Source organism: Brasilonema sp. UFV-L1, from assembly GCF_012912105.1.
GTDB lineage: Bacteria > Cyanobacteriota > Cyanobacteriia > Cyanobacteriales > Nostocaceae > Brasilonema.
The window spans coordinates 1-40,446 of record NZ_QMEA01000052.1 but is presented as its reverse complement, the minus strand read 5'-3'; the positions used below and the strand labels follow the sequence as shown (position 1 = coordinate 40,446).

Annotated in this window: 32 protein-coding genes and 1 pseudogene; 15 read left to right on the top strand and 18 right to left on the bottom strand. The window is 41.7% G+C overall.

Features of this window, described 5'->3' with window-relative positions; all coding sequences use genetic code 11:
* Positions 1 to 129: 129 nt before the first annotated feature.
* Together DP117_RS16465 and DP117_RS16460 are read right to left on the bottom strand one after the other, a co-directional pair.
* Entirely contained in the window at positions 130 to 2,511 is a 2,382-nt protein-coding gene (locus DP117_RS16465; RefSeq protein WP_169219368.1) for an EF-hand domain-containing protein, read from the bottom strand.
* Between the two features lie 227 nt (positions 2,512 to 2,738).
* Complete coding sequence (locus DP117_RS16460; protein WP_169219367.1) at positions 2,739 to 3,404, bottom strand: class I SAM-dependent methyltransferase; 666 nt, start codon at positions 3,402 to 3,404, stop codon at positions 2,739 to 2,741.
* A gap of 163 nt (positions 3,405 to 3,567) precedes the next feature.
* On the opposite strand from DP117_RS16460, the pseudogene DP117_RS16455 reads away from it, so the two are divergent.
* The 4 genes and pseudogenes from DP117_RS16455 (at position 3,568) to DP117_RS16440 (ending at position 9,260) form a co-directional block, all read left to right on the top strand.
* Positions 3,568 to 8,063, top strand: a pseudogene (locus DP117_RS16455) (NACHT domain-containing protein).
* Positions 8,064 to 8,109: 46 nt separating this feature from the next.
* Positions 8,110 to 8,307 (top strand): hypothetical protein, encoded by a 198-nt coding sequence (locus tag DP117_RS16450; protein WP_169219366.1) that lies wholly within the window; start codon positions 8,110 to 8,112, stop codon positions 8,305 to 8,307.
* Positions 8,308 to 8,537: 230 nt separating this feature from the next.
* On the top strand, positions 8,538 to 8,843 hold the full coding sequence (locus tag DP117_RS16445; protein ID WP_169219365.1) for a type II toxin-antitoxin system HicB family antitoxin: 306 nt from the start codon (positions 8,538 to 8,540) through the stop codon (positions 8,841 to 8,843).
* A complete protein-coding gene (locus DP117_RS16440; RefSeq protein WP_169219364.1) occupies positions 8,844 to 9,260 on the top strand; it encodes a PIN domain-containing protein in 417 nt (138 codons plus the stop codon).
* A 50-nt stretch (positions 9,261 to 9,310) separates the two neighbouring features.
* Here the strand turns inward: DP117_RS16440 and DP117_RS37245 are convergent, their stop codons facing one another.
* The gene (locus DP117_RS37245; RefSeq protein WP_339381275.1) at positions 9,311 to 9,745 is read right to left on the bottom strand and encodes a hypothetical protein; all 435 of its coding nucleotides are present in this window, start codon (positions 9,743 to 9,745) and stop codon (positions 9,311 to 9,313) included.
* Positions 9,746 to 9,767: 22 nt separating this feature from the next.
* A complete protein-coding gene (locus DP117_RS37240) occupies positions 9,768 to 10,019 on the bottom strand; it encodes a hypothetical protein (protein WP_339381274.1) in 252 nt (83 codons plus the stop codon).
* Between the two features lie 163 nt (positions 10,020 to 10,182).
* Here DP117_RS37240 and ptsP point away from each other — a divergent pair, with 163 nt between their 5' ends.
* Complete coding sequence (ptsP, locus tag DP117_RS16430) at positions 10,183 to 12,729, top strand: phosphoenolpyruvate--protein phosphotransferase (protein ID WP_169219363.1); 2,547 nt, start codon at positions 10,183 to 10,185, stop codon at positions 12,727 to 12,729.
* 71 nt (positions 12,730 to 12,800) lie between these two features.
* Here ptsP and DP117_RS16425 read toward each other — a convergent pair whose 3' ends face one another.
* Both DP117_RS16425 and DP117_RS16420 read right to left on the bottom strand, forming a co-directional pair.
* Positions 12,801 to 14,153, bottom strand: coding sequence for a glutamine synthetase family protein (locus DP117_RS16425; protein WP_169219362.1), 1,353 nt, complete (start codon positions 14,151 to 14,153; stop codon positions 12,801 to 12,803).
* 139 nt (positions 14,154 to 14,292) lie between these two features.
* Positions 14,293 to 15,495: an RNA-guided endonuclease TnpB family protein gene (locus DP117_RS16420; RefSeq protein WP_169219361.1), complete on the bottom strand. Its 1,203-nt coding sequence runs from the start codon at positions 15,493 to 15,495 to the stop codon at positions 14,293 to 14,295.
* A 59-nt stretch (positions 15,496 to 15,554) separates the two neighbouring features.
* Between DP117_RS16420 and DP117_RS16415 the strand changes: the two genes are divergently transcribed.
* Complete coding sequence (locus DP117_RS16415) at positions 15,555 to 15,746, top strand: hypothetical protein (protein WP_169219360.1); 192 nt, start codon at positions 15,555 to 15,557, stop codon at positions 15,744 to 15,746.
* Positions 15,747 to 16,019: 273 nt separating this feature from the next.
* The gene (gene glnT, locus DP117_RS16410) at positions 16,020 to 17,348 is read left to right on the top strand and encodes a type III glutamate--ammonia ligase (protein WP_169219359.1); all 1,329 of its coding nucleotides are present in this window, start codon (positions 16,020 to 16,022) and stop codon (positions 17,346 to 17,348) included.
* Between the two features lie 92 nt (positions 17,349 to 17,440).
* Here the strand turns inward: glnT and DP117_RS16405 are convergent, their stop codons facing one another.
* Positions 17,441 to 19,801, bottom strand: coding sequence for a WD40 repeat domain-containing protein (locus DP117_RS16405; protein WP_169219358.1), 2,361 nt, complete (start codon positions 19,799 to 19,801; stop codon positions 17,441 to 17,443).
* A gap of 542 nt (positions 19,802 to 20,343) precedes the next feature.
* Entirely contained in the window at positions 20,344 to 20,733 is a 390-nt protein-coding gene (locus tag DP117_RS16400; RefSeq protein ID WP_169219357.1) for a hypothetical protein, read from the bottom strand.
* A 411-nt stretch (positions 20,734 to 21,144) separates the two neighbouring features.
* On the opposite strand from DP117_RS16400, the gene DP117_RS16395 reads away from it, so the two are divergent.
* Positions 21,145 to 21,426: a DUF2087 domain-containing protein gene (locus tag DP117_RS16395; RefSeq protein WP_169219356.1), complete on the top strand. Its 282-nt coding sequence runs from the start codon at positions 21,145 to 21,147 to the stop codon at positions 21,424 to 21,426.
* Here the strand turns inward: DP117_RS16395 and DP117_RS16390 are convergent.
* Positions 21,417 to 22,895: a CoA-acylating methylmalonate-semialdehyde dehydrogenase gene (locus DP117_RS16390; RefSeq protein WP_169219355.1), complete on the bottom strand. Its 1,479-nt coding sequence runs from the start codon at positions 22,893 to 22,895 to the stop codon at positions 21,417 to 21,419. The two genes, DP117_RS16395 and DP117_RS16390, sit on opposite strands and share 10 nt — an antisense overlap.
* A 119-nt stretch (positions 22,896 to 23,014) precedes the next feature.
* On the opposite strand from DP117_RS16390, the gene DP117_RS16385 reads away from it, so the two are divergent.
* Positions 23,015 to 23,623 carry a hypothetical protein gene (locus DP117_RS16385; RefSeq protein ID WP_169219354.1) on the top strand — a complete coding sequence of 203 codons (609 nt, stop codon included), beginning with the start codon at positions 23,015 to 23,017 and terminating at the stop codon, positions 23,621 to 23,623.
* Between the two features lie 65 nt (positions 23,624 to 23,688).
* On the opposite strand, the gene DP117_RS16380 is transcribed toward DP117_RS16385, so the two are convergent.
* The 3 genes from DP117_RS16380 to DP117_RS16370 all read right to left on the bottom strand — a co-directional run bounded on the left by DP117_RS16380 (position 23,689) and on the right by DP117_RS16370 (position 28,240).
* Entirely contained in the window at positions 23,689 to 24,450 is a 762-nt protein-coding gene (locus tag DP117_RS16380; RefSeq protein WP_169219353.1) for a Uma2 family endonuclease, read from the bottom strand.
* A 218-nt stretch (positions 24,451 to 24,668) separates the two neighbouring features.
* On the bottom strand, positions 24,669 to 26,429 hold the full coding sequence (gene argS, locus DP117_RS16375; protein WP_169219352.1) for an arginine--tRNA ligase: 1,761 nt from the start codon (positions 26,427 to 26,429) through the stop codon (positions 24,669 to 24,671).
* A gap of 668 nt (positions 26,430 to 27,097) precedes the next feature.
* Positions 27,098 to 28,240, bottom strand: a complete 1,143-nt coding sequence (locus DP117_RS16370) for an AAA family ATPase (protein WP_169219351.1) — start codon at positions 28,238 to 28,240, stop codon at positions 27,098 to 27,100.
* 197 nt (positions 28,241 to 28,437) lie between these two features.
* Between DP117_RS16370 and DP117_RS16365 the strand changes: the two genes are divergently transcribed.
* Complete coding sequence (locus DP117_RS16365) at positions 28,438 to 29,265, top strand: metallophosphoesterase (protein WP_169219350.1); 828 nt, start codon at positions 28,438 to 28,440, stop codon at positions 29,263 to 29,265.
* On the opposite strand, the gene DP117_RS36980 is transcribed toward DP117_RS16365, so the two are convergent.
* Together DP117_RS36980 and DP117_RS36975 are read right to left on the bottom strand one after the other, a co-directional pair.
* A complete protein-coding gene (locus tag DP117_RS36980) occupies positions 29,257 to 30,060 on the bottom strand; it encodes a pyridoxal-dependent decarboxylase (protein WP_339381273.1) in 804 nt (267 codons plus the stop codon). The two genes, DP117_RS16365 and DP117_RS36980, sit on opposite strands and share 9 nt — an antisense overlap.
* Positions 29,988 to 30,677, bottom strand: coding sequence for a pyridoxal-dependent decarboxylase (locus tag DP117_RS36975; RefSeq protein ID WP_282440290.1), 690 nt, complete (start codon positions 30,675 to 30,677; stop codon positions 29,988 to 29,990). The genes DP117_RS36980 and DP117_RS36975 overlap by 73 nt, the downstream gene beginning before the upstream one ends.
* A gap of 166 nt (positions 30,678 to 30,843) precedes the next feature.
* Here DP117_RS36975 and DP117_RS16355 point away from each other — a divergent pair, with 166 nt between their 5' ends.
* Both DP117_RS16355 and DP117_RS16350 read left to right on the top strand, forming a co-directional pair.
* Positions 30,844 to 31,155 carry a hypothetical protein gene (locus DP117_RS16355; protein ID WP_169219349.1) on the top strand — a complete coding sequence of 104 codons (312 nt, stop codon included), beginning with the start codon at positions 30,844 to 30,846 and terminating at the stop codon, positions 31,153 to 31,155.
* Between the two features lie 39 nt (positions 31,156 to 31,194).
* Complete coding sequence (locus tag DP117_RS16350) at positions 31,195 to 31,494, top strand: GNAT family N-acetyltransferase (protein ID WP_169219348.1); 300 nt, start codon at positions 31,195 to 31,197, stop codon at positions 31,492 to 31,494.
* A gap of 622 nt (positions 31,495 to 32,116) precedes the next feature.
* Here DP117_RS16350 and DP117_RS16345 read toward each other — a convergent pair.
* Both DP117_RS16345 and DP117_RS16340 read right to left on the bottom strand, forming a co-directional pair.
* Positions 32,117 to 34,315: a WD40 repeat domain-containing protein gene (locus DP117_RS16345; protein WP_248277686.1), complete on the bottom strand. Its 2,199-nt coding sequence runs from the start codon at positions 34,313 to 34,315 to the stop codon at positions 32,117 to 32,119.
* A 53-nt stretch (positions 34,316 to 34,368) separates the two neighbouring features.
* The gene (locus tag DP117_RS16340; RefSeq protein ID WP_339381271.1) at positions 34,369 to 35,007 is read right to left on the bottom strand and encodes a DnaJ domain-containing protein; all 639 of its coding nucleotides are present in this window, start codon (positions 35,005 to 35,007) and stop codon (positions 34,369 to 34,371) included.
* Between DP117_RS16340 and DP117_RS16335 the strand changes: the two genes are divergently transcribed.
* Both DP117_RS16335 and DP117_RS16330 read left to right on the top strand, forming a co-directional pair.
* Positions 34,991 to 36,091 carry a tocopherol cyclase family protein gene (locus tag DP117_RS16335; protein WP_169219346.1) on the top strand — a complete coding sequence of 367 codons (1,101 nt, stop codon included), beginning with the start codon at positions 34,991 to 34,993 and terminating at the stop codon, positions 36,089 to 36,091. The genes DP117_RS16340 and DP117_RS16335 overlap by 17 nt on opposite strands.
* A gap of 1,142 nt (positions 36,092 to 37,233) precedes the next feature.
* Positions 37,234 to 37,764, top strand: a complete 531-nt coding sequence (locus DP117_RS16330) for a YdcF family protein (protein ID WP_169219370.1) — start codon at positions 37,234 to 37,236, stop codon at positions 37,762 to 37,764.
* Between the two features lie 296 nt (positions 37,765 to 38,060).
* Here DP117_RS16330 and DP117_RS16325 read toward each other — a convergent pair whose 3' ends face one another.
* Positions 38,061 to 38,363 carry a DUF2288 domain-containing protein gene (locus DP117_RS16325; RefSeq protein WP_169219345.1) on the bottom strand — a complete coding sequence of 101 codons (303 nt, stop codon included), beginning with the start codon at positions 38,361 to 38,363 and terminating at the stop codon, positions 38,061 to 38,063.
* 411 nt (positions 38,364 to 38,774) lie between these two features.
* On the opposite strand from DP117_RS16325, the gene DP117_RS16320 reads away from it, so the two are divergent.
* Entirely contained in the window at positions 38,775 to 39,656 is an 882-nt protein-coding gene (locus tag DP117_RS16320; RefSeq protein ID WP_169219344.1) for a hypothetical protein, read from the top strand.
* Positions 39,657 to 39,748: 92 nt separating this feature from the next.
* Here DP117_RS16320 and DP117_RS16315 read toward each other — a convergent pair whose 3' ends face one another.
* Complete coding sequence (locus DP117_RS16315) at positions 39,749 to 40,387, bottom strand: sigma-70 family RNA polymerase sigma factor (RefSeq protein ID WP_169219369.1); 639 nt, start codon at positions 40,385 to 40,387, stop codon at positions 39,749 to 39,751.
* Positions 40,388 to 40,446: the final 59 nt, after the last annotated feature.

Here is a 40,446-nt window from a genome sequence, read left to right as displayed (position 1 = left end):
GCCCCTTATCCCCAGAGGGGACCCCACCTTCCCCTTTAACCTTTTCCCGGACAGCTGCCACGAAGTCTCTTGATATCACACGAGAAACTTAGTGACACTCTTCACGTGTAAACCACTGTCTACTAATATTTAGACGAGCTCAACAAACACACCACTGCGTGCAAATTCCTCCTCCTCGGGGGTGAAATGTGGAGCTTTATCGATAAGGTCAGGATTGAAGTAGTATGTCTCTTGCAAGAAGTTTCCGCTAATGGCAGCTTCCTCTAATTCCTTTATGTAATCCTGTGCAACTATACACGCTTCCTTAATGCCTTCCTCATCACCCTTATCCAACAGCTTTTGCAATGTTGTTCTCACCCCTGCTAGCCGTGATGCTGGTCTGAGTATGCCATAGAGGCGGTAGATGCGGTCAGTTGCAATGCTAATGTGTTGAAGTGCTTTAGCTCGTGCCAGTTCAGAGTCAATGCTAGGCCAATAGCGAGTCGTATAAAATGCTTTCTCGTCCTTATGGTACCACTCTTCCGAGCGAGCAATAGAAGAGGAAACTGTGTTATGCAGCTTCCAAAGGAAGAGGCGAAGAGAAGAACCATCCACAACAGTGGACAGCTTTGCATCCAGCGACACTTCAAAGTTAGTTAGGTGTATGTCACGTCCAAGAACAAGGTACTCCACGGGGTACATTTCCACCTCCTTATTCTGCACCACATACATGTTGAGATGATGACGACAGTAAGGACAGGGGTACATGGTAGCAAACAGCCCGAAGAATTCCTTGAAGGTTCGCACTAGGGCTTTTTGTTGCTCAGGTGTCTTGGTACAGACAATTTCAGCAGTCGTGTGGAAGAAGCGCCACACCGCAGGACCAATATAGTATGGAAAGCTGACACGCATTTGTGCATCCTTTACATCGCTCCGCCCTAGATACACATCAATGAATGACACATACTGTGAGAGCGCACCTGATTCACGTCCAAACTCCAAGCGTTCGCGCCGTTTTTGCACACCATTGAGGTAATGGTGTGTCAGTCGCCATGCTTGCTTGAGTCTCAACAGAAGTTGAGCGGTGCAGTTTGCAAAGCTTTCTGCAACATCCGCCCCATAGCGGTTAAACTCCCCTGCTGTCTTGGTGGAGTCGTACCACTTCTGCAAAGCCACCTCGTCAGGTACTGTGTTGCTCTGGATGTCCGCTTTTGTACTCACGTTGAACGCAGCTAAAAGCTTTGGCATGAAATCCTCATACCAATATGATACCGGCATCATTGCACCATCCACTTCTTCTGATGCACTTGTCAGGATAACACGGTTCCACTTCTTCAGGTACTCTTGTGGATGTTCCTCAGATTTAGCTGGTGGTGGAGCCAACTCCGCATTCAGCTCTATGTTCCTCAGTCGGTTGAGTTCGTTGATGGCAAGTACACCTTCAGCGATATCACGTAAGCTAAAACTTTTCTTCTTCAGTGTAATCGCAAACTCAACCCCCGCAGCAAATTTCTGTTTGACAGTGGCAGACTTACCACGCGCCTCCAACATCGCTTTCTCTTCTGCCAACATCTCTGGTGTCTTTTGGATTGTCTTCCAGTTCTGAATGCGTTCCTCTAGTCGCACATACTCAGCCGAAATTGATTCAACTACGGCATCTAGTACAGGATGGCAAGCCGCTTCCACTATACCCAATCCTTTGTACAGTTCAATTGCCGTCTTTACAAACTGCACAAAGTCAGTGATTCTATATGGCAAGTTTCTTACGCGCAGATGGGTTTCGTGGTTGGCGGAGAAACTCTCGCGGAAACAGCGGTAAGCTGCTCCTTGAAGTAGACGAAACAAAGCAATTTGCATCTGCAAACAGGAGGTACCACGCTGCTGCTCATTTTGTGGATGTTGGGAGAGTACTTGTTGCAGCCGCCCCACCTCTGAATCTATCTTAGTAGATGTTTCTTGTGAAGTGTCAGTAGTCGCCGAGACTGCATTGATGGTAGCTGTGTCAATTGAATCTGTAGTTGTTTTCAGCGAACTGGTGCTTACAATTGGTGAGTCTTGATACCCCGTTGTGATCTCTGATTCATCGGGCATCAGTTGACAAAACTCCTTAAAGTCAATCGAAGCATCGCCATCATGGTCCACTTCTTTGACCATCTCATCGAGTTCTTCATCGGTCAACCCAAACTGGCTCATCACGGATCGCATCTCGTCTGCGGTGATTTCACCACTACCGTTTTCATCAAACACACTAAATGCCAGCTTGAGGCGACTGTTGCGATCGCCTTGCCTAGACACCATCAGTGCTTTGAACTCCTCAAAATCAATACTACCCGACAAGTCAACATCAACTTCCTTAATCATGTCGCGCACTTCCGTGTCGCTGGGAGTCTGTCCCAAGGAACGCATGACTTGCCCTAGTTCCTCGGTTGAGATCGCTCCACTACCGTCCTCATCAAACACTGTGAACGCTTCCCATAGCTTCTCTACCTGCTGTTCACTGAGCACAGTTTTTTCAAACTCTACACTTGTCATAACTCGCTCTCTTTTGAAATTTATTTTTCAGGAATATTCTTGGATTAGTATAAAACTTGTGAGCCCTTGAAAAAAAAGCTCTCTTGCTATTGACGAACAAGAGAGCATTGTGTGGTGTGAGGAGCAAACTGAATGTTTGCTAATATAAGTGTAGCAAACCAGATTTGAAGTTTTGTTAAAATTACGGCAATTTGCTGCAACAGCTGTCCAGACTTCTAGTCTAGAAACTAACGAAGTTTCAGCGCTAATGTTAAGCCATCTGCGATTGGTAGCATGCTGATCGTAATTCGTGGATCATGATGCAGTTTCTGATTTAAGGCGCGGATGTTGTTAGTTCTGTTGTCTTGCTGTTGAGGGTCTGCAACTCGTCCTGACTGAAAGACATTATCAATTGCAATCAACCCACCAGGACGTACAAGTTGTAGAGCTCGCTCATAGTAGTTATCGTAGTTGTTTTTATCTGCATCAATGAAGGCAAAATCAAAAGTTCCTGCTTCTCCACCAGCAATCAAACGATCCAGAGTCTCCTGTGCTGGGGCTATATGTAGTTCAATTTTATCTGCGACTCCTGCTTTTAGCCAATAACGCCGGGCGATCGCCGTATCTTTCTCACTGACATCACAAGCTACAACCTTACCCTCTGGTGGCAATGTCAATGCCACTACTAAAGAACTGTATCCTGTAAAAACACCTATATCTAAAGTTTTTTTTGCTTCTATTAACTGCACCAGCAGTGCCATAAATTGCCCTTGCTCTGGAGCAATCTGCATAATGCTCATTGGATGCTGCGCGGTTTCCTCTCTCAATTGTGCTAACACTTCTGGCTCTCGCAATGAGACTGAGTGCAAGTAGTCATAAAGATTTTTTTCGAGTCCTAGGGTTTTATTTGCCATGTTCTGCTGTTAGTAGCTAATGATATTGTTATCACTGTTCACTGGTAAGCATAACGCTCTGGGCTGATGTGTGGAAGCAGAGAATCCTTACAGTCAAAAGTTGCCAGACGTTAACATAAAAGAAAGCAAGATATAAATTTCCCTTTTATACAAAAAAGCTCCTGTGATACCGATTAATCTTGACTCGCTCATCAGCGCAATTACTGGTATTGCCAATCCAATAATCAAAGAAAAGATTCAGCGTAACGAGACTGTCATCAAATTATTAAAGAAATTTAACCTTGATCCAGAGCATCCTCCATCTGATTTCAGCGGAGTTTACGCCTACGCTCTGGTAGAATATGGAATAGGCAAACCCAAGCCATTTCTCGAACTTTTTCGGCAAGAAGAAATAAAACAGGCTTTCCGCAAAGCATTAAGTCATAACAATCCCTCAATTCTTCTCTCAGAAATTGATGCTTTTCTCGATGCCTACGCCTTGGGTGATGAAATCAAAACCTCGGGAATTGACATGAGGCGAGAAATTGCTGCTTTTGCCACGGTTTTTATCGAAGTTGCTAAGCGCAGCCGAACACCTGCTGATGTTTTGATGAATCAGCAGATAGGTTCTCTACATAAAAGAATCGCAAGTATCCAAGAACAGTTGGAAAGACTGCCGACACAGGAAGGAATGAGAACAGAGATGGCACGGTTAGCAGCACAGAGTGTAGAGACGTTGCATGCAACGTCTCTACAAGAAAAGAAATGTCGGGCGATCGCTTTAGCCCAGCAGATGCAAGGCTGGTTTGAAACCTTGGGCTACCGCTTTGAAAAGTATGAAGTTTGGGAAGACAATTATTTTGAGTGGATTATTGATATTCCCGCACGACGTAATCGATATGACCGCATTCTTATACGTGGAATTGAGGGTGAGGCGGGACTAGGTGATGTGATGGCTTTGCGTCAGTCGGTGGAAAAGCAAAAAACTGATGAAGGTTGGTTAGTGACAGCAAGACGAATTTCACGGGCGGCGCGTGATGAAGTAGAGAAAGAGGAAAATCGCCAGCTTGATTGTTATACTTTTGACGAACTGATAGACCAAGATGCTGACTTCAGTGATTATCTCGACTGGCTAGAGGCTGAGGTGAAACGCCGAGAAATTGACAAAAAATACGTGCCGTTGGCTTGCACTAAAGAAGAATTTGACTCACTTAGCAAACGCCGAATCGGAGTCAGTCGATACGACGAACGCGACGGCTGGATTGATGGTTATCTTGATATGTGGTTAGATGACCCTGCTAAGGAGCATATTTCTATTTTAGGGGAATTTGGCACTGGTAAAACTTGGTTTGCTTTTCATTATGCGTGGATTGCACTGCAACGATATCGGGATGCCCAAAAACGTGGCGTTGAACGTCCCCGGCTTCCTCTTATCATCACCCTGCGCGACTATGCTAAAGCACTGAATGTTGAGAACGTTCTGGCAGGTTTCTTTTTTACACAACACAATATTCGCTTAAACAGCGAGGTTTTTGACCAGCTTAACAGTATGGGGAAACTGCTGTTGATTTTTGATGGTTTTGACGAAATGGCTGCGAAGTGCGTAGACGCGAAGCGGCTTGCCGAAGGCATCGCCAACAAATGATCAACAACTTTTGGGAGTTGGCGAAAGTCGTCGTTCCTGGTGCTAAAGTGATCTTGACTTGTCGCACCGAACATTTTCCAGAAGCAAAAGAAGGACGTGCTTTACTCAACGCAGAATTGCAAGCTTCTACCGCCAACCTGACAGGTGAAACGCCCCAGTTTGAAGTGCTGGAACTGGAGAAATTCGACGACGAGCAAATCCGGCAGGTGTTGTCATTCCAAGCTGAATCTACCACAGTTGAGCAGGTCATGAGCAATCCTCAACTGTTGGATTTGGCGCGTCGTCCAGTGATGACAGAGTTAATTTTAGAAGCTTTGCCAGATATTGAAGCAGGTAAGCCAGTGGATATGTCGCGAGTTTACCTGTATGCAGTGCGGCGGAAGATGGAACGTGATATAAAAGCAGAGCGAACTTTTACTTCTTTAGCAGATAAGCTCTACTTTTTGTGTGAACTTTCCTGGGAGATGCTGTCTACTGACCAGATGAGTTTAAATTATCGCCTTTTTCCTGACAGAATTCGTCGGTTGTTTGGTGATGTTGTTCAGGAGGAGAAGGATTTAGACCACTGGCATTATGACATGATGGGGCAGACGATGCTGATTCGTAATGCCGATGGTGATTATACTCCGGCGCATCGTTCGCTGTTAGAGTTTTTTGTCGCTTATAAGTTTGCGGCCCAGTTGGGGGCGTTGGCTGATGATTTTATTCAGTTGGCGCAGGTGCAGTTGCATATAAATAATGATGCAGCACCAGTTGATTACACTTGGTCATCTTATTTTCGTCACCAGGTGCATGAGGTGGGGGGAATTTTGTCAAGTGCCCCACTGAGGAGATTTGCAAGTGAGTCGTTGGAAAAGTTGAGGGAGAGTTTTGGGCGATCGCCTTTAACAAAAGCGGTGATGGATTTGCTTTTACCGATGATTGATGTTGATACTCAAAAGTCGGTTTTTGATGTAATTGAGGGAACGAAGGGGAGAAGTGAAGATGAGGTGGGTTATGTTGGGGGAAATGCGGCAACATTATTGTTAAAAGCCGATGAAAATGCATTTGAAATGAGGAATTTGTGCCACACTGTCATTAAAGGTGCTGATTTTAGCAATGCGAGTTTGCTCGGTACTAATTTCACAGAGGCAAATTTATCTGATTCAAGTTTCACAAAACTCTTTGGCAGAGTTATTTGTGTAGCATTAAGCCCAAACAATCAACTTTTAGCAACAGGTGATTATTATGGTGCTGTTCATGTGTGGGAGATGGCTACAGGTAAAGAAGTTTTAGTTTGTGAAGGTCATTATAATCTTGTAAATTCAGTTGTCTTTAACTCTTCTGGTGAAATTTTAGCCAGTGGTGGTCACGATGGAACAATAAAGTTCTGGGATACAAATACAGGGAAATGCATCAAAACCTTGTATGGACATGATAACCGAATACACTCGATTGCTTTTAATCCTAACGGTCAAATACTTGCTAGTGGCAGTTACGATCAAACTGTGAAACTATGGGATGTTGAGAGTGGTGAGTGTTTAATAACTTTAAGAGGACACACAGACAGAGTGCTATCAATAGCGTTTAGTGCAGATGGTCAAATGCTGGCTAGTGGTAGTTGCGATCAAACTGTAAAACTATGGGATACCAAAAATGGTGAATGCTTAAAAACTTTGCGAGAACATGACAGTAGGGTATATTCAGTTGCATTTAGTCCAGATAGCCAAATACTTGCGAGTGGTAGTAATGATCAAACGATCAAACTATGGTGCATCAATGATGGTAAATGTTTGAAAACTATTCGAGAACATACTGATCGGGTAAATTCAGTTATGTTCAGCCCTGATGGTCAAATTCTTGCTAGCGGTAGTCATGATCGAACGGTGAAATTGTGGAATGTTAAGAGTGGAGAATGTTTAAAAAGTCTACATGGACACACAGATAAAGTTTATTCGGTTGTTTTTAGTTCGGATGGTCGCATAGTTGCTAGTGGTGGACGTGACCAAACTGCGAGGTTATGGCATGTTGAGAGTGGTGAATGTTTTATAACCTTACAGGGATATACTGATTTACTACGAGCCACTTTTAGTCCCGATGGACAAACTCTTGCCATCGGCAGTAATAACAAGGTAGTTAAGCTTTGGGATTACCGCACAGGAAAATATCTGCGAATTTTAAAAGGTCATAGCAGTTGGGTTGGTTCTGTTGTTTTTAGTCCAGATGGAAAGCTGCTTGCTAGCGCTGGCGGAGACAAAACAGTAAGGTTATGGGAGATCGAGAGTGGTCAGTGTCTAACAACTTTACAGGGACATACCAGTCGGATACACTCACTCGCCTTTAGCCCAGATGGAAAGTTAATTGCTAGTGCTAGTGGAGACGATACCATAAGGCTGTGGGATGTCCAAAGCAATCAGTGTTTGAAAATTTTGCGAGGACACAGTGACCGAGTCCTGTGTGTCACTTTCAGCCCAAATACTCAAATACTAGCTAGTAGCGGTGGAGACTGTACCATAAAGCTGTGGAGTATATCTACAGGTGAGTGTTTTAAAACTTTAGAAGGACACACTAATTGGATATATTCAGTTACATTTAGCCCAGATGGTCAGATGCTGGCTAGTGGTAGTGATGATCGAACGATAAAACTATGGGATGTTGGTGTAAATAACTATCTTAAACCTAAAACTTTACATGGTCATACTAGTTGGATAGGAGGAGTTGCCTTTAGTCCGGATAACTCAGTACTTGTAAGTGGGAGTGGAGATGGGATAGTGAAATTATGGGACACTCGTACAGGAGAATGTCTAAATACTTTTCATGAAGATACTAATCAAGTTTTAGTTAATCAAGTTTCAGTTGTCTTCAGCCCTGATGGTCAAGTAATTGTAAGCAGCGGTCTGAATTTAAAGTTCTGGGATGTAAAAACAGGTGAGTGTTTTAAAAAACTAACATCTCGACCCTACGAAAACATGAAGATCACAGGCGTTATAGGTTTAACCGCAACCGAGAAAGCCACCCTTAAAGCACTAGGCGCAGTGGAAGAAGGGGAAATGTAAAATTAAAATATTCACACAATCTGAAAACGCAACTAGCCAAAAAACAATGACAACGAAAGAAAGTCTCAAACAAGAAATAGACAAGCTTAGTGAAGAACAATTTCAACTTGTCGCTGATTTTATTGAATTTATCAAATTCCGTACTCAAAAAAATGATACAAATCCCAAAAAAGACTTAGCAAATTTTACGGGGCATGAAAAACAACTCAACCGTATCCAGGGAAGGAAGAAATTCGTAAAATAGTGGGTGAATCTTTGGCGCAAGAAATAATTAACAAACATAAAAGGGCGATCGCCCAGCCGTAGCAGTGCGCTGTCTTCGCGTAAGCGCAAAGTGCAGGCGCAGCCAACGCGTAGCGTGCCCTTTAGGTATTGCCATAGAGTGCTCGCTTTAGTGCGATCGCCTGACTTCCAAAATAGAATGAGAGAATTTATATAATCTAAATTAAAAGGATGAAATGGGAGCAAACTAAAATGTCAGAGAAAGTTAATATAGTTATTGAAAAGAACGAGTCAGGATACCTTATATCTTGTCCAGAACTAGAAGAATATCAATTTCAGGATAATTCTCTTGATAGTGCGTTTGCACGACTTCAAGAAGCAATCACTATTTATATGAAAAAAGCTGATGCTTCAAACAATCACACAACAGGTGAATCCATACTAAAAATTGTTGAAAGTTTTACAAATGATATGACCGATGAGGAGCTAAGCCAACTCCCGACGGATGCTGCTGAACAACATGACCATTACCTCTATGGAACACCAAAAAAAGCCTAAATGAAACTTGTATTTGCAGATACTTTCTATTGGGTAGCATTAATAAATCCAAGAGATAATTGGCATAAAAAAGCGATAGAGATGACCAGAAGCTTGGAACTGGTTCAAATTGTGACGACAGATGAAGTATTGACTGAAGTGCTGAACTTTCTGTGTACCTATGGAAACCGAATGCGGCAACGCAACGTTCAATTAATTAAAGATATCATTGCTAATCCTAATATTCAGGTGATGCAACAAACTCGCGAATCTTTTTTACAGGGTTTGGAGTTGTACGAAAGTCGTCTTGACAAAGAATACAGCCTCACAGATTGTATTTCTATGCAAACGATGAAGCAATTAGGAATTATTGATGTGTTGACCCACGATAGGCATTTTGTCCAAGAAGGTTTTAGAATTTTGTTTCAAGATACATAAGTGTAACAAAAAATCTACTATTGTACAAACGTGACACTTTTGGTACTTATTTAATTATTTCCTTTCAAAGCTGCTACTAAAATTCGCATGACTTGCTCCAAATCTTCGGGAACTCGATAGCTATTAATCCCCTGTTCAAAATGCTTTGTGTTGCGGTCGAGCCTACCGAATTGCCATATTGTACCTGTAGAAACAACGCCAATAAAAATTGGCTGTTGGTCAAGTGTAGTCGAGCCTGACCACTGATATAGTGCCACCAATTCGGCGACTAACTGCGTAAAACCTCGCGTTAAATCCTCGTATTTTGCCTCAATGACTAATAGTTTATTTCCGGATTTTACCCGCAGTAAATAATCTAAATTACCTTGAAGCCAATTAGAAACTTTCAAACTATATTCAATTCGTAATTCTGCCTGTGTGTAATGAATTAACTCCGTCACCACCCGCGAGATGAGAATTTCTCGTCTTGCAAGTTCGTTAGTCAACGGTACAAATGGTAATACCTCCTCAATGCGATCTGCAGCAAAGCAGCAGCGCTAGCTCCAGCAGGGAGCCGCTTCGCGTTAGCCCTTGGCGTGCGCTTGCGCTTACGCTATCGCGTAATTCTCCCAAGCGATCAAGTTCATCAGGGAACTGAGGTAAATTGAGCGTTTTTCGAGTTAAACTATAGCCAAATTCTTGAGCGAGTTCACTAGCTTCAAAGCCAAGCTCAAAGTATCGGCTGAAAGTATAACTTTGATTGGAGTCAAGAATTGACATAAGCTAAGCTGCACATCACATTTTTCTTAGATCACGGATAGATTAGCAGTGCTTTAGCTCATAAAGTGCGTTACACTTCGTTACGCATCCTACGCTTTGAAGCCATTAGCAGCATAAAGTAATTGGGTAGGTAAAAGCTTCTCAAGGAATTGAGGGTGTAGCCGTGGTTGGAATTGTCATAGTTTCTCACAGTCGCCAGCTAGCAGAAGGAGTCCGAGAACTAGCAGTGCAAATGGTTCAGGGTAAAGTCCCCTTGGCTATTGCTGCAGGAATTGACGACTCAGAAAACCCGCTAGGTACAGATGCTATACAAGTTTATGAGGCGATCGCCTCTGTTTATAATGATGAAGGTGTCGTCATCTTAATGGATTTAGGCAGCGCTTTAATGAGTGCAGAAATGGCACTTGAATTTCTCTCAGAAGAACAACGCTCAAAAGTCCATCTGTGTGAAGCACCACTTGTTGAAGGTGCAATTGCAGCTGCTGTGACTGCAGCTTCTGGTAGCAACATTCAACAGGTGATAGCCCAAGCACGGGGAGCATTGGTTGCTAAAGCCACTCAATTGGGTGTAAATGTGAGCCATATCCTTGAGGAAACCACGGACGTATCTACGTCATTTGTCAATGAAGAACAAATGACAAAAGAAATACGTCTTACAGTCCGTAACCCTTTAGGATTACACGCTCGTCCAGCAGCGAAATTTGTTGCAACAGCAGCCCGTTTTCAATCCCAAGTCAAAGTGCGGAATGTTACTAAAGGTACTGAAGCAGTACGCGCTGACAGTATCAACCAAGTATCCACCTTGGGTGTGCGTCAAGGACACGAATTAGTTATTACTGCAACTGGTTCTGATGCAGATGAGGCGCTGGTAGCATTAAAAACATTAGTCCAAAATAACTTTGGCGAAGAAGATACCAGCCCATCACCCTATCACCTCACCCCATCTCCCCACCCCCCTATCTCCCTATCACCCCATTACTTACAAGGTATTCCTGCTTCCAATGGAGTGGCGATCGCACCCGTTTTTCTGTATCATCCCACTCCAATCCATGTACAGCAATATCACGTAGATAATCTTGAGGAAGAGTGGCAACGTTTACAAGTAGCTGTTCAACTTGCTCACGAGGAAATTCAAGCTTTATTCTCACAAACATCTATCCAAATTGGAGACGCTGAAGCTGCTATTTTTGATGCTCATCTGCTTTTCTTAGAAGATCCTGTGGTACTTGAAGCCGTTCAGCAACGCATTTTTGAACAACACCTCAATGCTGAAGCAGCTTGGCAGGCAGTGGTGAATGAGTTGGCAGATAATTATCGTACTATTGAGGATTCTTATCTACAAGAGCGAGTTGCTGATGTTATGGATGTTGGACAGCGAGTCTTACGAGTGCTCAGTAGATTTGAATCTCATCTGATCATTTCTGAGCACAATCCTACCCATTTTAATTTATCCGAACCAGCTATTTTAGTGACAACTGATATCAGTCCTTCTGACACTGCAAGACTAGACCCAACAAAAGTTTTGGGAATTTGTACAACATCAGGAAGTGCTCTTTCACACAGTGCTATCATCGCTCGGAGATTAGGTATTCCTGCGATTTTTGGTTTACCACCAGAGATACTGCAAGTAGCAAACAGTACCCTTGTGGCGCTTGATGGAGAGATTGGCAGAGTTTGGATAGAACCAGAAGGAGATATCCAGACTGCACTTGAGGCAAAGCGGAATGCACAGCAGATTGCTCATCAGCAAGCAATGACAACGGCGGCGAATCCAGCAATCACTCGTGACAAGACCAGGCAAATCAAAGTCTATGCTAATATCGGAGGTATTTGTGATACTGAAGAAGCTTTGAGGTTGGGTGCAGAAGGCGTAGGACTGTTCCGCACTGAGTTTCTTTATTTGGAAAGAACAACACCACCTTCAGAAGAAGAGCAAATAGCAGTTTATCAACGAATCGCCCAACTTCTTGAAAATCGTCCGTTGATTATTCGCACACTTGATGTGGGAGGCGACAAGCCAATTCCTTATCTGAATTTTCCACAAGAAACGAATCCTTTTTTAGGTTGGCGTGGAATTCGTTTTTGTCTTGCTCATCCTGATATTTTTAAAAACCAGTTGCGGGCAATTTTAAAAGCAAGTCTTGGACATGAAATTAAAATCATGTTTCCGATGATTGCGACTGTGCAAGAAATACAAGCAGCAAAGGCAATACTCGCAGAAGTACAAACTGAACTACGTCAAGCGGATATTTCTTTTGATGAAAAGATGGAAGTCGGGATGATGGTAGAGACACCTTCGGCTGTTGTGCTTGCTGAACAGTTAGCAGCTGAAGTGGACTTTTTTAGTATAGGAACAAATGACCTTAGTCAGTATATCATGGCAGCAGACCGTACACATCCACAAGTTGCAACTTTAGTTGATGCAATGCATCCGGCTGTGTTGCGGATGATCCAGCAAACTGTCCAAGCTGCGCATAAAGTAGGCATTTCGGTGGGATTATGTGGGGAACTAGCAGCAAATCCTTTAGCAGTGCCGATTTTACTAGGGTTAGGATTGGATGAAGTGAGTTTGAATCCACAAGCGATTCCAACATTTAAGCAGGCGATCGCCCAATTAACAATGGCACAAGCAGAGGCGATCGCCACATCAGCATTGCAACAAGATTCTGCAGATAAGGTCAGAACGTTGATTCGTCAAATGTTAACGTAATTCTCTGATTTTGAATGTGTTAGTAGCGTGCTGTAGGCAGCGAATGAGCGAATTCCCCAGAACAGTTAACTCTAGTAAACATCCAAATACTCATGGCGTTCCCACTCGGTAAGATGTTCGTGAAAACGAGCTAGTTCAAAACGCTTCACAGTTGTAAAGAGGTGGACAAACTCTTGAGAGAGTATATTTTGCATATCCACATCTGTAGCCAGTCTAGATAAAGCTTCCTCAAGCGTTTGAGGTAACTTCGGTAGATTTGGGTTGTCCTCGCTGGGACCTTCTACTGAGGGTTGTAGTTGACGCTGTTGTTTAATACCCAACAAACCCGCTGCTAGAGTAGCTGCTGCACTTAGGTAAGGATTACTAAGACCAGAAGCTGCGCGCATTTCTACATGAGTTGATTCATCATCGGTTACCTTGACTCGCACCATTGCTGAACGATCTTCAATACCCCAACTGATATTCGAGGGAGCAAACGTGTGAGGTTTGAGGCGACGATAACAATTAGGCGTAGGATTCACTAATGGCATCATCGCCTCTGCATGATCTAAGATACCTTGAATGAAGGCTTGAGCAGTAGCAGATAAACCATACTTGTCATTCTTGTCAACAAAAGCATTGTTTCCAGTGTTGCGGTCAATGAGGCTGATATGAAAATGACAACAGCAACCGGATTTATTAATAAAAGGTTTAGACATGAAGGTGGCGTGATAGCCGAGTTGATGAACAATCTCCTTGACTGCATTCTTGAAGGTAAAAGCCTTGTCAGCACCACGAATTCCTGTACTTGGTCCGTAGTTGATCTCGAATTGGGAGGGACCGTACTCGCAGTTATGGGTGATAACATCTATCTCAGAGGCGCGCAGATATTCCAGTAACTGGGTGATTTCAGGAACGTATTGGTTGCGAATATTATTAAAAATATGTAACCCATCAAAAAGCGGTTCCTTTGTTTCTTGATTAAGAAGATAGAACTCAAACTCATGCCCCATCATGACATCGAATCCAAGCTGTGCTGCTTCTGCTAGTAACTGCTTGAGTATATAACGGGGTGCAACTTCCACAGGTTCTTTTGCACTCCATACGGGGTCACAAATGACCTTAGCTGTTTTTTCTATCCAAGGTACTGGTGTTAAAGTATCAAGGTCTGGAATTAAGAGTAAGTCACGGTATTTCCGTTCTCCGTGATAGCCAGAACCGGGTACAACCATTGAAGCGGTATCTAAAGCAAGACAACCGCCATAAAAATTAAGACCTTTACTCGTAAAGCTTTCTACTTTGTCAATTGGCACAACTTTTGAGCGAGAGACTCCGTGTAAATCCGGTAACTCGAAGCGGATGTACTCAAAACCTTGGTCTTTTAGATATTCAATAAACTGGGTGATGCTATCAAAAGCAGTTTTTGTCTTGTTTAATACAGACATTTTCATCGCGCGTAGATGATTGACATATGTTAATTTAGCTTTAAATTAAACCTATGACCATCGCTATCCTCAGAAAAAACCCTTAGCTGAACACTTGATTTTTGACACTCCCCCGGCAAAAAGCCGGGGGATTCTTGGCTCATCGACGTTTCTTGCTTTTGCAAGTGTTACCACCAACAGAAGTAGAGGAAACATCTCCCCAAGCGTTGATTCCCGGATGCCCTCCGGTATTTTTAGCTTTGAGCAATATGTTGATAGCTGCATTCACATCTCGTTGCAGAACCGTTCCGCAACGAGAACAATTATGAGTCCTTGTAGACAGCCCTTTCTTAACAGTCTCTCCACAATTACTACATTTTTGTGACGTGTAGTGAGGTGCGACAGCGACAACTTTGTTATCAAACTTCAAAGCAAAGTATTCAATCCAACGACGAAAAGAAGTCCAAGCAACATCACTGATTGACTTGGCTAGGTGGCGATTTCTAACCAGCCCTTTCACGTTTAAATCTATGCCCTTCGGGCACGCTGCGCTATCGTAGGCGACAAAGGCGTTAGCCTTGCATACGCAACGTGCCAGTCTCTTGGCATGTTCTTCACGTTGCCTACTTACTCTTAAATGTTTCCGGGCATATCGCCCCCTAGCTTTTCGTCTGTTGTTTTTACCTTTTTCCTTGGTGTAAATCCGGCGTTGAGCGTGTTTAATAGCTTTTTCAGCTTTTCTTAAAAACCTTGGATTTTCTTCGTGATGCCCGTTTGAATCAGAGTAAAAATGTTCTAATCCGACATCCAAGCCGACTTCACCATCTCCTGTTCTCGCTTCGGATGCAGTGTCTACCTTGATGCAAAACTGGACATAATAGCCATCAGCCTTGCGTACAATCCGGACGCGCTTGATTAACTCGATTGGATATGTGTGGATATCCCACTTACCCAACAACTTAACTTCACCGATACCTTTGTTGTCCAAGAAAACAATCCGACGCTTTGTTGAGTGTAGCTTCCATCCAGACTGCTTGTACTCGACAGAGCGACAATCTTTCTTGAACCGAGGATAGCCCTTTAACCCTTGTTTGTTTTTCTTGCAATTATCAAAAAACCTGTTGATTGCGCGTTCCACATTCTCAACAGAAGCTTGGCACGCATGACTATTTAGGTCTTTGACAAATCCAAATTCTGCACGCAACTGAGTGTTGTACTGATATAGCTGCTTCTTGCCTACTCCACGGTTATCCATCCAATAACGTAATACCTTGTTCCGTACAAACTGACTTGTACGAATAGCTTCGTCTATGGCTGTAGATTTCGTCTTCTTGACTACCGCTTTGTACTCCAGTACTAACACTCTTGAATCACCTCCTTTTGTTTGTTAGCTTATATCTAGTATACACGGCATATCTATAAATGACAACCAAAAAGCGGTTAAGAGACGTACCAATTTTGCACGATGAGGTAAAAGCCAAAAGAACTGTAGTGCTTACCCCTACGGCTTGGGAAAATATCAAAAATGTAGCAAAATCTCGCGGGATAAGCGCTAGTGAGTTGATAGAAGAATTTGGACGGGGATTAAAATCCCCTACGGGCTTATCCCCATAAATAGAATTTAGGGGCTTGCGCCCTTCGACTTTCGGTCATGCTGTTCTTTCGCACACTACGCGTATCCCTGGCGTGTACTTTGGGCTTTTGTTCCACGGAGTCTATCCAAAACGCGATCGCATTGTGTCATTCACATAATCGCGCTTGTGTCAATCCTGAAAATCTGTAAATTATGAAAAAGGTTTGATATTACAATCCTATTTGAGTTGTGAGATTTCGTTGTGAAACGAATCATAGAGAACACAGAGGACATACGAACTGGGAGAAATTGCGATGGTTGGAAGTTTGCCGGAAAATAAAACGAAATCTCTTGTTGAGTTGGCTGACGACTTAAAGCTAGATTTCTTCCTGGTATCATTTACAGACCTTTTGGGGGTAACCCGTGCCAAGCTCATTCCTGCTGCTAAGATTGCTACAGTTGAATCTGATGGTGCTTTCTTTGCTCCTTTTGCTTGTTATTTAGGGCTAGGACCAGACTCTCACGATATTGCTGCTATTCCTGATCCAAATTCTCTGATTGTTCTACCTTGGCAAAGAAATGTTGCTTGGGTAGCTAGTGATGTTTACTTAGATGGTGAACTGTTTAGCGCGTCTCCACGTGTGATTTTTAAAAACATACTCCAGCAGTGCGAAAGCCTGGGTTATAGCTATAAAACTGGGGTAGAAGCTGAGTTTTTCCTACTTAAGAAAAATGACCAAGGTTATGAAATTGCTGATGCAATGGATACAGCCGCCCGACCTTGCTATGACCAGTTGAACTTAATGCGGCAGTTTGATTTGATTTCCACGATTGTGAGTTACATGGAAGAGTTAGGCTGGGAACCTTACCAGTGTGATCACGAAGATGCTAACGGTCAATTTGAACTCAACTGGACTTACAGCGATGCACTGACAACTGCTGACCGCCATGTGTTCTTTAAGTACATGGTGAAAACTCTAGCCGAACAACGAGGTTTGACAGCGACTTTCATGCCCAAACCATTTTCGCACTTAACTGGAAATGGTGGACACATACACATGAGCCTTTGGGGAAGTGGGAACGCCTTTTTGGATAAAACGGATGAGATGGGATTGAGTGCGATAGCATACGAATTTATTGCTGGCGTTCTCGCCCATGCCCGTGGATTATCAGCACTGTGCAATCCAACAGTCACATCATACAAGCGATTGGGAGCCAGCAATACCAATTCTGGAAGTACCTGGAGTCCTCGCTACATATCTTACGGCGGTAACAACCGCACCCACATGATTCGCATTCCGGAGGCGGGAAGGTTTGAATGTCGTCTGGTGGATGGATCTGCTAATCTTTACTTAGCTCAGGCAGGAATTTTGGCAGCAGGGTTAGAAGGAATGGCGAAGCATCTTAGCCCTGGGAAGCGCTTGGATGAAAATATGTTTGTCCGGGGTTCAGAGTTTCCCAACCTCCAGAAACTCCCAACTAGCTTATTTGAAGCACTCCAATGTTTAGAACAGGATGCTTTGTTGATGACGACTCTGGGAGACTTAGGAGTAAAGACTTTTCTGGAGTTCAAGTATCAGGAATGGGATGCTTACAACTCCACAGTGACACCTTGGGAATTGCAGCACTACATTAATTGCTGATGACTAATTGCCTTTTTGCCATTGGTCATTAGCAATTGATGTAGGGGTGGACGAGTATTGAGGAGGTGCTACCTTCGAGACCTATTCGAGACCTAATCGGTTCTTTGCCAAATTTTAATAGTTTTATCAGAACTACCACTTACAATTAACCGATTGTCTGGGCTAATTACAATAGAATTTACTGCGCCTGAGTGTCCAGTGAGAGTTTGTAGTAATTCTCCAGTATCAAAACTCCAAATCTTGATAGTTTTATCAGCACTAGCGCTAGAAAAAGTTTGTCCATCAGGACTGACAACAACTGATTTCACTTCATCTGAATGTCCACTCAGCGTATAGACGACATGACTTGTGTTCAGATGCCAAATTTTAATTGTTTTGTCTAAGCTACCGCTGATTAAGAATTCACCATTAGGAGAAATAGCTATTGCTTTGACTTCATCTGAATGCCCACTGAAAGTGCGTAATAGTTCTCCTGTCATTGGATTCCATAGCCTAATTTTATGATCACTGCTACCACTGGCGAGGATTGTACCATCTGGGCTGATTGCAGCGGCATAAACTGCGGATGAATGCCAAAGAGTACAAATGCGATCGCCTTTATGCAAGTTCCAAATCTTGATTTTGTTACTACCGCTGGCAAGAATTTGTCCATCTGGGCTAATCACCACAGAGTTAACGGGCTTTTGATGCCCTAAGAGAGTGTGCAATAATTTCCCAGTCGCAAGATGCCATACTTTGACATTATTTCTAGGATGTTCGCAGCTACCAACAACGAGGAAATTTCCATCGGGGCTAATAGCTATAGATGAAACTTCTCCTATATTTCCAGTTAAAGTACGAATAACTTTTCCTGTGGTGAGATTCCAAATCTTAATCGTTTTATCTACACACCCACTCACTAAAGTCTGTCCATCTGGGCAGATAGCTACAGATGTGACTTTATCAGAGTGTCCAGTCAGGGTATGACTAAGATAAGCAGATTTTTCTTGGTGTTTGTCTTTGGCTTTGGCAATGGTATTCAAAAGTTCTTCAACATAAATCACATTTTGACTATCATCAACTGCTGCAAAATATTCTTTCAATTTTTCGATATATTCCTGATCTTCTATCTTCACGGCTGATTGCATTGCCACTAAAGGATGTCTTCCTTGCTGTTGTGGAACTTGACGCATTTGCAACCATGTGTTTAATGAGTAATCTAGTTGTTCCTTTGCCCATATGTCATCAGATAAATATGATAAAACCCGCGCCAATTCCAATGCTAAATCAGGAATCCAGTGATGTTGCTTCATCTCCAGAGCCTGATAGAGTTGTTTATATCCTGCAGCATATACGCGAAGTGGATTCTCGCCAGATATCGCTTGTAATGATTTTGAATCAGAGGCGTTTGTCAGAAAACTAGCTAATAATTCAGGTAGTCGTGGAGGAACATCATGATGAACCAAATGATATGCATCAGCTACCCAACCCGCAGCGAGAATATGACATCTAATCAAAACCTGGCACAGTTTTTCAATATCCTGACGGTTGATTTGGTATTGTAACGGTAACTCACTAATGTCAATGCCTTTTTCTTTCCATTTTTCTGCCTTTTCCAAAATTGCTAAATTAATCACATTTTCTCCGCCAAGATGATTAATTTCTTCTAAATTTTCTCCTAGCGCGATGAGTTCATCTCTAATTATTTTCCACTTCCTCGCACGGCTTATTGCCGATTCGTAAACAATTTCCTTATATGAAAAACGAGACATCGTTTGATAGTAATAATTATCTTGTCCCAGTCCCCAATAACCAATACGAAAATTGAGATAATCTCCATCAGCTTCTGACTCTAGAATTAAAATAGGCTCTGTTTTTAACATTCCAAACAAAGCCTTAATACTTGATTCACTGTGAAAACGCTTACTATCCCAAGCGCCAGCTAAAAACTCCGTTGGTCTAACCGGATTATGTAGAGAATAATGCTGATTTAAAAATTCTCGTAAACCTTCAGCTAACATAAACTCGATATCTGAAGTTTCTTCTCCTCGATTATCAAATTTATCAAACTTAATTTTAGGAGGAGCAAGAAAAATTTTGAGTGGAGTTCGTTGATGACTTTTTTGAGACTCTAAAATTTGTGAAGGCGATAATCGTAAAGGCCAACTTTCAAAAACTTTTTGGACTTCTGGTAACTTGAGTGCGATTTCTCGCTGTTGTGTTGCTATCTTTAATTGTGTTTCTTGGTAAGAAAATGCTAATTGCTGTTGCTGAAATTTTTCCTGCTCCAATCCTTTCACATGACTGATACTCCGACTGGCACTGCTAACAGATTGGATAAATTCTTTAATCTCTTCTGAAGGCAGATATTTTGCAACAGCCGGACGGTCTTCATTTCTCTTTTGTATTAAAGTTGCAATAACAGGTGTCAACTCTAATACTAGTTGAATAAGTAATCTTACTCCTTGCTCCATAAAAAAATATCTGCCAAGTCAATACTAGGTCAATACAATTAACACTGTTTAATATTTAGTGGATGATAGCTAGATTTTCTGTCAATTCCTACTATGAATGCTGAAAGTGTAGATACAGCCCATCCTACTACTTGCTTATTACTTGCTGGTATCTCATTCTTTATCACAAAAGAAAGAATACGCCAGAAATCCTCAAAAAACAAGTTTTTGCAATATTTTACCGTCAAGGAAAATTAAAAATAGCTGAAAATCTTAAAAATCAGTATCAAAATAGAACAAAAGATTTTTTGTTTGCTCAATAATTATTATATAACAATTCTAAATGAATTGGTTGTAATATAGTTTATACTCCATATGTTAGACCTTGCTTGCGTTTACATCTTTTGCATCTTAAGTGGTGTATTTCAAAGTAAACAAGGGAAAAACAAAACAGACTAAGAGATCATCTTGCAAATGGACGATATTTTTGAGAGAAAGTACGTGAAATCTATTATTCCACGCACCTTGGACAAAGACATATAGAGACAAAATAGAAACAAAAATTAAAATCTTACTCCCAGTTGTCCATTAATTCCTCGAACTGAATTGTAACCAACTCCTACAAAAACGTTATCGCTAGCACCCACCTGAACCCCGCCAGAAAAAGCAAATCCTTTATCAGCTGAATAGTATCCCAATCCTACATAAGGTGAAATCACAGGCAAGCTGATAAATTTTAAGACATCTACACCTGTAGAACCGTCAGGACCAAATCCTAACTCGGCTCCCAAATTCAAGGCTCTTGCCCCTACAGAATAAGTTATATCACCTTCTTGGCTACCAACTGAGACCCAAGGTTGCGGTATGATTTGAGCATGAGCAATTTGCGGGGCAAATAAAGCTAACAAACTAAATGATGCGAACAGTGTTTTCGTGATTAACGCTGTTTTCACGTTCTACTCCTTCACGACCTGTGATAATGTAATCTATTTGGTAGAAATACTAAAGATAAAAAACTGTGTACCCTAGGCTAACTGCAACAGATTTGACAGCTGCTTAATTCCCAATCAAGATTAACAGCAGTTCACTTGTGATGTGCTAACTGCTGTTCATCAAGGTTTGTTTGGTATAAGTGATAGTGACGAAATGACCGTTACTTAAGTGCCCAATTATATGAAAAACAAACCACAAAGGGGAAACAGCGCCCTGGGCGGATCGAAAGAAAGAAGAAGTCAATAAAACTTGGCGCAGCCTCACAGAGAAATGGTACAAGTAGTGGGTTAACTCGGTTTTCCAAAAAATTGATGCAAAATTGTGACTGGTTTTAATGTTTTTTCTTAGTTAAGACAGCACTAAGGTAAACTATGAATTACGCAGAAGAACTGAAAAGCTATCTAGATGAACAGGGACGCGTAAAAGAGTGGCCCTCCAAGCGCAATAAAGGAAAGTTTCAAAAACTGGTGTTAGAGTATTTAGCCTCAAAGTTTGAAGTTGATACTGTTTATACAGAAAAAGAGGTGAATATACTGCTTAATCAGCATCACACATTTGGTGATCCTGCGATGTTGCGACGAGAGTTATTTGAGGCTGGATTGATTGACAGAAAGCGGGATGGTTCCGCTTACTGGTGCAATGTTCAAAATTGACGCGACCAATCTTTAGGCCAGCGTTCGACGACCACTTTCGTTTGGGTAAAAAATTCTACAGCATGGTTGCTTTGACCGTGTAAATCACCAAAAAAGCTTTCTTTCCAACCGCTAAACGGGAAAAATGCCATTGGTGCGGCGACTCCTATGTTAATGCCAATATTACCAGCTTCAGCTTCATAGCGAAACTTACGGGCAGCAGCGCCACTGGTGGTGAACAGACAAGCCATGTTACCGTATTGACCGCTGTTGACTAGGGCGATCGCCTGCTCAATAGTCTCTAAATGTATTAAACTCAGCACAGGACCAAAAATTTCTGTCCGCGCAATTTCACCGGCTGGATCAACATTTTGCAGAATTGTTGGACGTACAAAATTACCATTTTCATAACCAGATATCTTGGAATTTCGCCCATCCACTAACACTGTCGCCCCTTCATCTGACCCCTTTTGAATTAAATCCTCAATTCGTGCTTTACTTTGAGTAGTAATAACTGGTCCCATTTCTACACCTTGGTCTAAACCATTCCCGACAACTCGCTTTTTAGCAGTCTCAGTCATCGCTTCTGTAAAGGTGTGGCGTGCTTGTCCTACAGTCACAGCTATAGAAGCAGCAAGACAACGTTGTCCTGCACAACCAAAAGCACTATCAGCAGCGATGCGTGTCGTCATTTCTAAATCTGCATCTGGCAAAACAATCAGGGGATTTTTGGCACCACCTTGGCATTGCACTCGTTTACCATTTGCAGCTGCCCGACCATATATATATTTTGCAACAGGTGTAGAGCCAACAAAACTAATTGCTCGAATTTTCGGATGATCCAAAATTGCATCTACAGCTTCTTTTGCACCATTCACTAAATTAATCACACCTTTGGGCAACCCTGTCTTTTCTAACAATTGGAAGATTTTTTGCATTGTTAGCGGTACCTTCTCGGAAGGCTTGACAATATAAGTGTTACCACAAGCAAGAGCATAAGGCATAAACCAAAACGGAATCATCCCCGGAAAGTTAAATGGGGCAATAACTGCAGCAACTCCCAAAGGTTGACGAATCATCATTTCGTCAATTCCTCTAGCAATATCTTCTAAGTTCGTCCCTTGCATCATCATCGGAATCCCGCAAGCAACTTCTACATTTTCAATAGCGCGTTGCATCTCACCTTTGGACTCTGCCAAAGTTTTACCACATTCAGTGGTAATTGTACGAGCTAAATCTTCCAAATTCTCTTCTAGCAGATACTTCAGTTTAAATAGATACTGCACTCGTTCCGTGGGTGGAGTGCGTCGCCAACTGACAAAAGCTTCTGCTGCTGCTTCCGTTGCTTGGTTTACCTCAGAAGCAGGTGATAGGGGTACTTTAGCCAGTATCTCTGCTGTAGCTGGGTTGAGAACATCCAAGTATTCTGTAGCGATAGATGTACACCACTGACCGTTAATGTAGTTGGGTAATATCATTACTTTGTCCATCAGTTAACTATGAAATCTGTAGAAGATAAATCCAGGAATTATGAATATCCTAGGGGCAAAGAGCAAGATATTGCTATGAATAGCAGTGAAGTAGCAAGGATGTTGTAGGAGAAACGCTGATGTCAAAGCCGAAGATTCTACAGGAGAATGGAAACTATTCATTTCGTTCGTACTTTGAGTTACCCAACGACACAGATGAGATTTTAGCAGAATTTGGCTATACTTTTACTCGCAGTCGGTTACAGCTTCCTAAAACTAGCAGTCAATTAGAACGTTTAACCGAACTACAACAGCAGATAGAAGAAACTATCCCTTATGTCACTCTCAGTAGTGAAGCAGCCAAACGAGAGATTTTGATCGCCCCTGTCTTGAGTCGGGTAGCAGTGACTTGTAAGCGCTTGTTGAGGATTGAGTATCCCCTAAAAGTCAATAACTTACTTCAAGGAAATCTAGACTATTTCATTCAATCTGAACAAAATTTAGTTGTCGTCGAGGCAAAACGTGACGATTTAACGCGGGGTTTTACTCAGCTAGCAGTAGAAATGATTGCGCTTTCCATGCTAGAAGATACGCCATTTATACTGTACGGAGTAGTGACAATGGGAGATGTTTGGGTTTTCGGCACCTTAGAGAGTCATTCGCGTACTGTGACACGGGATATTGCTTCTTACACATTACCTGATAATCTGGAAGAAATCGTCAAAATTTTAGTCGGTATTTTGGAGTAAAAGTAGAACATCACTCCTCGTAATAGCTATTCTTTCGGTGGTGTTTGTACCATTTGCGGTGACCTCTAATTTACTGCGTCTTTAGGATCAACACCTAAGTCCTTGAGTTTAGCGAGGAGTTCTTCCACTCGTTGTTGCGCAAGTTCCTTCTGTTGTCGTTCTGCTTCAGCCTGCTGCTGTGCAGCATCAGCTTGCTGCTGTGCGGCTTCGACTCTTTCTTCTGGTGTTGGTATCAGTTGCTTGTCTGAATTGAAAAACCGTAATTTTGACTCATGAACTCCCAAAAACAACTCTAGCTGGTGACTCGATAGCCAACCTTCGGCACTTGGTTCTATGGATTTGTACTGTCCCCCCATGAGACAAAATCCTTGAAACTCAAGAGTATCTGGGTGAAACCAAAAATATTCTGGTGTCCGAAAGACATCCTGATAGAGTTGCTTTTTCGTTCCTTTATCAACTTTAGCAGTACTGTTGGAAAGCAATTCAACTATAACGTTGGGATATTTACCCTCTTCTCCCCACAAAACCCAACTTTTGCGGGGGCGATTTTCACATCCTAAAACAACAAAAAAGTCTGAACCTCTAAAGTCTCGTGTCGTGATGTGTTTTGGACTGTAATATATAGTTAGGTTACCACTAGCGTAGAAATCACTGCGGTTTTGCCACCACCATTTCAGGCAAGCCAGCAAAAGTTCTATTTGCTCTCGATGAAGGTCACTTTCCAAGGGAGGTTCATCACTCCACAAGTCACATGGTGGAATGATAATATCTTCTGCGTTATCTTGTACAGTAAATTCTGCAGGCGTTTCTGTATTTTTTGCAGCCATCTTAGTGGTTAAGAGCTTTTGGTGCTACCTTTAGTTTAATGAGCTTTAACACTAACAGAAAAATCCTACACAGAAATTTCCTCCTCTGTTGTCTGGTGTGGTTTTTAAAAACCACAAAGACAGTTCACTCAAAGCGCAAAAAGCTTGTGATGTAAGCTTTTTGAATGCGTGTTAGCGCAGCGGGACGCACTCCCGGATTGAATTCCCCAAAAGCGGTACTACATTCTTTCCAAAACCTTAATTCCCAGCAAAGAAAGTCCCAGCTTCAAAGTTCTAGCTGTCAAGTCACACAGCACCAATCGCGATGTCCGCACAGGTTCCTCAGCTTTGAGAACAGGGCAATTTTCGTAGAACTTATTAAACTTATCACTCAGTTGATACAGATACTCACACAAGCGGTTTGGAAGTAAATCTTTTTCGATTTCACCCATAACTTCGTCAAGCTGTAACAAATGCTTTGCCAGAGTTAATTCTGTATCTTCCCGCAGGACAATTTGAGCATCAGCTCCTAGCTTTTCAAACTCAATATGACCTTCACGACTAATACCCTGAGTCCTAACATAAGCATAGAGCATATACGGTGCAGTGTTGCCTTTGAGGGCTAGCATTTTGTCGTAGCTAAAGATGTAGCTACTGGTACGGTTTTGGCTTAAGTCAGCGTATTTAACTGCACTAATACCAATAACTTGGGCAACATTATGAATAAACTCTTGTGTTTCTTCGCGTCCTTCTTGTTGTATTCTCTTTTCTATATCTGCACGAGCATAGGCGATCGCACCATCTAACAAATCTTCTAACCGTACTGCTTCCCCAGAACGGGTTTTCAATTTTTGACCATCATCTCCTAGCACCAAACCAAACGGTGTATGAACAAATTCTACATCGTCTGTAATCCAGCCAGCTTTTCGTCCCACTTGAAAAATCTGGGCAAAGTGATTTGTTTGTTCTGCACCAACCGGGTAAATTACTCGTTGTACTTTATCGACTTCCACCCGGTAGCGAATTGCTGCTAAATCTGTAGCAGCATAGTTATATCCTCCATCTGATTTTTGCACAATCAAGGGTAAAGGCTCACCTTCCCTGTTAGTAAAACCTTCCAGGAAGACGCACTTTGCACCCTGATTTTCTACTAGAAGTTCTTTCTTATCCAATTCCTCTACAACTTCAGGCAGTAAAGCATTATAAAATGACTCACCTCGTTCAATAAAAGGAGCAATCCCTAGCAAATTGTAAATAACTTGATACGCTCGACTCGATAACTGACAAACTATCTTCCATGCCAGCAGTGTTTTTTCATCTCCTGCCTGTAGTTTTACCACAGCTTGACGTGCTGCTTCTTGGAAATTTGCATCTGCATCAAACCGTTTTTTTGCCTGACGATAAAACGAAGACAAGTCACCTAAATTTAAAGTTTCAGTGCTGGTTAAAGCTTCCGGGTATGCTTCTTCTAGATAAGCGATAAGCATCCCAAACGGCGTTCCCCAGTCACCAACATGGCTAATCCGTTGAACGTCATGACCGATAAATTCTATAATTCGGGAAAGACAATCTCCAATCACTGCTGGACGCAAATGCCCGACATGCATTTCTTTGGCAATGTTTGGGCTAGGATAATCCACAATCACACGTTTAGGATTCTGAGTTGGTGGAACTCCTAATCTTGGATCAGCTTGAATTACTTGAAGTTGTGCTTCTAGGTATTCTGTTTTCAGCTTGAGATTGATAAAGCCAGGACCAGCAACTTCTGGTAGCTTGCAAATATCAGATACATCTAGTTTATCAACAATTTGTTGTGCGATCGCCCTTGGTTGCTGTCCCAACTGCTTTGCTAACACTAAAGCAACATTTGCTTGATAATCACCAAATTTAGGATTGCTAGCTGGCACTAACATTGGATCTACATTCACGTAGTCAGCACCAAAAGCTGCATTCAAAGCTTTCTGTAGTTTAACTTTTAGCTGTTCTTGTGTGGCGTTCATGTTTACTTTTTAACTATGACAACCTAATTGCTCTTGCTGTCTTTGGCTTGAGCTTTCTAAACTTTTTAAAGTGTGATTTATCTTTCTCGCCATCAGCAACTTGTTTTTGAGATGAACTATACCATTTCTTTGTCAGGCTGTGCAAAATTTTCTTGACTTGTTCTTTCTTTCTATGCGCCAAGGGCGCACGCTGTGCTAATGTGTCCTATGCGAAGACGGTACACGCAACGCTAACGCGCCTATGCCCTGCGGGCACGCTACGCTAATGTGGTTCGTTCCTCAAATTCAGGTAAGGTTTGTGTCGTCATTCTCAAGAAACCCGCGCTTTTTGACAAGAGTGCAAGATATAAGGCAATACGGTTCAGTTAAGGCTAAAACTCTTTGTCAAAGTCAATTTTTTGAACGTAGACGCGCAGCGGTGAGACAGCGCTGCAGGAGGGTTTCCCGACAGAGGCGACTGCGAACCCGAAGGGCTTCCCGCAGGGTACCGCAAAGAACGCAAAGGACACAAAGAGAAGAAAGAAATGCTTAACTGAACTGTATTGAGATATAAGGAGGCGCATTTTCATACACCAATTGGTATACAGCATCCACTTCAGTTACCAAAAACAGGTTGATCCATTTTTCTATAACTTCTTTTGTAGAAAAGCTGCATCACTATTTCTATATTAGGAACCCCGCAGAATTCCAAGACCAGCTTTTCTCTCGATGTAATCTGCCAAGCTGATAAAATCATCACGTGGGTAGCACTTTCCTCCAATCAAATCAAATGCCAGTCTACTCGATGGATTTTCTGGATTTTCCAGAATATGTATTCCCCAGTAATAAAGTTGTTCACTAGCACGAATACAAACTTCTGCTGGGTCTATACAATGAAACTTATCATCTATTTTGAGAATATCTTTATATGTCTCGAAATAAACTTTTCTGAGAATATTTAATTTCTGAGAACCAGGATTTTTGAAGTTATTCACTAAGACAAATAAGTGAGCATTTTTGTTGATGTGACGTATTTCTGTCACAGTGTCTCGAATGACTTTACCATGCTTATTTAAGCCGAGTGGATTTAAGGTAGTTGGTATAATGCAATAGTGAAATTTTTCGACCAAGCTTGTGGGGTTACGCTCAAGTGCAGGCGAACAATCGCAAATAACTATCTTACAATCACGTGCGGAATCTTCATGCCAATCTCTGCCATCAAACACTTCTATCGTTGTTCCTCTACCTTTAGAATTAGGAACAAAAATTCCATCTCCCACTAGCTTTTGCAAATTTTGTTCTGGATCTAAATCTACAAGTGCTACATTGAATCCTTGTAGTGCAAATGCTCCTGCTAAATGTCCTGCTATGGTCGTTTTCCCGACTCCTCCTTTACAAGTAAAAATGCCAAAATAAACTTTTTCTGGTTGAAGAGAATCATCATTAACTCTAGCTTCGTAATCAGCGCCATCAATACCAACGAGCTTATTTTGTTGAGCAATTCCACAGCGAATTTTAGCATCATTACCCCATGATCTAATTAAAGCCAGTGCCGGTCCGCTAAAACCTTTTGTTGTGATGAATAAGCCAAATTGAAATTTATTACCTTCATCAGAATCTAAAAAGTTGGCAAATTTTAAAAGCTGGGGTGCTGCGACATTGTTTCTTAGCCATTTGATGCAGACAGCGCCAACTAAGTTTCCTTTTCTAACAACAAAATCATAACCAGGCTGGTTTAACTTGGCAGCTATCACTGTCCAACCCGCTCTATGGAGAAGTGTTACTACATGCTGTTCAAAGTGACTATAGTCTTTTGTGTAAGCAGGCTCCATAAATTGAGATTTAAGGATACAGTAAGCTAATCGTAGCTTAAATCACTTTGTGACAACGAATGTTCGTGAAGACGAAATCTAGTTTAACATCTCTAAGAACTTTCATAAATTTTTCAAAAAGTCGTCCCAAGTTCTATACTCGTTGCCAGATGATTTGTTAAGCTGTAAGCGCTGGTAATAGGAGTTATGTCAGCACAATGCACTGGTTGTTATCTGGACCTCTAAGCGTCGAGAAGTTGACAGTTCATATTGCAGGATTGCCAGCATCGTTACAAGGTACGAAGCTGGTACATATGTCAGACCTGCATTATGACGGTAAGCGGCTATCGGAAGAAATGTTGGAAGAAGCGATCAGAATCAGCAACGAAGCTGAACCCGATTTGGTTGTTTTAACAGGTGATTATGTGACTGACGATCCGTCACCAATTCACAAGCTTGTGCTACGACTCAAACATCTTCAAAGTCGCACTGGGATCTACGCTGTACTTGGTAACCATGATATCTATTACAGTCGTTCCAAAGCAGAGGTAAGCACTGCATTTGAGAGTATAGGTATTAAAGTTCTTTGGAATGAAATTGCATATCCTTTAGGCAAAGAATTACCTCTGGTTGGGTTAGCTGATTACTGGTCACGAGAATTTAACCCTAAAGTTGTGATGAATCAGCTAGATGGGACTACACCTTGCATTGTGCTATCTCACAACCCAGATAGTGCTGAAATCTTACAAAAATGGCGAGTGGATTTGCAACTGTCTGGTCATACCCACGGTGCTCAAATTGTACTTCCAGGACTTGGTCCCTTAGTAGTCTATTATAAGCCGTTTATTCGCAAACTTCCCAGAAAACTGCGGCGATGGGTGCCATTTTTGCGAGGAGATTGTTCTAAAGTCGTCAGACACTGGGAATGGGCGCAGGGTTTTCACAAGGTAGGAACAAATCAGCTCTACGTTAATCGTGGGTTAGGGACTTATCCACCAGGGCGTTTATTTTGTCCACCAGAAGTCACTGTGATAACTTTAAACTAGGTTGGATGAATCAGCTTGTTGACAAATTAATTTCCACGCTTGCTCCACATTTATGCTTTCTGTTGTTGCTTGTCCAATCGACATTCTTAAAGTTAGTTTTTGGTCAAGCTTAGTTGAAGTTAGGTAGAGTTTGCTTGAGGAATTGAGACTATTGAGGATTTCCTGGTTAATGCTATCGCCACCTTTGTGCCGAAAGCAGACTAAATTCAGGGGAGGATTCACAACTAACTCAAAGCTTGGGTGAGATTTTACCCATTGAGCAAATTCTTGTGCTAAAGCGACATGCTTGCGAATATAATGTTGTAAGCCTTCAATACCGTAATAGCGAATCACAAACCAAAGTTTGAGACTTCTGAATCTGCGTCCTAGAGGAATCTGCCAGTCGCGATAGTCAATGACCTTGCCCGAATCGCTTGCCTGATTTTTCAGGAACTCTGGCATAATTGAGAGTGCCTGAATCAGTGGGGCGCGATCGCGCACGTAGAAGCAGGTACAGTCAAAGTTAGTCATCATCCATTTATGAGGGTTAAAGCAATAACTGTCAGCTTGCTCTAGCCCTTGATGAATCCACCGAAATTCTGGACATAAGGCGGCTGTACCGCTCATCGCCGCATCAACATGCAGCCAGATATTGTACTTTTGCGCAATTTCTCCTAACTGCGGAATCGGATCAATCGCATTGGATGAGATTGTTCCTACAGTAGCAGCCAAAAAACATGGAGTCAACCCCGCCTTAATATCCGCTTCGATGCACTGCTGTAGCGCCGAAGCACGCATTGCATAGTTAGCATCCACCTCAAGGGCTCGCAAGTTTTCCCGACTGGCAGCCCCGCAATTTTAACGGCTTTTTCCATTGACGAATGCGCCTGAGTTGAAGTGTACGCAACCAGCTTGTTAATATCTGCTGTCTTCTGTTCTCTAGCTGCGAGCAAACCTACAAGAGTTGCACTACTAGCCGAGTCTTGAATGACTCCTCCCCCTGCTTGAGAAGATTTGAACTGTTCTGGTAGCCCTAGCATATCTACCAGCCAATCTAAAACATGGCTTTCCAATTCAGTACAAGCAGGAGAAGTAGTCCACAACATTCCTTGTATCCCCAACCCTGCACTGATTAACTCTCCTAAAATCGATGGTGCAGAAATCCCGGTGGGAAAGAAGGCAAAGAAGTTGGGAGATTGCCAATGAGTGAGTCCTGGGATAATAATTTCATCAAGGTCTTTCAAAATTGCCTCGAAAGATTCTCCTTGCTGCGGTGCATTCTGTAGCTTAGCTCTTATGTCCCCTGGCTCAACTTGAGAAAGAACGGGTAGGTTCTCGACATTCTCTAAGTAGTTGGCTATCCAGTCTATAGCTTGATATCCCCAACGGCGAAATTCCTCTGGAGACATGTGGTAGTCTTGTTGCGATTCCATTCCAAAGCCTCTAATACGAGCGAAACCTTATATCAATTTACTAGATACAGGGAAGCTAAAAAAATCAGAAAATCAAAATATATTATATCTTCTGTTTTTTCTGCTAAATTTCCCTGGTTTTGTGGTATTTTTCAGATGTAGTTACTGAAGACTGAAGATAACTTTAGTGAAGATTATCCATGAAAAGGATGGAATAAAATTCCGAATTATTCAACCAGATGATTTTGAGCAAACTGCTGATTTATGCTCTCAAGTCTTTGCGAATTATGAACCAATGACTAGAGCTTTAAAAATAAACTCTAAAGAATTTAAGACATTCGCTGAATCTTACTGTAGAAAAGCGATTGAGGACGGACTTTCTATTGTTGCCACCGATTCCAATGGAAAGGTTGTTGGTTTTGTCATCTCAGAAGATTTGATGACAGAACCTCCTCCTCTGGATGAGATTAGCGGGAAATTTGAACCACTTCTTGCTTGATTACATGAATTAGATTCAAGTTATACATCGAGACAACCTTTGGATTTGGAATTGGGTCAGATCTTGCATATTTTTATGCTAGGAGTTCAAGATGAATATAAAAATCAGAAAATTGCGACAACTTTGATACAGGAAAACTTAAAACTAGCCAATTCACACAATTTTTCTTTAGCAATTGCAGAAGCGACTGGACTAATATCTCAGCATATATTTAGAAAATTAGGTTTTAGAGAACAGGTGACATTCTTCTACGATTCATACACATTTCAAGGAGAGAAAGTATTTTCATCTATTAAAGAGTCAGCCGGTTGTATATTGATGTTATATTCATTTTTCTGAAACCAGTTTGTCCTTTGCAATCTTGTAGTGAACAGCAGAGCTGGAAACTCTGGAGCAGGGCGTGAAGATTAAAAAACTTCTTTTCATTTTGAAATCAGCCATTAACAGACTAACCGCCAAAAGCTACGATGGATGCGTATCAGCAGCTTTCAGCGGTTTATTTTGTGTGAACGATTCAAAAAATAAAAAATGAGAAGAAAGTCACTCAACTAAAGGTGGACAAGCTTCACAATCAATATCTTCACGCATTGTGTGTCTTTTCTTTCAGCTAAGCAGGCATTTTTGCTGTCAGTTAAAAAAACCTCCGAAACGACTTTACTAAACTTTAGGCGAAAACACATCACACAGAACACGACAACTGAGAATTGATTGCGAATCATATATTAGAGCAGGAGGCACAAAGCTCTAACACAGAAGACTTAGATATATCTTACTTACATATCTAACTTGCATGTGCCTATTTTTAAGTTAGCATTGTCCCGTCGTTTAGGGTGTATATATTTACCAAATTTTATGACGATTCATCTGTCTTAACATTTTATAAAATTTGTTATAAATATAGTCTTTTTTGACAGCACGACTGGATGAAGTTTATTTGTAGTCTTCAGGTACTCTGCTCGGCTCAACAACAAGGCAATAGCATGATAGTATTTTCACCATTGGTGCCTGTAGCTAATGTTTTACCATCTGGGCTAAAAACAACACAATAAATTGGCTGTGTACTTTCTGTGAAAGTACGAATTTCCTTTGCTGTCTCCACTTGCCAAAGTTTAACTGTCTTGTCTTGACTACTACTTGCAAGAGTTTTACCATCTGGACTGAAAGTGACTGAATATACAGTATCAGAGTGTCCTGTAAGAATGCTGAGTTCTTGACCGCTTGAGAGTTGCCAAATTTTAATTGTCTTATCTGTACCACCACTGGCAAGAGTTTTACCATCTGGACTAAAAGCAATAGAATGAATTCCTCCCAATTCTTCAGACTGACTCTTAAGAGTCAAAAATTTATTTTCATCCAGATACCAGACTTTGATAGTTTTATCCTTCTTTGCACCACCGCTGGCTAAAATCTTTCCGTCTGGACTAAAAGCAACGCAGAAAACTTCATCACAATGTCCGTGGAGTGTAGATGTTTCTTTATGTGTTTCTATAGACCAAAGCTTGACTGTCTTATCTTTGCTACCGCTGGCTAAAGTTTTTCCATCTGGGCTAAAGCCAATAGTATAAATATTATCTTTATGTCCCGTGAAAGTACAGATTTGCTTTCCTGTTGCAATCTCCCACAACTGAATCGTTTTGTCATCACTTCCACTCGCCAAAAGCTGTCCATTAGGACTAAATGCTACAGAATTCACTCCACCAGAACAGGAAAATCCACCTGTTTCCTTAAGAATGCGAGGTTCCTTGTCAGCCAAATGCCAAATTTTAATAGTTTTGTCATCAGAACCACTAGCTAATGTTTGCCCATTCGGACTAAAAGCGATAGACGTTACTTTATATGAAACAGGTTCAGTTGTTAAAGCTTGTGCTGTTGGGGGTAATGTTGGTGGTGATGGAGGTGGAGTGACAGCAGGTGTAGAAACCTCAGGTGTTGTATTCTTGAGTTGAGAATTCGAGTTTTGGATGAGCGTGATTGGGGATCGATTTGGAGAAGAGTTTGTGTTTTGCTTCTTTTCCGGAACAGGTGCTGGTGGTTTAGTCGTTCCCCCTGAAGGCTTGAAACCTTCTGGTTTTTTCTTTTTTTCGGACACGCTTTGGTATTGCTGCTTTACCTGGGACAATTCTTGGAGTTCTGTCTGAAGTAGGGCGATCGCATACTGAAATTCTTGAAACTGTTTTTGAGTATTTGTACTCAACTCTTGTGTCAGGTTATCAAGTCGAGTCAAATGTTCTCTCATCCCATCAATATTTTGTTCCTGCTGAGTTCGCTGTAAGACTTGGATGTGGTGCTGAGTATATTGATTCAATTGCTGTGCAAAGGAGTCTAACTGAGAAAGACGCTGATAAATTGGGTCTATCTGCTGTTTTGTTGTTGTACTCAACTGTTGGATAAAGGTGTCGAGTTGAGTCAGTCGTTGATTCGTTGCATCAATACTTTGTCCCTCCTGCATTTGCTGTTGAGTGTTTTGACTCAACTGTTGTGTGAGTGTATCAAGTTGTGCAAGGCGCTGATAAATTGGGTCGATCTGTTTTTGCGTGTTTGTACTTAACTGTTGCGTTAAGGTGTCAAGTTGAGTCAGGCGCTGTCTCAAGTCGTCAATATTCTGTTCTTGCTGATTTTGCGCTAAAGTCTGTATCTGCTGTTGAATTTTTGTAGTTATCTCTAGCAAAGATGTATCAAGTTCTTGAAATCGTTCTGTAAAAATATTGATATCTTGCTGCTCATTCTTTCGTAATTCCTCAAGCTGTTGTTGTGTTGTTGCACTCAGTTTTTGAGTGAAAGTATCAAAGTTTGCCAGTCGTTGTCTGAGTGGATCTATAAATAAATCCAGTTTGTCAATTGTTGACTGTTGATGCTGCTTAGTCAAAGACTTTAACCTTTCGCGATTTGCAACGTTTAAGCAAACTGTTACAGTCAAAGGAGCTGCTACATAAATCATCTGTTGCGTAACAGCTGCTGTGACTAATCCTAGTGCAGAGAGGGAGAGGGAAGCGTATTCACCAACTTCTAGCCAGTGGAATTTGGTCATAATAGGTTGACTTTTGTGCTTGGTGCGTGAATCAAAAAACAGCTTGAGCGCGTAACGCGGTTTCAATAGCCTATCCTCATCTTCTTCTAAGAAATTTCTCACTTCTTGTGCTTCACTTTCCCATGTCAACAAGACATGACACAAACAAGTGCATTGATGGATGGAAACTGCATCAAAATCACCTCTTAAATTCCAGCAAGGCGCTTAATCCACTGCAAAAATCTTTCTAAAAAAGATGTGAGTTTTGATTTCCTTCGGGATGTTCTGGATTGTGTTGAGGATGATGCAGAATGAGCCTGTTTATTTTTCAACTTTCCTTCCATCTGTGCTGCTTTACTTAAATCAGAAGTTGCTCGATACTCATATCCCAGTAGGGAGCAGATAAAGCCACGGTACTTGTACGCGTCAATGTAGTCAGGATTGAGACGAATGGCATGAGTAAAGTCCGCAATTGCTTCCTCGTATCTTCCTGATTTTGCGTTCTCTGCTCCCCAGTTGTAGAAAAGTTCGGCACTGGAGCGATTTGTGTAAACGTGTGTCTGTTTTGTCTGACTGGGTGAATGAGCAGAACTTGGCAGATAAGATTTTAGCTTGTTGTAAGCTTCGTTGATTTGTTTAGTTTTCTCTTCTGCTTCTTGTTTTTGGTGCGGATGAGAAAACCGATCCGGATGCCAAATCTTGATAAGCTTACGATAGGCTAGTTTAACTTCTCGTGGCGATGCACCGGGTTTGAGTCCCAGGATAGAGTAGGCATCATTTATGTTAAGGCGATCGCTCATACTGGGAAATAGGCAGCATGGTAAATCTATGTTAACTATTTCCACAAATTCTCATCATTCACTCCAAACACCCCACAGCGGTTATCACTGGGATGGTACTGGTCGTCGCTTTTTTGAAGGTTGGTATTATCGTGTGACATTGCCCACAGAAGGTCAAACTTTTGCTTTTATGTATTCTATTGAAGACCCCATCGGTGGTAAATACCATAGTGGCGGAGGAGCACAAATTTTAGGTCCCAATGATGAGTATCTCTGGCGGACGTTTCCGGATGTGAGCAAATTTTGGGCTAGCCGTGACGTTTTGGGCTTAGGTCATTGGGGCAAAACAGACCTCGTACACACCAAACCTCTCTATCTTCCGTCACCAGAGTTTGAACACCACATTCAAGAAGGTTACCAAGCAACAGCGACTCTCAATCAAGGAGTCATTCACGATCCTGCAACTGGTCGTTACTGTCGTTGGGAATATGAAATTCAACCCATTTACGGATGGGGTGATATAGGAAGTATTCAGCAATCAACCGCAGGTTGGCTGTCATTTTTGCAAATTTTTGAACCCGGATGGCAAATTTTGATGGCGCATGGTTTAGCTTCCGGTTGGATTGACTGGAATGGGAAACGCTACGAATTTACTAACGCCCCAGCTTACGGCGAGAAAAATTGGGGAGGCGCTTTTCCTCAAAGATGGTTTTGGATCAACTGCAATAGCTTTGAAGGAGAACCCGACTTTGCTCTGACTGCTGGCGGCGGACGACGCGGTGTTTTATGGTGGATGGAATCTGTAGCCATGATTGGCATACACTATCAAGGCAAGTTCTATGAATTTGTACCCTGGAATAGCAAAGTTCACTGGAATATTCAGCCTTGGGGTAGATGGCAAATGCACGCACAGAATTTGCAGTACGAAATTGAGGTTACAGGAACAACCGATTCATCCGGAACTCCTTTACGTGCCCCAACAACAAATGGTTTAAGATTTTGCTGTCGTGACACTATGCAGGGAGAGTTAAATGTTGAACTGCGAGAATTCGGTATTGGAAAAAGGAAAATTATCCGGAAAGCACATAGCAAACTATGTGGATTAGAAATAGGTGGTGGACCTTGGGACAATTCTTGGCAGTCCAGTTAAAGATGGTATCATGTAAAATGATATTCACTTGGGGCTGTAGCTCAGCAGGATAGAGCGAGCGCCTCCTGAACTATCGGGCACCATAGGGGAAACTCTATGAGTGAATGTAGTTAAATTCGGTGAACCCTAAAAAGAGAAGAAAGCATTGTTTACACAATCTGGCGTTGCTTAATCCTTTTAGTAGGATGCTTCTAAATGATTGTGGAAAGCAGCACAGCAGCGACAGCAAAAAGTCAGATTGGTTGTATTTTGACCACGATGCTAGCACTTCATGGGAATACCGAGCCAAGCCTGAGCCTAAAACTATGTCATTGATGATGCAGTTTTGCTCAGGAAGGTGTAGAGACTAGAAAGCTACCGCCTAAGGGCTTAAAGCCTATGGTGAAGGTATAGTCCAGAGAGTGGGGAAACTCACACAAATCTGAAGCGCTAGGTCGCCGGTTCGAATCTGGCCAGTCCCGTTGTCTAATAAACTTAGGATTTATGCACCATCTGCTAGCAAACCGGTTTCTTTGTTCGTATTTGGTTGTTAAACATACGATTTTTACTCTTAACCGGGTTTGTTTACCTAAGTCCAGAAACTGGATAAATTAGTCACAAAACCTTTGCATTTGCTTAGATAGCGGTTAAAATCGTCCATTAAATCTGGAGATATCTCTTTATTTATCAACAAAGAATTCAGTTCTTAACAGCCAGAAGCCAGAACGCCTACCCAAGCGAGTGGGGAATAAACGGGTTTAATACCCCGTCTCGGTAGTTTACAATCAGGTAACAGTTAAAAAGTTTACCTAATGGTCTTCTGATTTCTGACCTCAGTCTTCTGACTTCTTTTGGATAGGCACAGGTGATAGAAAATCTGCGTCTATTATCCTTATAAACTCTGACAATCACAAGTCGTCGTAGTTTGTCAAAAAGTCTACTGATACTGAGTTTACCAAAGAGAAGTATCTATACCAGAATAACTACGGACGACTCATCGAACAAAAAATGACTCAAATACAAATTTGAGCACATATTTTAGCGCTCTGATAATCTACGTTATTTAATCTACGTTATTATTTTTGCGAGAAAGTTTTTGTTTAAGCTACCGAGGTGGTAGACCCTTGAAAAAGCAACAATTTAAAGGTATCTATTCTCAGTTTATGCTCCTAGCACTACCATTAGCGATGTTATGGGGTTACAAGGAAATTCAAAGCCAATTTACGCAGCCTCAAGCAATTTTGGTCTTGGGTGGTTCGACATCTAAACTAGAGCGAGAGAAGTTTACAGCAAATTTTGCCCAAAAGCACCCCCATTTACCCATTTTAATTTCTGGGGGTAGTCCTCCAAGGGTGACTAAACAGGTGTTTGCTAAAGCTGGAGTTGATATCAAGCGGTTACGCCTAGACTACAGAGCGACTAATACTGTAGAAAATTTTACAACACTAGTGGATGATTTGAAAAAAAGAGGTATAAAAAGTGTGTATTTAGTCACTTCTGACTACCATATGCGGCGTGCCAAAGTCATTGGTGAAATTGTTTTGGGTAGCCGAGGAATTGATTTTAAACCGATTACAGTTCCTTCTGAAACATCTCCCGAACCGATTGAAAAATCTATCCGTGATGGAGTCAGAGCAATAGTTTGGGTTGCTACCGGTTACACAGGTGCTGATGAATCGCAAGACAAACAGTGATCAAATAAACTATAAAAATTAGTTATGAAACAGTATACGCTTAACCAATCAATTGTCAGTTATCAATTATCAGTTATCAAGGAAGCGCAGTATCAGTTATCAGTTCAAGAAAGCTGCTTATTTTGATAACTGTTCACTGTTCACTGTTAATTGCTCATTGATAATTGTTCATTGTTCATTGTTCATTGATTTTGACCAGCATCCTCAATTGTTGTGTGCTACTGCGAAAACTTTATCGAAAAACTCCACTTTTTCAAACATATGAGTTTTCGTAGCAATGAATTTATCTTTTTGTTTTAAGAAGCAGCTTTTTCTTGTACAAGGACGTAAGGTTGGACAATCAAAGTGTCAAATCGCTTTGCACGTTGGGTGTTCCACTCTCCTATTTGTGTAACCGAGGGTTTGGTAATCAATGCCTCATCTATCCAGGTTTGCACTTCTAAGATATTATCACTGGCGATCGCCACTCCTACATCCAGTAAATCTAGTTCTACCGCCACGACAATCACAGCATCCCGTTGTGCATGCGGAATCAACCATTCCCACTCTGCCTCATCTAAGTTTTCTGTTAATTCTGCTCTTATATTGGTATTACTCATGAGTCATTAGTTATCAGTCATTAATCATTATCATATACAAAATCAAATCTGACGGCGTTCGGGGAAGCCATACGGGAGAATCATTCGTCAGAAGTCAGAAGCTGCGCCCACAAACAATGTATTGTCTGTAACAAAATCTGGCTTCCTTGTTCTAAGGGAGGGGGTTGACTTTTCTAATCCTTGTGGTATAGAAGCCTTTTTTACCTGCTTAACTTTTCATGCCTATAGTTAGAGTACGAATTGATTAGTGATTGTTATATTATGATTGTGAAATTTTAAAAACTTTTAAAAAGCAAGCATAGTCTAAACAATAAGCAAGTCAGTCTTCTATGTTTCCTCAAAAAAGCTGTTTGTTGTTGCAAGAGTTTTCATGTGATTGAGAGATTTAAATTACTTTACAAAGAGGTCATTATGAGCCAGCAATACCAAAAATTGAGTCAGTCTGCTAAATTTTTAGGAGCTATTTGTGGTGGATTACTTATTGGCTTACCTGTAATTCCTCAAGCAATAGCTCAGCAATATATACCTCAGCAACCTCGCCAACAAAGTAGTTCTAAAATTAACCCTTGCCCCAGTATTTTCTACGAAGAACCCCACAACAGTAGAGTCTTGGTTCCGCAAGGATGTAAACCTAATGCCTTTACTCAACAATCAGAACAGCAAGGACGTGTGACTCCAGGTAATGTTTCTAACGAACCTGTACCAACACAACAACAGGTAGACCAAGGTGTAGGCGGTGATACACCATACAACCGTTCTGAAAATAGTACCGAAAGTTACAGCAGCCAGTCACAGTCCACGACGACCAGCACCGGACAAGACACGAACACCTCATCATCCGAAATTCGGACTTCTACCAGACAAGGAACGACAGATGACTATACTGTCAGGACATCTTCTCAATCTCAAAATAATCCCAGCAGTCAACAAAGACAAAATTCTAATATCACACCCCCTTTACCAGAACAAAACCAAAGTCCTATTGCTTTAGTCACTCCTGCTAACGGAAAAGTCTCTGTAAGGCTGAGAAATAACACGAATGCTCGAATCAATTATGAAGCACTTGGGTATACAGGGCAGCGTGTTCTTTCTGGTCGTACAGAAGTTGTATTGCAAAACTTGCCACTTCCTGTGACTATTAGTACAGTTCGTCAAGACAATGGTTTTGTAAAAGTCACTCCAACATCTACCGAGTCAGGATTGATAGAACTTTCTTTGGATGAACAAAGAAGAGCTAGTGATAAGCAGGGTGTCGTAAGAATTCAAAAAGATGGTAAGGTCTTTTTGAATTAAAGTCGTGCAATTTTCACTCCTGGTGGCAGCCAGATTAGTGAAATACTGAAATGGCTGTCGTTTGTTTTTTTGAAACAGAATCAACCTTTTTTCTACGCAGCCCCAGGTTGAAGAAGATTTTCGCCCAAGTAAATGACGCGGATATCTTTTGGTAATCTCTCCTCTAGCATGAGATACCCTGATTGAAGTAAATTCGCGACTTCGCTTGGCTTGATAATTTCCCCTTCAGCTTGTAGGTAAGCTGCGATTCTCGTTTCACTCCACCGAAACGTTTGAGCCATCAAAATCATCAATCGTAAAATGGGTGGCAATTGGTCTAAAGCTTGTTCTACATAACACCACAATGGTGGAGAAGTCTCCTTGAGAGAATAATGAATTGCTTCTGTAGGAGGAAGTTGAATCTCATTGATACAGTAAGCTGTGATATTAATCAGCCAATTTTGTACCGTCAGACCCTCTTTAGTAAATTGACTACTGTTTAAATCAAGTCCATTGAGTTCGTAGTAAATATGTCGCCAGGTGAGCGCAAAAAGATAATCAGCTTGCACAGGCGATCGCGCTGAATGCCGAATCAAGGTGTAGACTATTGGGTTATAGCGGCAAAAAATCGCTGTAAAATATCTACCTGCATGCGGGTTTTGCTGAACAAGAGTTAGCAGTTCTTGGTCAGCATAATGAAACAGTGACTTAATCAGTGGGTGATTAGCTTCAGGAAAATAAGGAATTTGCACCATCCGAAATTAAGGAGGAATAAGTGTGTTGAGTGAACTACCCAACGCTGACCCTATCG

Bases quoted from the DNA above. Each gene is read 5' to 3' on its own strand.
- DP117_RS16460 (WP_169219367.1), bottom strand. From the start codon at position 3,404: ATGGCAAATAAAACCCTAGGACTCGAAAAAAATCTTTATGACTACTTG.
- DP117_RS16370 (WP_169219351.1), bottom strand. From the start codon at position 28,240: ATGGAGCCTGCTTACACAAAAGACTATAGTCACTTTGAACAGCATGTA.
- DP117_RS16440 (WP_169219364.1), top strand. From the start codon at position 8,844: ATGAAACTTGTATTTGCAGATACTTTCTATTGGGTAGCATTAATAAAT.
- DP117_RS36975 (WP_282440290.1), bottom strand. From the start codon at position 30,677: ATGGAATCGCAACAAGACTACCACATGTCTCCAGAGGAATTTCGCCGT.
- DP117_RS16380 (WP_169219353.1), bottom strand. From the start codon at position 24,450: ATGGCTGCAAAAAATACAGAAACGCCTGCAGAATTTACTGTACAAGAT.
- argS (WP_169219352.1), bottom strand. From the start codon at position 26,429: ATGAACGCCACACAAGAACAGCTAAAAGTTAAACTACAGAAAGCTTTG.
- DP117_RS16390 (WP_169219355.1), bottom strand. From the start codon at position 22,895: ATGGACAAAGTAATGATATTACCCAACTACATTAACGGTCAGTGGTGT.
- DP117_RS16395 (WP_169219356.1), top strand. From the start codon at position 21,145: ATGAATTACGCAGAAGAACTGAAAAGCTATCTAGATGAACAGGGACGC.
- DP117_RS16325 (WP_169219345.1), bottom strand. From the start codon at position 38,363: ATGAGTAATACCAATATAAGAGCAGAATTAACAGAAAACTTAGATGAG.
- DP117_RS16425 (WP_169219362.1), bottom strand. From the start codon at position 14,153: ATGTCTGTATTAAACAAGACAAAAACTGCTTTTGATAGCATCACCCAG.
- DP117_RS16385 (WP_169219354.1), top strand. From the start codon at position 23,015: ATGTCAAAGCCGAAGATTCTACAGGAGAATGGAAACTATTCATTTCGT.
- DP117_RS37240 (WP_339381274.1), bottom strand. From the start codon at position 10,019: ATGTCAATTCTTGACTCCAATCAAAGTTATACTTTCAGCCGATACTTT.
- DP117_RS16445 (WP_169219365.1), top strand. From the start codon at position 8,538: ATGTCAGAGAAAGTTAATATAGTTATTGAAAAGAACGAGTCAGGATAC.
- DP117_RS16450 (WP_169219366.1), top strand. From the start codon at position 8,110: ATGACAACGAAAGAAAGTCTCAAACAAGAAATAGACAAGCTTAGTGAA.
- DP117_RS16465 (WP_169219368.1), bottom strand. From the start codon at position 2,511: ATGACAAGTGTAGAGTTTGAAAAAACTGTGCTCAGTGAACAGCAGGTA.
- DP117_RS16320 (WP_169219344.1), top strand. From the start codon at position 38,775: ATGAGCCAGCAATACCAAAAATTGAGTCAGTCTGCTAAATTTTTAGGA.
- DP117_RS16335 (WP_169219346.1), top strand. From the start codon at position 34,991: ATGTTAACTATTTCCACAAATTCTCATCATTCACTCCAAACACCCCAC.
- DP117_RS16405 (WP_169219358.1), bottom strand. From the start codon at position 19,801: ATGGAGCAAGGAGTAAGATTACTTATTCAACTAGTATTAGAGTTGACA.
- DP117_RS16330 (WP_169219370.1), top strand. From the start codon at position 37,234: ATGCTCCTAGCACTACCATTAGCGATGTTATGGGGTTACAAGGAAATT.
- DP117_RS16365 (WP_169219350.1), top strand. From the start codon at position 28,438: ATGCACTGGTTGTTATCTGGACCTCTAAGCGTCGAGAAGTTGACAGTT.
- DP117_RS16415 (WP_169219360.1), top strand. From the start codon at position 15,555: ATGACAACCAAAAAGCGGTTAAGAGACGTACCAATTTTGCACGATGAG.
- glnT (WP_169219359.1), top strand. From the start codon at position 16,020: ATGGTTGGAAGTTTGCCGGAAAATAAAACGAAATCTCTTGTTGAGTTG.